This is a genomic window from Sinorhizobium sp. GQ132 (assembly GCF_059758575.1).
On sequence record NZ_JCAXDX010000008.1, the window covers coordinates 1 to 55,418 of the forward strand.

Annotated in this window: 55 protein-coding genes, 2 tRNA genes, 2 pseudogenes and 1 riboswitch (1 of these 60 running past the window's edge); of the genes and pseudogenes, 36 read left to right on the forward strand and 23 right to left on the reverse strand. The window is 62.5% G+C overall.

All coding sequences use genetic code 11. From position 1 onward, the window contains the following. Positions 1–105 precede the first annotated feature (105 nt). On the forward strand, positions 106–345 hold the full coding sequence (locus AC6CIG_RS19995; RefSeq protein WP_498323710.1) for an HNH endonuclease: 240 nt from the start codon (positions 106–108) through the stop codon (positions 343–345). A 102-nt stretch (positions 346–447) separates the two neighbouring features. Here AC6CIG_RS19995 and AC6CIG_RS20000 read toward each other — a convergent pair whose 3' ends face one another. The 4 genes from AC6CIG_RS20000 to AC6CIG_RS20015 all read right to left on the reverse strand — a co-directional run bounded on the left by AC6CIG_RS20000 (position 448) and on the right by AC6CIG_RS20015 (position 4,111). Beyond that, on the reverse strand, positions 448–1,554 hold the full coding sequence (locus AC6CIG_RS20000; protein WP_498323658.1) for a hypothetical protein: 1,107 nt from the start codon (positions 1,552–1,554) through the stop codon (positions 448–450). A gap of 47 nt (positions 1,555–1,601) precedes the next feature. After that, positions 1,602–2,096 carry an ImmA/IrrE family metallo-endopeptidase gene (locus AC6CIG_RS20005; RefSeq protein ID WP_437412420.1) on the reverse strand — a complete coding sequence of 165 codons (495 nt, stop codon included), beginning with the start codon at positions 2,094–2,096 and terminating at the stop codon, positions 1,602–1,604. A 188-nt stretch (positions 2,097–2,284) separates the two neighbouring features. After that, positions 2,285–3,829, reverse strand: coding sequence for an RNA-directed DNA polymerase (locus AC6CIG_RS20010; protein WP_437412419.1), 1,545 nt, complete (start codon positions 3,827–3,829; stop codon positions 2,285–2,287). Positions 3,830–4,021: 192 nt separating this feature from the next. Continuing rightward, positions 4,022–4,111: transfer RNA gene (locus tag AC6CIG_RS20015), tRNA-Ser, on the reverse strand. A gap of 300 nt (positions 4,112–4,411) precedes the next feature. Between AC6CIG_RS20015 and rplU the strand changes: the two genes are divergently transcribed. The 14 genes from rplU (at position 4,412) to AC6CIG_RS20085 (ending at position 16,721) form a co-directional block, all read left to right on the forward strand. Further along, the gene (rplU, locus tag AC6CIG_RS20020; protein ID WP_003531204.1) at positions 4,412–4,783 is read left to right on the forward strand and encodes a 50S ribosomal protein L21; all 372 of its coding nucleotides are present in this window, start codon (positions 4,412–4,414) and stop codon (positions 4,781–4,783) included. Between the two features lie 33 nt (positions 4,784–4,816). After that, positions 4,817–5,086: a 50S ribosomal protein L27 gene (gene rpmA / locus AC6CIG_RS20025; protein WP_018097331.1), complete on the forward strand. Its 270-nt coding sequence runs from the start codon at positions 4,817–4,819 to the stop codon at positions 5,084–5,086. A gap of 130 nt (positions 5,087–5,216) precedes the next feature. After that, a complete protein-coding gene (locus AC6CIG_RS20030; RefSeq protein WP_018097332.1) occupies positions 5,217–5,849 on the forward strand; it encodes a GNAT family N-acetyltransferase in 633 nt (210 codons plus the stop codon). Then, positions 5,846–6,433, forward strand: coding sequence for a GNAT family N-acetyltransferase (locus AC6CIG_RS20035; RefSeq protein ID WP_127710588.1), 588 nt, complete (start codon positions 5,846–5,848; stop codon positions 6,431–6,433). The genes AC6CIG_RS20030 and AC6CIG_RS20035 overlap by 4 nt, the downstream gene beginning before the upstream one ends. Before the next feature lie 177 nt (positions 6,434–6,610). Continuing rightward, on the forward strand, positions 6,611–7,621 hold the full coding sequence (obgE, locus tag AC6CIG_RS20040) for a GTPase ObgE (protein ID WP_026168838.1): 1,011 nt from the start codon (positions 6,611–6,613) through the stop codon (positions 7,619–7,621). A 2-nt stretch (positions 7,622–7,623) separates the two neighbouring features. Then, the gene (gene proB / locus AC6CIG_RS20045) at positions 7,624–8,805 is read left to right on the forward strand and encodes a glutamate 5-kinase (protein ID WP_127710584.1); all 1,182 of its coding nucleotides are present in this window, start codon (positions 7,624–7,626) and stop codon (positions 8,803–8,805) included. Next, entirely contained in the window at positions 8,798–10,081 is a 1,284-nt protein-coding gene (locus tag AC6CIG_RS20050; RefSeq protein ID WP_127710582.1) for a glutamate-5-semialdehyde dehydrogenase, read from the forward strand. Before proB ends, AC6CIG_RS20050 begins: the two co-directional genes overlap by 8 nt. 56 nt (positions 10,082–10,137) lie before the next feature. Further along, positions 10,138–10,704 (forward strand): nicotinate-nucleotide adenylyltransferase, encoded by a 567-nt coding sequence (locus AC6CIG_RS20055; protein ID WP_234841233.1) that lies wholly within the window; start codon positions 10,138–10,140, stop codon positions 10,702–10,704. A 44-nt stretch (positions 10,705–10,748) separates the two neighbouring features. After that, positions 10,749–11,240 (forward strand): ribosome silencing factor, encoded by a 492-nt coding sequence (gene rsfS / locus AC6CIG_RS20060; protein ID WP_026168839.1) that lies wholly within the window; start codon positions 10,749–10,751, stop codon positions 11,238–11,240. 152 nt (positions 11,241–11,392) lie between these two features. Beyond that, positions 11,393–11,875, forward strand: coding sequence for a 23S rRNA (pseudouridine(1915)-N(3))-methyltransferase RlmH (gene rlmH / locus AC6CIG_RS20065; protein ID WP_127710580.1), 483 nt, complete (start codon positions 11,393–11,395; stop codon positions 11,873–11,875). Between the two features lie 141 nt (positions 11,876–12,016). Next, entirely contained in the window at positions 12,017–13,441 is a 1,425-nt protein-coding gene (locus tag AC6CIG_RS20070; RefSeq protein ID WP_018097340.1) for a murein hydrolase activator EnvC family protein, read from the forward strand. Beyond that, the gene (locus tag AC6CIG_RS20075) at positions 13,431–14,753 is read left to right on the forward strand and encodes a S41 family peptidase (RefSeq protein ID WP_100672756.1); all 1,323 of its coding nucleotides are present in this window, start codon (positions 13,431–13,433) and stop codon (positions 14,751–14,753) included. Before AC6CIG_RS20070 ends, AC6CIG_RS20075 begins: the two co-directional genes overlap by 11 nt. Before the next feature lie 180 nt (positions 14,754–14,933). After that, positions 14,934–16,133 (forward strand): divergent polysaccharide deacetylase family protein, encoded by a 1,200-nt coding sequence (locus AC6CIG_RS20080; RefSeq protein WP_127710578.1) that lies wholly within the window; start codon positions 14,934–14,936, stop codon positions 16,131–16,133. Positions 16,134–16,193: 60 nt separating this feature from the next. After that, positions 16,194–16,721: an RNA pyrophosphohydrolase gene (locus AC6CIG_RS20085; RefSeq protein WP_127710576.1), complete on the forward strand. Its 528-nt coding sequence runs from the start codon at positions 16,194–16,196 to the stop codon at positions 16,719–16,721. A gap of 173 nt (positions 16,722–16,894) precedes the next feature. Here AC6CIG_RS20085 and bfr read toward each other — a convergent pair whose 3' ends face one another. From bfr to AC6CIG_RS20110, 5 genes are all read right to left on the reverse strand, one after another. Beyond that, entirely contained in the window at positions 16,895–17,380 is a 486-nt protein-coding gene (bfr, locus tag AC6CIG_RS20090; RefSeq protein ID WP_003531268.1) for a bacterioferritin, read from the reverse strand. Next, positions 17,346–17,657 carry a (2Fe-2S)-binding protein gene (locus tag AC6CIG_RS20095; RefSeq protein WP_018097345.1) on the reverse strand — a complete coding sequence of 104 codons (312 nt, stop codon included), beginning with the start codon at positions 17,655–17,657 and terminating at the stop codon, positions 17,346–17,348. Before AC6CIG_RS20095 ends, bfr begins: the two co-directional genes overlap by 35 nt. 281 nt (positions 17,658–17,938) lie before the next feature. Next, positions 17,939–21,289 (reverse strand): error-prone DNA polymerase, encoded by a 3,351-nt coding sequence (locus AC6CIG_RS20100; protein WP_127710574.1) that lies wholly within the window; start codon positions 21,287–21,289, stop codon positions 17,939–17,941. Next, entirely contained in the window at positions 21,286–22,842 is a 1,557-nt protein-coding gene (locus tag AC6CIG_RS20105) for a DUF6504 family protein (RefSeq protein ID WP_164866958.1), read from the reverse strand. The genes AC6CIG_RS20100 and AC6CIG_RS20105 overlap by 4 nt, the downstream gene beginning before the upstream one ends. Further along, a complete protein-coding gene (locus tag AC6CIG_RS20110; RefSeq protein WP_018097348.1) occupies positions 22,742–23,722 on the reverse strand; it encodes an ImuA family protein in 981 nt (326 codons plus the stop codon). Before AC6CIG_RS20110 ends, AC6CIG_RS20105 begins: the two co-directional genes overlap by 101 nt. A 142-nt stretch (positions 23,723–23,864) precedes the next feature. On the opposite strand from AC6CIG_RS20110, the gene AC6CIG_RS20115 reads away from it, so the two are divergent. Further along, on the forward strand, positions 23,865–24,299 hold the full coding sequence (locus AC6CIG_RS20115; protein WP_003531284.1) for a metallopeptidase family protein: 435 nt from the start codon (positions 23,865–23,867) through the stop codon (positions 24,297–24,299). A 180-nt stretch (positions 24,300–24,479) separates the two neighbouring features. Here AC6CIG_RS20115 and AC6CIG_RS20120 read toward each other — a convergent pair whose 3' ends face one another. Both AC6CIG_RS20120 and AC6CIG_RS20125 read right to left on the reverse strand, forming a co-directional pair. Then, complete coding sequence (locus AC6CIG_RS20120; protein WP_003531285.1) at positions 24,480–24,686, reverse strand: DUF1737 domain-containing protein; 207 nt, start codon at positions 24,684–24,686, stop codon at positions 24,480–24,482. Next, a complete protein-coding gene (locus AC6CIG_RS20125; protein WP_127711497.1) occupies positions 24,683–25,585 on the reverse strand; it encodes an HpcH/HpaI aldolase/citrate lyase family protein in 903 nt (300 codons plus the stop codon). The genes AC6CIG_RS20120 and AC6CIG_RS20125 overlap by 4 nt, the downstream gene beginning before the upstream one ends. A gap of 122 nt (positions 25,586–25,707) precedes the next feature. Between AC6CIG_RS20125 and AC6CIG_RS20130 the strand changes: the two genes are divergently transcribed. From AC6CIG_RS20130 to AC6CIG_RS20155, 6 genes and pseudogenes are all read left to right on the forward strand, one after another. Further along, positions 25,708–25,959 (forward strand): hypothetical protein, encoded by a 252-nt coding sequence (locus tag AC6CIG_RS20130; protein ID WP_127711495.1) that lies wholly within the window; start codon positions 25,708–25,710, stop codon positions 25,957–25,959. Positions 25,960–26,106: 147 nt separating this feature from the next. Further along, complete coding sequence (leuD, locus tag AC6CIG_RS20135) at positions 26,107–26,712, forward strand: 3-isopropylmalate dehydratase small subunit (RefSeq protein WP_018097351.1); 606 nt, start codon at positions 26,107–26,109, stop codon at positions 26,710–26,712. An 8-nt stretch (positions 26,713–26,720) separates the two neighbouring features. Next, entirely contained in the window at positions 26,721–27,101 is a 381-nt protein-coding gene (locus AC6CIG_RS20140; protein ID WP_003531294.1) for a RidA family protein, read from the forward strand. A gap of 57 nt (positions 27,102–27,158) precedes the next feature. Continuing rightward, a riboswitch (SAM riboswitch) is annotated at positions 27,159–27,236 on the forward strand. Positions 27,237–27,299: 63 nt separating this feature from the next. Next, the gene (gene metA, locus AC6CIG_RS20145) at positions 27,300–28,226 is read left to right on the forward strand and encodes a homoserine O-acetyltransferase MetA (protein ID WP_127711493.1); all 927 of its coding nucleotides are present in this window, start codon (positions 27,300–27,302) and stop codon (positions 28,224–28,226) included. Between the two features lie 80 nt (positions 28,227–28,306). Next, positions 28,307–29,323: an aldose epimerase family protein gene (locus tag AC6CIG_RS20150; RefSeq protein ID WP_127711491.1), complete on the forward strand. Its 1,017-nt coding sequence runs from the start codon at positions 28,307–28,309 to the stop codon at positions 29,321–29,323. A gap of 294 nt (positions 29,324–29,617) precedes the next feature. Further along, positions 29,618–30,606 (forward strand): annotated as a pseudogene (locus AC6CIG_RS20155) (CobW family GTP-binding protein). 3 nt (positions 30,607–30,609) lie between these two features. Here AC6CIG_RS20155 and AC6CIG_RS20160 read toward each other — a convergent pair. Beyond that, positions 30,610–30,857 (reverse strand): annotated as a pseudogene (locus AC6CIG_RS20160) (SDR family oxidoreductase); the annotation flags it as partial. A gap of 94 nt (positions 30,858–30,951) precedes the next feature. Then, a tRNA-Gly gene (locus tag AC6CIG_RS20165) sits at positions 30,952–31,026 on the reverse strand. A gap of 256 nt (positions 31,027–31,282) precedes the next feature. Between AC6CIG_RS20165 and AC6CIG_RS20170 the strand changes: the two genes are divergently transcribed. From AC6CIG_RS20170 to AC6CIG_RS20185, 4 genes are all read left to right on the forward strand, one after another. Further along, a complete protein-coding gene (locus tag AC6CIG_RS20170; protein ID WP_018097357.1) occupies positions 31,283–31,792 on the forward strand; it encodes a prolyl-tRNA synthetase associated domain-containing protein in 510 nt (169 codons plus the stop codon). A gap of 59 nt (positions 31,793–31,851) precedes the next feature. Further along, entirely contained in the window at positions 31,852–32,844 is a 993-nt protein-coding gene (gene trxA, locus AC6CIG_RS20175) for a thioredoxin (protein WP_127711487.1), read from the forward strand. A 144-nt stretch (positions 32,845–32,988) separates the two neighbouring features. Then, positions 32,989–33,669, forward strand: a complete 681-nt coding sequence (locus tag AC6CIG_RS20180; RefSeq protein WP_018097359.1) for an LON peptidase substrate-binding domain-containing protein — start codon at positions 32,989–32,991, stop codon at positions 33,667–33,669. A gap of 8 nt (positions 33,670–33,677) precedes the next feature. After that, positions 33,678–33,866, forward strand: coding sequence for a Trm112 family protein (locus AC6CIG_RS20185; RefSeq protein WP_003537577.1), 189 nt, complete (start codon positions 33,678–33,680; stop codon positions 33,864–33,866). A 115-nt stretch (positions 33,867–33,981) separates the two neighbouring features. Here the strand turns inward: AC6CIG_RS20185 and AC6CIG_RS20190 are convergent, their stop codons facing one another. After that, positions 33,982–35,211, reverse strand: coding sequence for a ubiquinone biosynthesis hydroxylase (locus AC6CIG_RS20190; protein ID WP_234841252.1), 1,230 nt, complete (start codon positions 35,209–35,211; stop codon positions 33,982–33,984). Positions 35,212–35,300: 89 nt separating this feature from the next. On the opposite strand from AC6CIG_RS20190, the gene tesB reads away from it, so the two are divergent. The 6 genes from tesB to AC6CIG_RS20220 all read left to right on the forward strand — a co-directional run bounded on the left by tesB (position 35,301) and on the right by AC6CIG_RS20220 (position 43,109). Continuing rightward, positions 35,301–36,185 (forward strand): acyl-CoA thioesterase II, encoded by an 885-nt coding sequence (tesB, locus tag AC6CIG_RS20195; protein ID WP_018097361.1) that lies wholly within the window; start codon positions 35,301–35,303, stop codon positions 36,183–36,185. Between the two features lie 236 nt (positions 36,186–36,421). Next, positions 36,422–36,760: a P-II family nitrogen regulator gene (locus AC6CIG_RS20200; protein ID WP_018097362.1), complete on the forward strand. Its 339-nt coding sequence runs from the start codon at positions 36,422–36,424 to the stop codon at positions 36,758–36,760. A 27-nt stretch (positions 36,761–36,787) separates the two neighbouring features. Beyond that, a complete protein-coding gene (locus tag AC6CIG_RS20205) occupies positions 36,788–38,143 on the forward strand; it encodes an ammonium transporter (protein ID WP_018097363.1) in 1,356 nt (451 codons plus the stop codon). 327 nt (positions 38,144–38,470) lie between these two features. Then, complete coding sequence (locus tag AC6CIG_RS20210; RefSeq protein WP_127711483.1) at positions 38,471–41,119, forward strand: FtsK/SpoIIIE family DNA translocase; 2,649 nt, start codon at positions 38,471–38,473, stop codon at positions 41,117–41,119. A gap of 135 nt (positions 41,120–41,254) precedes the next feature. After that, positions 41,255–41,917: an outer membrane lipoprotein carrier protein LolA gene (locus AC6CIG_RS20215; RefSeq protein ID WP_026168843.1), complete on the forward strand. Its 663-nt coding sequence runs from the start codon at positions 41,255–41,257 to the stop codon at positions 41,915–41,917. A 385-nt stretch (positions 41,918–42,302) separates the two neighbouring features. Further along, a complete protein-coding gene (locus AC6CIG_RS20220) occupies positions 42,303–43,109 on the forward strand; it encodes an exodeoxyribonuclease III (RefSeq protein ID WP_018097367.1) in 807 nt (268 codons plus the stop codon). 13 nt (positions 43,110–43,122) lie between these two features. On the opposite strand, the gene AC6CIG_RS20225 is transcribed toward AC6CIG_RS20220, so the two are convergent. Both AC6CIG_RS20225 and AC6CIG_RS20230 read right to left on the reverse strand, forming a co-directional pair. Continuing rightward, the gene (locus AC6CIG_RS20225; RefSeq protein WP_127711481.1) at positions 43,123–43,578 is read right to left on the reverse strand and encodes a cyclic nucleotide-binding domain-containing protein; all 456 of its coding nucleotides are present in this window, start codon (positions 43,576–43,578) and stop codon (positions 43,123–43,125) included. Positions 43,579–43,610: 32 nt separating this feature from the next. Next, positions 43,611–44,294, reverse strand: a complete 684-nt coding sequence (locus AC6CIG_RS20230) for a response regulator transcription factor (RefSeq protein ID WP_003529672.1) — start codon at positions 44,292–44,294, stop codon at positions 43,611–43,613. Positions 44,295–44,539: 245 nt separating this feature from the next. Between AC6CIG_RS20230 and AC6CIG_RS20235 the strand changes: the two genes are divergently transcribed. Then, entirely contained in the window at positions 44,540–45,088 is a 549-nt protein-coding gene (locus tag AC6CIG_RS20235; RefSeq protein ID WP_018097369.1) for a L,D-transpeptidase family protein, read from the forward strand. A 37-nt stretch (positions 45,089–45,125) separates the two neighbouring features. Here the strand turns inward: AC6CIG_RS20235 and AC6CIG_RS20240 are convergent, their stop codons facing one another. Next, positions 45,126–45,677, reverse strand: coding sequence for a SixA phosphatase family protein (locus AC6CIG_RS20240; protein WP_127711479.1), 552 nt, complete (start codon positions 45,675–45,677; stop codon positions 45,126–45,128). Between the two features lie 112 nt (positions 45,678–45,789). Further along, a complete protein-coding gene (leuC, locus tag AC6CIG_RS20245; RefSeq protein WP_018097371.1) occupies positions 45,790–47,199 on the reverse strand; it encodes a 3-isopropylmalate dehydratase large subunit in 1,410 nt (469 codons plus the stop codon). Positions 47,200–47,530: 331 nt separating this feature from the next. On the opposite strand from leuC, the gene AC6CIG_RS20250 reads away from it, so the two are divergent. After that, positions 47,531–48,010, forward strand: a complete 480-nt coding sequence (locus AC6CIG_RS20250) for a MarR family winged helix-turn-helix transcriptional regulator (RefSeq protein WP_026168844.1) — start codon at positions 47,531–47,533, stop codon at positions 48,008–48,010. Then, entirely contained in the window at positions 48,007–49,245 is a 1,239-nt protein-coding gene (locus AC6CIG_RS20255) for a multidrug effflux MFS transporter (RefSeq protein WP_127711477.1), read from the forward strand. The genes AC6CIG_RS20250 and AC6CIG_RS20255 overlap by 4 nt, the downstream gene beginning before the upstream one ends. Positions 49,246–49,306: 61 nt before the next feature. Here AC6CIG_RS20255 and AC6CIG_RS20260 read toward each other — a convergent pair whose 3' ends face one another. Next, positions 49,307–50,524, reverse strand: coding sequence for an argininosuccinate synthase (locus tag AC6CIG_RS20260; protein WP_100672720.1), 1,218 nt, complete (start codon positions 50,522–50,524; stop codon positions 49,307–49,309). Positions 50,525–50,773: 249 nt separating this feature from the next. On the opposite strand from AC6CIG_RS20260, the gene AC6CIG_RS20265 reads away from it, so the two are divergent. Then, on the forward strand, positions 50,774–51,415 hold the full coding sequence (locus AC6CIG_RS20265; protein ID WP_018097376.1) for a LysE family translocator: 642 nt from the start codon (positions 50,774–50,776) through the stop codon (positions 51,413–51,415). Between the two features lie 118 nt (positions 51,416–51,533). Here the strand turns inward: AC6CIG_RS20265 and AC6CIG_RS20270 are convergent, their stop codons facing one another. The 4 genes from AC6CIG_RS20270 to rlmN all read right to left on the reverse strand — a co-directional run. After that, positions 51,534–52,328 carry an ABC transporter ATP-binding protein gene (locus tag AC6CIG_RS20270; RefSeq protein ID WP_018097377.1) on the reverse strand — a complete coding sequence of 265 codons (795 nt, stop codon included), beginning with the start codon at positions 52,326–52,328 and terminating at the stop codon, positions 51,534–51,536. Further along, positions 52,325–53,203: an ABC transporter permease gene (locus AC6CIG_RS20275; protein ID WP_018097378.1), complete on the reverse strand. Its 879-nt coding sequence runs from the start codon at positions 53,201–53,203 to the stop codon at positions 52,325–52,327. Before AC6CIG_RS20275 ends, AC6CIG_RS20270 begins: the two co-directional genes overlap by 4 nt. 203 nt (positions 53,204–53,406) lie before the next feature. After that, positions 53,407–54,360: an ABC transporter substrate-binding protein gene (locus AC6CIG_RS20280; protein ID WP_018097379.1), complete on the reverse strand. Its 954-nt coding sequence runs from the start codon at positions 54,358–54,360 to the stop codon at positions 53,407–53,409. A 203-nt stretch (positions 54,361–54,563) separates the two neighbouring features. After that, positions 54,564–55,418, reverse strand: partial view of a dual-specificity RNA methyltransferase RlmN gene (rlmN, locus tag AC6CIG_RS20285; RefSeq protein ID WP_127711475.1) — the 3' portion only. It continues 381 nt past the right edge of the window; only the last 855 of its 1,236 coding nucleotides appear in the window; the start codon falls outside the window, past its right edge; it ends in the stop codon at positions 54,564–54,566.

Sequence of the window (55,418 nt, forward strand, 5' to 3'; positions counted from 1 at the left end):
CAGAAGATAGCCAAAGCCGCAGCCAGCGACGCGACGCAACGGCGTAAGCGTCTCGAAAAAGCTCCAGTCAAACCCGTTAAGAGGCCGGTCGTTTACGAGACGTTCATACGGAACGCTGACGTCGTAGCCGAAGTTCTTTTTCAGGCCGGCGGCCGATGCCAAGGCTGTGGGGAACGGGCCCCTTTTCAGCGCAAAAGGGACGGAACGGACTACCTTGAAGTTCATCACAAAGTGCCGCTAGCGGAAGGTGGTGATGACACCGTGGCAAATTCAGTTGCCTTGTGTCCCAACTGCCATAGGCGGGAACATCATGGCTTAGAGCCTCGCTGGGGTCGCGCCTTATAGCACCGAGTTGCGAGATAGAGGGCTATCATTTGACCTGCGCCCGCCCCGGGACGGGGTAGGGTCTATCTCGGCGCGATTCGAGGACTGCCACCTGTCGCACCACTACTTTGTGATATCAGAAATCGTTTTAATAAGTTTTGTCATTAGTCGCTCAATATCGCCACTTGCGATCTCCTTACCTTCTCCTTTCGAAATCGCTGAATCCTTCTCATCTCGACGCCTGACAGACTCGCCTTCCCAATACTCTCTTAATCTGTTCAATTTAGCGTCATGATGCGTCGGGACATTTGCGAAGTATGGATCCTGATTCCCAACGATATATGGGATAATAATACTATTGGAATGTGTTTGAAAAAACTCCTCGCAAAAGTCCTTGATATCATCAGTATTCTTGTGACTTACACTTAGTAAGCGATCTTCAAGCTTCTCTAAACTTGATTCTGATGCCATATCAATCCAAAACACAGGATATTCTTTTCCTCGAAGAACGCCTTTGAGTGGGGCTCTACCGTCATAATGTATCTTCAAGTTAAACGAATCAGATCCAACAGGCTTTGCTCGAAGCGCATGCACGAGCATTAGCGCCAGATCAACAGAAATTATAAATTTTCGCGCGGAGGACAAGCTGCACAACCGGAAACCGGTGTCTATTGAGGGGCCAATAAAGTCTTTAGTTAAATTAGGATCGTTAGGATTTAGGTGATGCTCATGAAGAAGACTCATATTGACGTATATTGGATCATCATCGTCAATTATACTACCAGTCTCCACACTCCTTCTAAATACAACTTCGGTGTTGGTTACCGGAAAGCCTGCAAGCCACGCCGTGCACTTGAGATCCAAGCTTGGGTATTGAGCGTGAAGAATATGACGATATTCATCAATCGCCTTCTTCCAGCAAATAATAGTAGCAAGAGCTTCGCGGTGATCTTTCAAAACCTTAATGTATAGAAGCTCGTCCCCCGCGCTTTTCCACAACTGCGGCGCCTCACCAGCGGGCCACCCGTTATTTGCCGAGAAATCATCTACATAGGCTTGCCACTCTCTCGCGAAGAGGCGTTCAACTTCTTTATAAAACTGTGCGATTGGAGAGAACCAGGGCTCACCGATATTTTCCGGAGAACTTTTTTCTTCGACTTTGAAAGCATTTTGATTAGTCTGTTTGAAGGCCGTTGATCCGACAAGATCTACGCTGAGGAACAACCTCAAGGTGGGAACTAAAGGTCCTCTATATTTGCTAGAACTCGCCAGGGCCATCACTTCAGATTGAGCGTCTCGCAACGAACACGGGCGGCCTCTGTAGACACGCCGAACACCTCAGCCAAAGCGCTTATCGAGCCGCCATAGTCGTGCCACGCCTTCTTGAATTCCTCGGCCGGCATGAGAAAACCCGCAGCAAACCAGTTGGCCTCCCACTCAACTCTACCAGATCCGTAGCGCTTTGCCTCTATGGGACCAGTATGCTTCCCATTCTGATTTGGCAAAAGGTAATGCAAGACATAGTGTCCCAGTTCGTGCGCGATCGTAAAGCGATCTCGATCAGAGCCAGTATGGGCCGCTAGCGCGATCTCAAACGACCCGTCCTGCTCGATGCGAATGGAGCCAGACGTCGCGTCGGAGACCTCCCACAAATTCGTAACAACAAGGCTCCCGCCAAGCTTCGTAATAATAGGATACAGATCACTGCCAGCGTCGTATCCCACATTCTTGGCAACACTAGCAGCCAAGGCATCGACAGAAGCTTTGCTCAAGCCCGACTCAGTCGGTGCGCTATACGTCAAAGCGAGTTCTCCCAATCCGATATGTCAGCGAATCTATAGTGATTTGCGGAGCCAGCCAATAGCGTTCGCCACATGTTCTTTAAGAGCTGTAGAGTGCGGGGAACTTGACGAGCGAATTCGAACGTAAAATTAAGGACGTTACGCGTGTGCAGAATGGATTACCGGCGAGCCCTAGCCCAGTCTACAAATAATGACGACAACGGAAAGCTGAGGTTTTGACGGATGTTCCCCAGCCAAGTTCGATATTCCTCAGCTGGTAAGCAAGCTGCTGAATACAGGAACGCTGGCTGCAGCCATGGCGTCAGCTCATGTATGCGCGCTTTCCGCTGACGAAAATAGTGGACCTCACCTAAGCCTGCCCTGATGCGAAAGAGCGCGCGCTGGTCTAGCGTATGGTTGAGCACATCAAGCCTGCGCGCTTGGAATGCACTAATGTTGATCACGCCGCGAACAAACAACTCCAGTAGCCAAGCCCGAGTTACGTGGAGGTGTCGCACAGCAGGACTTAAGATGAGCTCCACAATTCCAGTTTCAATATCCTGAAAAGATATTTCTCCTTCGGCTGTTAGCTCCTCCATTAGGAGCACTACCTCTTTGGCGAAAGGGATCAAGAGACCGTAGTTTTCGCGAACAAATTGCACCGCGTTCGGATCTTTAGTTAATTTCATGCAACGTAGCAGGATTCTAATCTTACCTAGATCCCAAAATTCGCGGTCAATTTCCTCTGAGATTTCGGCAACCAGGTCGATATTGGCAAGTTGCGCCAACGGTTCCGTGCTATCTTCAGATTCATAAATTGCATAGAGAAGACGCTCGGCCGCCGATGCTTCGGCTTGAGCAGTATCCTCGCCGCTGAAGAGCTCCAAATTCTGTCTGTAGTGCTCGAAAGGAATCACACGCGTTTTCGATGATGCCAGCGACAGGCCCTCCCCAGCCCAGAGGCCGTCCGCAAGAAACGCTAGGGCATTATAAGGGTCCTGTCCGGCACGGATGAAGATTCTGAAGTCATCAACGTAGCGAGTAAATTCGTATCCCTCTGCGGCCAATGCTCTGTCGATGTCGAGCAGGGCAAGCTCCGCAAGTAGCCGGGCGGCATTGCCACCGACAGGGATCCCAAAAGACTGTCGCGCACGAATGTCCCGCATGAATGACATTATCATGCGCGTTTCAGTTACCTCACCTACCGCTTCTTGGAGGCAGTTCTCAAGGCGGTGGTGATATATGCGTTGATAAAAATCAGAAATGTCGGCTTCTACGACATGGGTATATTCATCGTCATCCGCAAATTGAACCTGCCCGAACTGGTGCACCAGCCATTGGCTGTAGCGGCACCCCTCGGCGAACATGACAAAGTCTTCGCCGGGACGGAACCTATAGGAAAAGCCGGCGCGTGAAATCGCCGGCCCTCTGGCAACCTCGATTTGATGGCCTATCGATGAAGTAGCTGCCAGCAGCATTACTGCGTCAGAGGGATACAGCTGGTGCGCCACTCTGAAGCCGTGTCGGCTTTTGGGAACCAGAGAATCCAACGAGCTCAACGGCCTGAACGTTGCAGTATTTTCTGCAGCAAGCGCGTCAGCAATTTGCTGCTTGCGATCTTGAAAAAACTCAAACTCAAGTGGGTAGGGAAAAATGTCGGTATCGCCGTGACGCGTAATATGCTCGAGACTCCAAAGGATTGCCTGGCGATTTAGATGAGGCATGCATGCACCCAATTTATGCGGAACGCTTCACATTTGTCACGGCACAGCTTTAGGTGCAACGGTTCATCGATAAAGGCGCAGCTATTGTGGCGCGATCGTGCCCGGTTCGACGGAACATTTATCGCTCAACGTCTCTCAGATGGCTCGACCAGCCAGCTAGATTGATCAAGTAATTGATTAAGCATGCTTTTATGGCGGAGAGGGGGGGATTCGAACCCCCGATGGGCTTGCACCCATGCCGCATTTCGAGTGCGGTGCATTCAACCACTCTGCCACCTCTCCGCGGGGCCGGTTGGCGCTTGTTCAGCGCGGCCGGTTCATAGCGGCAGTTTCTGCCGCTGGCAAGGGCTTGCGATAAGAATATCTGCGATATGGTGGCTTTCGCCTTGACAAGCAAGGGCCGTTCCCGTAATCCGCGCCATGAGTTGGTGTGGGCTTAGCCCGTGCCGCGCCGGGTAAGTGTTGTGCCCGTTCACTGGCGAAGGTCGAGGATTTCCGAGGCGCTTCGCTCCATGTAGCGACTGACAAAAAGACGGCCTTGTCTTCGGGCAAAGAGCCGGACCGAACATGAAAGGACAAAATATGTTCGCAGTCATCAAGACCGGCGGTAAGCAGTACCGCGTGGCGGCCAATGACGTCATTACCATCGAAAAGCTGGAAGGCGTTGCTGGCGACAAGATCGAATTCACCGAGATCCTGATGGTCGGCGTCGGCGCCGATGCCACCATCGGTGCTCCGTTTGTCGAAGGTGCCGTCGTCAGCGCCGAAGTCGTGGATCAGGGCCGCGCCAAGAAGGTCATCGCCTTCAAGAAGCGCCGCCGCCAGAACTCCAAGCGCTCGCGCGGCCATCGCCAGCATCAGACGATCGTCCGCATCCTGGACATCGCTGCCGCCGGCGGCAAGGCGAAGAAGGCTTCGAAGAAGACCGAAGCCGCCGCTGAAGCTGCAAACTGAGTTCCGGGATCGAAGGTTTAAAGGAGAACACCAATGGCACACAAGAAAGCTGGCGGTTCGTCGCGTAACGGTCGCGATTCCGAGTCCAAGCGCCTTGGCGTGAAGAAGTTCGGCGGCGAAGCCGTCATTCCAGGCAACATCATCGTGCGCCAGCGCGGCACGAAGTGGCATGCCGGCGTCAATGTAGGCCTCGGCAAGGACCATACGATTTTTGCGCTTACGACGGGCAACGTGGACTTCCGCAAGAAGGCCAACGGCCGAGTCTACGTGTCTGTAATGCCGAAAGCCGAAGCAGCGGAATAAGCCGGTAGCGCTCTAAAACAGCCGGCGTCTCATCGACCCGGCTGACGCACCGCAAGGTTCCAAAGCCAGACTTCAAAGGGGAGATGGGGCGATACCCAACTCCCCTTTTCGCATGTCTGGAGGAAGAACCATGCAAACCGAGCTCGTCAGGGAAGACCAATCCCGGTCTCCCGAACAAAGGCTGAGGCCTCAGCGGTCAAGGACCGATTGCCCGATATTGTTATCGCCCAGGCTCGTTTTGCGCGCGCCCCATGAAGACGATATCGACGCCCTTGCCCATCTTGCCAACAATGCCAACATCGCCAACATGGTCTCGCGCATGCCGCACCCCTATACGACGGCGGATGCGGCCGATTTCGTGCGACGCGCAAAAGCCGGCACGATTGGCAAGTGCGTCTATGCGATCACGAAAGCGGACAATGGCGCATTTCTCGGCTGCTGCGGTGTCGAGCCGCACGCCGACGAAAAAACCGTCGAGCTCGGCTATTGGCTGGGCGAGCCCTACTGGAACCAGGGCTATGCGACCGAGGCGGCACAGACCCTGACCGACATGGCCTTCCGCACCCGCGACATCGACCAGATCGACGCGCGTTGCCGGGTCATGAACATCGCGTCGCGCCGGGTCATCCAGAAGTGCGGCTTCCAGTTCCAGGGTTCCGGCATGGTCGGCAGCCTGGCGCTCGGCGGCATGGTCCCGGTCGAATGGTACAGGCTCGACCGCAAGACCTGGGTCTCGTTGAGAAGCTGGGGAGGTGTCCGATGAACGCCCTGGTCACAGAGCGCGCCCGGGCGGTCGCCCGCCCCGGCCCCGGCCCGGCGCCGGTCATCGAAACGGAACGGCTGCGGCTGCGGCCGCACCGGCTTTCCGATGCTGCGGCGATCGCCGACTCGCTCGGGGATTTCCAGGTCGCGCGGATGCTTTCGCGCGTTCCGGCGCCTTACCACCACCAGGATGCGCTCGACTGGCTCAACCGCCAGACGGCCGATGTGCTGCCGGACTGGACGCTCGCCATCACCACCCCGGGCGACGACGTTCATATCGGCTGCATCGGCATCGAGCTCCGGCACGGCCAATGGCATGTCGGCTACTGGCTGAACCGGTTCTACTGGGGCAAGGGGCTGGCGAGCGAGGCGGCCCATGCGGCGGTCGAGCGCTTCTTCCGCCGAATGCCGGAAACGGTGCTGCATTCGGGGGTCTTCGCCGACAACCCGGCCTCGCTCAAGGTGCAGGAAAAGCTGGGCTTCCGGATCACCGGCTGCAGCCAGATCTATGCGCTCGCCCGCAATGCGATGGTCGCGCATATCGAAACCCGGCTTGCGGCCGAGGACCTGCGCCGGCCGGACTGAACGGATAGGAAACCCCGCCGGTACAGCTCCTGGCGGGGTTCTTCATGTCGATAATCTTTGACCTCTGCCGGAAGCGCCTATATCGATGGCGCAAAAGCAGAGCGGGATCGGGAACGTGCGCGGGCTGCCCCGCATGCCGTCCTCGACTCGAAGCGATCACTCAGAAATGGCGAACCGATGAAATTCCTCGACGAAACGAAAGTCTATATCCGGTCAGGGGATGGCGGCGCGGGCGCCGTTTCCTTCCGCCGCGAGAAGTTCATCGAGTTCGGCGGCCCTGACGGCGGCGACGGCGGCCGCGGCGGCGATGTCTGGGTCGAAGCCGTCAATGGCCTCAACACGCTCATCGACTTCCGCTATCAGCAGCATTTCAAGGCCAAGACCGGCACGCACGGCATGGGACGCAACCGTACCGGGGCCAAGGGCGGCGACGTGACGCTGAAGGTGCCGGTCGGCACGCAGATCTTCGAGGAAGACAACGAGACGCTGATCGTCGACATGGTGGCGGAAGGGCAGCGCTACCGGCTCGCCGCCGGCGGCAATGGCGGCTTCGGCAACGCACATTTCAAATCCTCCACCAATCAGGCGCCGAGCTGGGCCAATCCGGGCCTGGAGGGCGAGGAAAAGACGATCTGGCTGCGGCTGAAGCTGATAGCCGATGCCGGCCTCGTCGGCCTGCCGAATGCGGGCAAGTCGACCTTTCTCGCCGCCTGCACCCGGGCTCGCCCGAAGATCGCCAACTATCCCTTCACGACGCTGCATCCCAATCTCGGCGTTGCCACCATCGACGAGAAGGAGTTCATAATCGCCGACATTCCGGGGCTGATCGAAGGGGCGCATGAGGGCGTCGGCATCGGCGACCGCTTCCTCGGCCATGTCGAGCGCACCCGGGTGCTGCTGCATCTCGTCTCCGCGCAGGAAGAGGATGTCGCCAAGGCCTACAGGACCGTGAAGCACGAGCTCGAAGCCTATGGCGGTGGGCTCGAGGAGAAGCCCCAGATCGTGGCCCTGTCGCAGATCGACGTGCTGGACGAGGAGGAATTGAAGGCGAAGGCCAAGGCGCTCGGCAAAGCCTGCGGCACGCCGCCGCTTCTCATCTCCGCCGTGACCAACAAGGGTATGACGGAGGCGCTGAGAGCATTGCGCAGCGTCATCGCCGCGGCCAAGGCGGGCGAAGAGGAAGCTTAGGCATGAACAAGGCCCGCAAAGCGCTCGAGAAATACCGCCGGGTCGTCATCAAGATCGGCTCGGCACTCCTCGTCGACCGCAAGACGGGGCTCAAGAAGAGCTGGCTCGACGCGCTCTGCGCCGATATTGCGGCCCTCAGGGCCAAGGGCGTGGAGATCCTCGTCGTCTCCTCGGGAGCGATCGCGCTTGGACGAACGGTGCTCGATCTGCCAGCGGGTGCGCTGAAGCTCGAAGAAAGCCAGGCGGCCGCCGCCGTCGGCCAGATCGTGCTGGCGCGTGCCTGGTCGGAGAGCCTCTCGACCCATGCGATCGTCGCCGGCCAAATCCTCCTGACCCTCGGCGACACCGAGGAACGACGGCGCTACCTCAATGCCCGCGCGACGATCGGCCAGCTTATGAAGCTCGGCTCGGTGCCGATCATCAACGAGAACGACACGGTCGCGACCACCGAAATCCGCTATGGCGACAACGACCGGCTCGCAGCCAGGGTCGCGACCATGGTCGGCGCCGACCTTCTGGTCCTGCTCTCGGATATCGACGGGCTCTATACCGCGCCGCCGCATCTCGATCCGAACGCCCGTTTCCTCGAAACGGTCGCCGAAATCACGCCCGAGATCGAGGCAATGGCGGGCGGCGCTGCCTCCGAGCTTTCGCGCGGCGGCATGCGTACCAAGATCGACGCCGGCAAGATCGCCACCACCGCCGGCTGCGCGATGATCATCGCCTCCGGCAAGCCGGATCATCCGCTGGCCGCGATCGAGGCGGGCGCGCGCTCGTCCTGGTTCGCGCCGTCAGGCTCTCCGGTGACCGCCCGCAAGACCTGGATCGCCGGACAGCTCCTGCCGGCCGGTTCGCTCTCGATCGATGCCGGAGCGGAAGCGGCGCTGCGTTCCGGCAAGAGCCTGCTGCCGGCCGGTGTCCGGCAGGTGACGGGAAGCTTCAGCCGTGGTGATACGATTGCGATCATCGGCGATTCCGGCCGCGAGATCGCCCGCGGTCTTGCCGGCTACGATGCCGACGAGGCGCGCCAGATCGCCGGCAAGAAGTCGGCCGAAATCGCTGTTATCCTCGGCTATGCCGGCCGCACCGCCATGGTTCACCGCGACGATCTGGTCATGACGGCTCCATCGGGCGCGCGCCCTGCAGAGGAAAGCGACGAGGGAAAGGGCAAGCTCCATGCTTGAGACGGTCGAACAGGACAAGGACGTCAACGCGATGATGCTGGAGATCGGACGCCGCGCCAAAGCGGCCGCCCGACCGCTCGCGACGGCAAGCGCCGAGCGCAAGCATGCGGCACTCGTCGCCATGGCAGGCGTCATCGTCGCACGGACCGCCGAGATCCTCGGCGCCAATGCGCTCGACCTCGAAAACGCGCGCGAAAGCGGCGTCGCCGCCGCCTTCATCGACCGGCTGACGCTGACGGAAAGCCGCATCCGCGACATGGCGGACGGCATCCGCGCGATCGCCGAACTCAGGGACCCCGTCGGCGAGGTGATCTCCGAATGGGACCGTCCGAACGGGCTCCACATCGAACGGGTGCGGACGCCGCTGGGCGTGATCGGCGTGATCTATGAAAGCCGCCCGAACGTGACGGCGGATGCCGGCGCGCTCTGCCTCAAGGCCGGCAATGCGGTGATCCTGCGCGGCGGATCAGACAGCTTTCACTCGTCGCGGGCGATCCATGCCTGCCTGACCGAGGGATTGAAGGCCGCCGGCCTGCCGGAAGATGCGATCCAGATGGTGCCGGTCGCCGATCGCGCTGCCGTCGGCGCCATGCTCACCGGCCTGAACGGCGCGATCGACGTGATCGTGCCGCGCGGCGGAAAGAGCCTGGTCGCCCGTGTTCAGAAAGAGGCGCGGGTGCCGGTCTTCGCCCATCTCGAGGGTCTCTGCCACATCTATGTCGATGCTTCGGCCGATCACGATATGGCGAAGAAGATCGTCGTCAATGCGAAGATGCGCCGTACCGGCATCTGCGGCGCCGCCGAGACGCTGCTGATAGACCGCAACGCAGCCGAGAAATTCGCAGAGCCGCTCCTTGAGGCGCTCGTCGATGCCGGCTGCGAGGTGCGCGTCTGCGACGACCTCGCAAGGCTCATGCCCGGCCTGAAAGCTGCGACCGACGAGGATTGGGCCACAGAATATCTCGATGCGATCATTTCGGTAAGGCTGGTCGACGGCATTTCCGGTGCGATCGAGCACATCAACACCTGGTCGTCGGCCCATACGGAAGCCGTGATCGCCGAGGATCCCGCCGTGGTCGAGCGGTTCTTCTCCGAGATCGATTCGGCGATCCTCCTGCACAATGCCTCGACGCAATTCGCCGACGGCGGCGAGTTCGGCATGGGCGGCGAGATCGGCATCGCCACCGGCAAGATGCACGCCCGCGGGCCTGTCGGCGTCGAGCAGCTCACCTCGTTCAAGTATCGCGTGCGCGGCACCGGACAGGTGCGGCCCTGACGACACCGAGCGAAGTGAATGCGCGCTATCTGAGCATGCCGCATGTCGAGTCCGGCATGGCCGTCGGCCTGTTCGGCGGATCCTTCAATCCGCCGCATGACGGGCATGCGCTCGTCGCCGAGACCGCTTTGCGCCGGCTCGGGCTCGATCAGCTCTGGTGGATGGTGACGCCCGGCAATCCGCTCAAGGACCGCAACCATCTCGCACCTCTTGGCGAGCGCATCGCGATGAGCGAGAAGATCGCCCGTAATCCGCGCATCAAGGTGACCGCTTTCGAGCAGGCACTCGGCCAGAGCTACACGGCCCGCACACTGGAGGCGATCCGCGCGCGCAACCGCGACGTCCGTTTCGTCTGGGTCATGGGCGCGGACAATCTCAAGAACTTTCACCGCTGGCAGGACTGGCGCAAGATCGTCGCCACTTTCCCTATCGCCGTTATCGACCGGCCGGGATCGACTCTTGCCTATCTCTCCTCGCCGATGGCGAGGGCTTTCAGCAAGGCCCGGGTCGACGAGGAGGATGCGGGAACCCTCGCTTTCCGCCGCGCGCCCGCCTGGACCTTCATTCACGGCCCGCGTTCGGGCTTGAGTTCGACGGCGCTTCGTTCGGCCAAATTCGGGTGATTTCCCGTAATTCGGATCTCGTGTCTTGAAACCGTATGGGTTTGATGCCTACATTTAAGTACGGTTCGAACAATTATTTCGAATCGAACGTGCCTGTTCTGTTCATTTGGAAAGGAAAAACCCTGACAACAGCACACGCCAAGGGATATGCGGCATCCGCATTCCCGCGCAGCACGGAATCGAGCGACGAAGCCGCTGTCCGTGCGCTTCAACTGGTCCTCGAAAGCCTAGAGGACTCGAAGGCAGAAAATATCGTTACCATCGACATTGCCGGAAAATCGGCGCTGGGAGACTTCATGGTCGTCGTCTCCGGGCGATCGAACAGGCATGTGATGGCCATTGCCGACCACTTGATCACGGACCTGAAGGACGACGGCCTCGGCAGGGCTCGCGTCGAAGGTCTCGAGGGTGGCGACTGGGTACTGATCGACACCGGCGATGTGATCGTTCACATCTTCCGGCCGGAAATCCGGGCGTTCTACAACATCGAAAAGATGTGGGCGGCTCCCGAGATCGAAGACGGTACCCTGCACTGAGACACGTCGCCCGATCCTGACCATCGACTCAGGACGGAGCGGCGGCCGGTGCCGAACGTGACATGCGATTGCCATCGCCGACAAGGCGGATGGCGGCAAGAATTTTGCCGGTCGATAACAACCGATCGGCGCCGGCGGGGACGGATCGGGTCATGCGTATCGGACTTTTCGCAGTCGGCCGCCTCAAGGCGGGGCCGGAAAAGGACCTTGCGGGCCGCTATCTCGACCGGTTCGCCAAGGCGGGTCCAGCCGTCGGCCTCGAATTGGCCCGTGTCGTGGAGACAGTCGAAAGCCGCGCCGGCAACGCGGAGACGCGCAAGCGCGAGGAAGCCGGACAGCTTGAAAAAGCGCTCGCCGACGGCAGCCTGCTCGTGCTGCTCGACGAGCGCGGCAAGGCGCTCGACTCGGAAGCTTTCGCACACCTGCTCGCTACCTTCAGGGATAGCGGCAAGCGCGATCTGATGATAGCGATCGGCGGTGCCGACGGACTTGATCCCTCGCTCCACGCCCGCGCCGACGCCGTGCTCAACCTCGGCAGGATGACCTGGCCGCACCAGCTCGTGCGCATCCTCATCGCCGAGCAGCTTTATCGCTCCGTAACGATCCTTTCGGGGCATCCTTATCATCGGGCCTGATCCGGCTGCCGCACCCCGCTGCCGCGCTTTCTTTCCGTAGATCCGGCCAGGTCCGCCTCCCGATACGATAACGCGAATATGTATTGGTTTGCCCAGCCAAATCAGATTAGGGTCTCCTAACTTTTGGACTTATGAGACGGGATGAGACCTCCAACGAATAGAGCCTGTTTGAAGCGGGGCGCCCGGCGGTTCGGCTGCGGCACTGCGGTCATGGCGCTTTTCCTGTCGGTGATCGGCCCGACTGCGGCTCAGGACGCGCCCGCCGCCGCGCCGGCCGATGCGGGTGCCGCCAAGCCGGCGCCGCCGGATCCGGCTGCCGACCTGGCGGTCAGGCGCGACAGTACCGCGAGCGAGCTCGAGGCACTGTCGAAGACGATCACGCTTTCGCGGGATCGCTCCGAGGCACTCGAAAAGACGATCGCCGAGATCGACAAGAGCAACGAGACCCTCCGCGAAGCCCTCGTGGATTCGGCAGCCAAGCGGCAGGAGCTCGAACGCCGGATCGCCGACGGCGAAAGGAAGCTCGGCGATCTGCGCGTCAAGGAGGATGTGGTGCGGCGTTCGCTGCGGGCCCGTCGCGGCCTTTTGGCCGAGGTGCTCGCCGCTCTCCAGCGCATGGGCCGCAATCCGCCGCCGGCAATCCTCGTGACTCCGGAGGATGCGCTCGGCTCCGTACGCAGCGCCATTCTGCTCGGCGCCGTCGTTCCTGAGATACGCGAGCAGACCGACAGCCTCGTCGCCGACCTGCAGGCGCTCGCCGATATCCGCAGCGGCATCGCCAGCGAACGCGAGGAGCTGACCGCGGCAATGACCGCCCGGCTCGAGGAAGAGCGGCGCATGTCGATGCTCGTTGCCGAAAAGGAGAAGCTGAGGCAACGCAATGCGGCCGATCTGGCGGTCGAACAGCGCAAGGCCGAGGAACTCGCCCTGCAGGCGGAGAACCTCGAGGGCCTGATCTCATCGCTCGAAAACGAGATCTCCTCCGTGCGCGAAGCCGCCGCCGCCGCCCGCGCCGAGGAGGAGGAACGCCGCCGCATGAGCGAGGCCGAGCGCGAGGCTGCGCGGGAGCTCGCCAGGAGTGCCGTGCCTGACAAAAACCGCATTGCGCCGGCATATGTCTTTTCCGAGCTGCGGGAGCGGCTGACTTATCCCGTTGCGGGTTCGCTTGTGCGCCGTTTTGGCGACGCGGACGGAACGGGGCATTCGCTGCAGGGGATCATGCTCGAGACCAATGCAGGCGCGCTGGTGACTACGCCGGCGGACGGGTGGATCGTCTATGCCGGGAGTTTCCGCAGCTACGGGCAGATGATCATTCTCAATGCCGGTGACGGGTATCATATCGTGCTCGCCGGCATGGAAAACGTCAGTGTCCGGCCGGGGCAATTCGTCGTGGCCGGGGAGCCGGTGGCGGCGATGGGTGCAAAAAGAGTGGCGAGTGCGGCGGCCTTGGCGCTGGAAACCGACAGGCCAACGCTTTACATTGAATTCAGAAAAGACGGGAAGCCGGTTGATTCCCGACCGTGGTGGACCGCAGCAGAGGTTGGAAGGGCGCGAAATGATACGTAGAGCTTCACTTGTCCTGGTCGGGGCGCTGATGGGCGCGACGGCGATGGGCGTCGTCTACTCGGCAACCATGCCGGCCGTGGCCGCAAATTCGTCGACATACCGCGAACTGGCGATCTTCGGCGACGTGTTCGAGCGCGTGCGCGCGCAATACGTGACGCCGCCGCAGGATGACAAGTTGATCGAGAACGCCATCAACGGCATGCTCTCGTCTCTAGACCCGCATTCGAGCTACATGAACTCGACCGACGCCGAAGATATGCGTACCCAGACGCGCGGCGAGTTCGGCGGCCTCGGCATCGAGGTCACCATGGAAGAAGATCTCGTCAAGGTGACGAGTCCGATCGACGACACGCCCGCCGCGCGCGCCGGTGTGCTCGCAGGCGATTTCATCTCGAAGATCGACGGTCAGGACGTCCGCGGCCTCAAGCTGGAGGAAGCGGTCGACAAGATGCGCGGCGCCGTCGGCACGCCGATCAAGCTGACGATCCTGCGCAAGGGAGCCGAAAAGCCGATCGAACTGACGATCGTACGCGACGTGATCGCGGTCCGCGCGGTGAAGGTCCGTGTCGAAGGGGATGTCGGCTATCTCAGGGTCATCTCGTTTACGGAGAAGACCTTCGAGGACCTGAAGAAGGGCATCGAGAAGATCCAGGCGGAAGTTCCCGCCGACAAGCTCAAGGGCTATGTCCTCGACTTGCGCCTCAATCCCGGCGGCCTGCTCGACCAGGCGATCAATGTCTCGGACGCGTTCCTGGAGCGTGGCGAGGTCGTTTCGACCCGCGGCCGCAATCCGGATGAAACCCGCCGCTTCAATGCGACCCCGGGCGACCTGGCCGGCGGCAAGCCTGTCGTCGTGCTCGTCAACGGCGGCTCGGCATCCGCGTCTGAAATCGTGGCCGGTGCTCTCCAGGACCTGAAGCGCGCCACCGTTCTCGGCACGCGCTCCTTCGGCAAGGGCTCGGTACAGACGATCATCCCGCTCGGCGACGCCGGAGCGCTGCGTCTGACGACGGCGCTCTATTACACGCCGTCCGGCAAGTCGATCCAGGGCACCGGCATCACGCCCGACATCAAGGTGGAGCAGCCGCTGCCGCCCGAGCTTCTGGGCAAGGTGGAAGCGCAGGGCGAATCCGATCTGCGCGGTCACATTCCGGGCCAGGAAGAGACCGAAGAGGGCTCCGGCTCGGTCGCTTACGTGCCGCCGGAAACCAAGGACGACATTCAGCTGAACTATGCGTTCGACCTGTTGCGCGGCAAGAAGACGGATCCGGCCTTCCCGGCCAACCCGGAACAGGCGCAGCTGAAGGAATAAGCCCCTCACCTGCAGAGTTCCAGGTGAGAGGAATCAAGGAGGCGCCGGGCTGTTCAACCCGGCGCCTTTATATTATCCATCGGCATGCAGTCGCATGTGCGATGATTCTGGCCTCCTTCAAGTCCATCGTCATGGCCAGCGGCGATTCGCGCCAGGATCGAAGCTCGACCGAGGCCCCGTTTGGCAACTGACCTCAATGCCCCTCTGGGCCAGAACCGCAAGGAGAGACCGGCACGCAAGCGCGATCTCCGTCGCGTCCTGCGTTACTGCGGCCTCAGCCTCGGAGCCCTTGCGGTCATCGGACTTTCCGCATGGAGCGCCCTTTCTCCCGGCCACCAGACCCGTTCGCCTGCAATGCCCGCAGCGACCGCGACCCTCGCCACCGAACCTGCGCCACCCTCGGAGGGCCGAAAAGCCAGGCCGGAGGCGCTCCACCGGAGCGGCGCTCTCTCCGGCGCACATGTCGAGGCCGTTCTAACCGATGATGGCGCGACGGTCAGGAAATACACGCCCCGTTCGCGCGAAACCGGCGGCCCCGCGCTGATCGGTGTCGAGCCCACGCGAGGGCAGGACCCTCGCATGGCAGCCCTTCCAAATGAAAGCCTGCTGGAAGACCGCCCCGAAGGCCGCCTGCCGGTCATCGGCCCGGACGGGCTGAGGCCGATGGAGCAATATGCGCGCCCCTGGTCCGGCGCCCGCGGAACGCGGATCGCCATCGTCGTCGGCGGCCTCGGCCTCAGCCAGACGGGGACGCAGCGCGCCCTCCGCGCACTGCCGGCGGAAGTGACGCTTGCCTTCGCCGCGGCCGGAAACAGCCTGCAGCGCTGGATGCAGGAGGCGCGGCGTAACGGCCACGAGATCCTGCTGCAGGTGCCGATGGAACCGTTCGATTATCCGAACAACGATCCCGGCCCACACGCGCTGCGCGTTTCCTCCGATGCCGGGAAGAACCTTGCGGAACTGCATCGAAGCATGGGACAGATCACCAATTACACCGGCGTGATGAACTATCTCGGAGGCCGGTTTCTCTCCGATTCGGATGCGCTCGAGCCCGTCATGCGCGATCTCGGCAAGCGGGGCCTCCTGTTCCTGGACGACGGGACGTCGGCGCAATCGCTCTCGGGCACGCTCGCCGGCGCCTTCGACGTGCCGCACGGTTTCGCCGATCTCGTGCTCGATGGCGAGCTCAGCCGCAATGCCATCCTGCGCAGACTCGACGAGCTGGAGCGCATCGCGCGGAGGAACGGCACCGCGATCGGGGTCGCTTCCGCCTTCGACGAAAGCGTGGCGGCCATTGCCGAATGGATCGAGGAAGCCGGCGGGCGGGGCATCGAGGTGGTCGGCGTGGCCGCACTCGTCAAAGATCCGAAACAAAACTGATTTAAGCGCAGTGGACCATCGAGTCATACGGCTCGCGGCAACATGCAAAGGAAGGACGATATGGGGAAGGATAAGGGGCGCGTCATGACGGCTGAGGATCTGCCCTATCGGCCATGTGTCGGCGTCATGGTTCTCAACCGGCAGGGACTTGTCTGGGCCGGGCACCGGCTCGCCGTCGGCAATTCCGAATATGACGGTTCGCCGCAGCTCTGGCAGATGCCGCAAGGGGGCATCGACGAGGGCGAGGACCCGCTCGCGGCCGCCTATCGCGAACTCTACGAGGAGACCGGCATCCGCTCGGTCTCGCTCCTGGCGGAGGCGCCGGATTGGATCAATTACGACCTCCCGTCGCATCTGATCGGGATCGGTCTCAAGGGCAAGTACCGCGGCCAGCGGCAACGCTGGTACGCCTTCCGCTTCGAGGGCGACGAGAGCGAGATCGCCATCAACCCTCCGCCCGGCGGCCACGAGCCGGAATTCGACGCCTGGGAATGGAAGCCCATGCACGAACTTCCGAGTTTGATCGTGCCCTTCAAGCGCAAGGCCTATGAAGAGGTCGTCGCGGCATTTTCGCATCTGGTGCGATGAGCGAAAGGCTACCGGAATAAGCCCCTCATCCGGCTGCCGCCACCTTCTCCCCGCTTGCGGGGAGAAGGGATTCGACGGCGGAAGACGCCTGGCGTTTGCCGCCTGTCCCCTTCGCCCCGCTTGCGGGGAGAAGGTGGCCGGCAGGCCGGATGAGGGGCTTGAGGGGGCTGGATTTACTCGGCTTCGTCGGCGGAAGCGGCGTTGAGCTGGCCGTATTTTTCCTCACCGATCTTGCGGAGCAGATCGAGCTGCGTTTCGAGGAAGTCTATGTGACCCTCCTCGTCGGCGAGCAGTTCCTCGAAGAGCTTCATCGAGACGTAATCGCCGGCCGCGTGACAGATGTCGCGGGAGTTCTTGTAGGCCGTGCGCGCGTCGTACTCGCCGGCAAGGTCGGCTTCCAGCACTTCCTTGACGTTCTGGCCGATGCGCAGCGGCGCGACCGTCTGCAGATTCGGATGGCCTTCGAGAAAGATGATGCGGGAGACGAGCTTGTCGGCGTGGTGCATTTCCTCGATCGATTCGGCGCGCTCCTTCTTGGCGAGCAGCGTGTATCCCCAATCTTCGAGAAGGCGGTAATGCAGCCAGTACTGGTTTACGGCACCGAGTTCGAGATAGAGCGCTTCGTTAAGCTGCTCGATGACCTTTGCGTCGCCTTTCAAGATCCGCCCTCCGGTTTTCTTCATGGAATTGTCTGAGGCGGTTCATGAAATCAAATATATCGGCGTCCGTCGAGTCGCGGCGGGCGTGATATTGCTCGGTGGTGCGGATGATGATGTCGACGACGTTGGGAAAACAGCCGCAGCAACGGCCGCGTTTTTCCATCGCATGATAGACTTTCGCCGGCACGATCAACTGCCAACAGTCCTCGTCGAGGAGGCCGACGATCGTGTCCTCGATCTCTTTCTCGGTGATGAAGTTGCAACTGCAAACCAGCATTTCGTCGTGTCCATCATACGCAACGCTCTGATTTTGCGATAAAGCAAAAGAGGACATTTGCCGTCAACTAAAAACTCTTCTCCATATGGTTGAAGGATGCATTAGAGCGATTCTAAACTTGACGGAAATCGTCGCATTATCATTACATTAGGCGATTCTAAGGAGAGGATTTTTCCTCCATGACTTGTAATTCGGGCAACGGAGCCTGCGACATTTTTACACAGGTCGCCTTGTAGGCCTCAATCGCAAGGCGACGACTTCGATGCGAGTAATGACGGGGCTCAATGAAAATTGCGCCCCTTCGGCATGACCTCCGCTACCTGGGCGGCCGCCTCACCCTCCGGTGCTGCGCGAGCGGTCAGGCCCAGGCGCAATTGCCGGAGTTTTTTCTTTTCGCGGGCGTCCGCGCTCGGCCGCAAGACCTCGTCCGCGCGGTCGTTGACGCCGAAACGCCGCGCCTCCCGGCGCAGCAGGCCAAGCATGGGCGTTATATCCTCCAGATGATCGGCGACCACGTGAATGACGCCGCTCTGGTTCTGCAAGCGGCCGCGGACTTTCACAAGCCGCGATCCCATGACCTGCCGCCGGTATTTCTGGAACGTCTTTTCCCAGACGATGATATTGGCGGTGCCTGTTTCGTCCTCGATCGTCATGAAGATGACGCCATTGGCAGAGCCCGGCCGCTGCCTGACCAGTACAAGGCCCGCCACCGTCACCCATCTCCCCGTCGCGGTTGCGGCCAGATCCCGGTTGCGCAGGATACCCATTCGCGAAAAATCCTCCCGCATGAAGGACACGGGGTGCGCCTTCAGGGAGAGCGTCAGGGTGCGATAGTCATGAATGACCTGTTCGCCTGCCGGCATTTCGGGAAGAGCGACCTTGGGCTCGATCTGCAGATCGTCGGAACCCGCCCCTTCGAAAAGCGGCAACCGCTCCACCGCCGACTGCTCGTCGAGCGCCTTTACCGCCCAAAGGGCCGCTCGCCGGTCGAGACCTACCGACCGGAAGGCATCGGCATCCGCAAGGCGCTCCAGAACGGCGCGGGAAAGCCCGGACCGAAGCCACAGGTCATGAACGGAGCGGTATCCCTCCCCCCGGCGCGCGACCAGCGCTTCCATATCCGTCTGCTTCAGGCCCTTGACCAACCGGAAGCCCAACCGAACGGCCTTCCGGGTTTTGATCACCTCCCGCATGCTGGCGTGGCGCGGGTGGACAGCATTCTTGTCGAAGGAACCCTCGCCTTCGAGCAGGGCGTCCCAATCCGAATGGTTGATGTCGACCGGCAGCATTCTGACCCCGTGCTCGCGGGCGTCGCGCACCAGTTGCGCCGGTGCATAGAAACCCATCGGCTGCGCGTTCAGGAGCGCGGCGCAGAAGATGTCCGGATAATAGGTCTTGAGCCAGGCCGAGGCATAGACGAGAGAGGCGAAGGAGGCAGCATGGCTTTCGGGGAAGCCATATTCGCCGAATCCCTTGATCTGGTTGAAGCAGCGCTCGGCGAACTCCCTCTCGTAGCCATTCGCGACCATGCCCTCCACCATCTTCCGCTCGAAGGTGTGGATCGTTCCGGTCCGCTTGAAGGTGGCCATGGCGCGGCGCAGGCGGTCGGCCTCGCTGGGCGAAAAACCGGCGGCGGTGATGGCGATCTGCATCGCCTGCTCCTGGAACAGCGGCACGCCCAGCGTCCTTTCAAGGACCGCCTTCAATTCCGGGCTGGGATACACGACCGCCTCGCCGCTGCGCTGGGCTTCGCGCCGTTTCAGATAGGGATGCACCATATTGCCCTGGATGGGACCGGGGCGAACGATCGCTACCTCGATCACCAGATCGTACATTTCGCGCGGCTGCAGGCGCGGCAGCATGCTCATCTGCGCCCGGCTTTCGATCTGGAAGACGCCGACCGTATCGGCGCGGCAGATCATGTCGTAAACCGCTTCGCGATGATCCTGGTAGATTTCGGCCAGCGTTATCGGCTTGCCGTAATGCGCCTCGAGCAGCTTGAAGCCCTTGGCAAGGCAGGTCAGCATGCCGAGCGCCAGCACGTCGACCTTCAGTATCTTCAGCTCGTCGAGGTCATCCTTGTCCCATTCGATCATGTAGCGGTCGGGCATGGCCGTGTTCATGATCGGCACGACCTCGTCGAGCCTGTCGCGGGTAATCACGAAGCCGCCCACATGCTGCGAGAGGTGGCGCGGAAAATTCATGAGCAGACTCGCATAGGCAAGCACGCGTCTGGTGAGAGGGTCCGCCGCGTCGAGCCCCGCCCCTTTCGCCTGCTCCTCGGTGAAAGGCGAGGTGCCCCAGCCCCAGATCGAACTGACGAGAGCCGATTGAACGTCTTCCGAAAGGCCGAAGGCCTTGGCGACCTCGCGCCCGGCGGAGCGCGAGCGATAGCTGATCACCGCGGCGGTCAGGCCCGCATGCTCCTTGCCGTAAGTCCTGTAGATATACTGGATCACCTCTTCGCGCCGCTCGTGCTCGAAATCGACATCGATATCGGGCGGCTCGTCGCGATCCTTCGACAGGAAACGGTCGAACAGCAGAGTGAATTTCTGCGGATCGACATCGGTGATGCCGAGGCAGAAGCAGACCGAGGAATTGGCCGCCGATCCCCGCCCCTGGCAGAGAATATTCACGCTGCGGGCAAATTTCACGAGCTTGTGCACGGTCAGGAAATAAGGCTCGTATTTCTTGTCGTGGATGAGTTCGAGCTCATAGTCTATCTGACGCATCACCTTTTCCGGCACGCCTTCGCGATAGCGCTCGGCCGCACCTTCCGCGACGAGCCGCCGCAAGCTTTCGGCCGGCGTCTCGCCATCGGCGTTTTCATCCGGATATTGATGGCTGAGCTCGTCGAGGCTGAAGGTGAGCTCGCTGAAAAATTTCCGCGTATTGGCAAGCGCCTCGGGGTAGTCGCTGAAAAGCCTGGCCATTTCCCTTGGGCCCTTCAGGTGCCTTTCGGCATTCTTCTGCAGAAGGAAGCCGGCGCCGGCGATCGGCACATGCTCCCGGATGGCGGTGACGACATCCGCGAGCGGCCTGTAATGCGGATCGTGATAGAGCGCGTCATTGGTGGCGAGCAACCCGATGCCGGTCTTTCGGGCAATGGCTGCCAGGACGGCAAAATCATGCCGGTCGAAACCGTCATAATGCGGCGCCAGGCCGAGATAGAGCCGGTTGCCCGCATGCTCCTGCAATGTCCCGAGCAGCACCTCCAGGCTCTCCGCCTCCGGCCGTCCTTCGCTTTGCATGACGATCAGAAGAAGCTCCTCCTGCCATTCGAGCAAGTCGGCGAGATGGAGCGTGCAGTCGCCCTTCTTCGAGCGCAGGTTCCCGGCGCTGAGCAGGCGGCAGAGATGCCCCCAGCCCCGCCTGTTTTTCGGATAGGCGAGAATGTCCGGCGTGCCGTCGGCAAAAACCAGGCGGGCGCCCGGCTGGAAGGGGTAGCCCTCCACCTTCGCCTTGGCATGGGCCCTGACGACGCCGGCGACGCTGTTGCGGTCGGCAATGCCGAGACCGGCAAGCCCTGCCTTCTTGGCGAAGACGACCATCTCTTCGGCCGGCGCCGCCCCTTCGAGGAAGGAGAAATTCGTGCGCGCACCGAGCTCGCAGAAGACAGTATCCGCGCTCATGCGAAAACTCCGTGCATGAACCAGCGGGGTGAGGCGGTCTCCCTTCCGTAAAGGCCTTCGCGAAACAGCCAGAAGCGGCGGCCCTCCTGATCCTCTATCCGGAAATAATCGCGCGTCGGATGATTCTCCCCGTCGATCCACCATTCGGCGGCGATGCGCTCCGGCCCCTCGGCACGGGCGACGCGGTAGCGGGTCTTGCGCCAGTTGAAGCTTCGCGGAGCGCCCTCGGGCACTTCCGCCGTCGCCTCCACCGGTTCGGGATGCGCGAAAATCCGAAGCGGACGGTTCTCGGGGAAAGCCTTCTCTTCAGGGGCAGGCGGCCTCAGGACCGCCGCCACGTCCGTCACGGCGGCAAATCCGCCCGCCCGTTCCGGCAGATGGCTTTCGGCAAGGGTCGCCTGCATCAGACACCCGGGCCCGAAACGGGCGGAGACCTTGTCGACGAAGGCCGCGAGCGGCTGGCTTTCGTCGGGGGCGCCGGAAAAATCCTGCTGCGCCGGATCGAGCCTTTCGCTTCCGAGGACCGAAAGCCGGACGATTTCGAAACCATATCCGGCATCGAGATCGTCATGAACCGCCTGCAGCCGCTCGCGAAAGAGGGCGGCTATGCGGGCGGCATCGTTCAAGGGCACGGCCGCATGGGCTCGGACGCGGAATACCCGGCCGTCGACGCGGAACAGGAGGAGCTCGAAGAGCCGCCCGCCTTCGCCATGCCGCTCAAGCGAGGAGCGGACATCCCTGGCGAGGTGACGGGTCAGTTCGAGAATGTATTCCTCGTCCTGCACCGGCTCGGCGAGCCGGCGCTCGGCGGAGAAGCTCGGCACGGGCAGCCGGGGCGAAAGCGGCTCGTCCTCGAAGCCTCTCGCCTGATCGAGTCTGAGGAGAAGGGAGGAGCCGAAGCGGCGGGCGAGCGGCGCCCGCGGCGCTTCGAGAAGATCGCCGATCTGTTTCAGCCCGACCCGTTCGAGTGCGGCCGCGGTGTCCGCCGGCAGTCGCAGCGCGGCGACCGGCAAGGGTGCAAGCACCGGGTCCCCGTCCTCGGGCGCAATGACGTCGGCATCGCCGTAACGGGCGACAGCCCAGGAAAGCCCGGCTGCGGAGGAGACGGTCACCCGCGCCTCGACGCCGAGAGAGAAAAGACGCGACAGGACATCGCTGACGAGCGCCTTCTCGCCGCCTTGAAGATGGGCGCAGCCGGTGATGTCGAGAAACAGGCCATCCGTGCCGTCGAGTGCCACGAGCGGCGTATAGCGGTCGCACCAGTCGGCAAGCGCCTCCAGAAAGGCCTGGTCGGCGGCCGGATCGGCGGCAATCACGTCGAGCGAGGGACACATGGCGCGGGCTTCCGCCGCCCCCTGGCCGCGCTTCAGGCCGATACGCTCTGCAAAAGTATCGAGCGCAACGAGCCGCATGGCATTGTCGATCTTGGCGGCGAAGACGACGGGCGGATGGTCAGGACGCCCGCGCGAAAGCCAGGAGGCGCCCCATCGGCTGCGCGCGACGCGATCGGCCGGCAGATGCGGAAAGTGGATCGACAGGATCCGTTGGCTCATCGTTTGTCTGAAGAGCGGCGCTCCGGCGCTCATCGAGTGAGTAGAAGCGGCGGTCATGGGCGTTCCATTCGAGAAAGATGTCGTCAGAGGCTTGGCGCCTGCTTTTTTCGACAAGGAGGTGAAAGGCGGAATGGCCGATGCTGCCGCAAAGCACCGAACCATCGGGAAGAGGACGTTCGCCGGCCGGTGCCGGCTTGACCTGGATCCGGAAGAAGGCGCTGCTCGCCTCCTCCTCGCCCGCCTGACGCAAGACGAGAAGAGGCACGCCGCCCGCCCGGGCCCTCACATGCAGACGCCGGCTCTCGCTCAGGGCGAGACAGGCAGGGTTGCCGCGGATTTCCAGAACGACCACGGCGAAGACCGGTACCGAAAGCGCCGTCTCGGCGATCCACAGCGCATCCTTCACCGTGCGTGCCGAAACGAAGAGGAAGCGCTCGGCGTCGAGTCCATAGGCCTTGAGGCCCGGCGCATAAGGCTGACCCGCCTCACAGGCAGCAAGCGTCTGGCTGATCCAAAGGACCGGGGCCAGACGGCCATTCTCCTTCTTCTGCCGCTGATAGAGCACCGCAAGCGCCGCCACGAAGCCGGCGGCCGCGCCCGCATCCCGGGTCTCGGCATTGCGGATTTCCATCATGCCCTCGAGCGGCAACCCGCCCTGGAGGGCCTCATCGAATTGCGGGATGCCCAGCGGCAGGACCTTGCGGCGGGGCGCCTCCTCCTTGTCGCGGCGAAAGCCGGCGGGATCGGCCGACTTGGCCGGCCGGACGCATCCCGGCACCCCGCGATCTTCAATCCGCGCAATGGTCTCGCGAAGGGAAAGAACGGTTTGCCGTTGCACGGCGTTTCCGGCCATGACGGTCAGCTCCATCTGCATGTTCATGTTATGTTCTTATGGATTCCAGAGCTGCCCTCAAGAGTCAACAACCAATATTGAGAATATATTCCTCCTTCTTTCCGGGTTAGAATTCATCACTCGAAAAACAAAGGCAAAATCGCTATATGAGGGGCAACAAGGAGTGCCCATGGCCCGCATTGACCAAACCGATGATTGGCGGGAACGCCACGCACCGTCGCTTACCGTATTCGAACAGCTCGCGTTTGAAGCCTACAGCCATCTGCCTGAGGAATTCCGCAAGCTGACGACGGATCTCACGATCGAAATCGCCGACTTTCCAAGCGACGATGTCTTCGAAGACATGGCGCTCGAAACGCCGTTCGACCTGCTGGGCCTGTTCGAAGGCCGCGGCCTCGGCGAGCGCTTCACCATGGAAACCGGGGAGTTCCCGAACCGCATCACCCTTTACCGCCGCCCGATCATCGACTACTGGGCCGAAAACGAGGAAACGCTCGGCGATATCATCACCCATGTGCTGATCCACGAGATCGGCCACCATTTCGGCCTGTCGGACGACGATATGGAGCGGATCGAGGAAAGCGTGGAACACGTGGGCGGCTGAGGCCTGCCGAGAATCGCGCCACCCGCCGCCGCCTGTTTGATTTCCTCATTCCTGTGCTCGTCACAGGAATCCAGCCAGACCAAGTCCTTGGGCTGAAAGAACGTTTCCCGCGCCGCAGACGCGGCGCTGCTCTCATCCCTGTGACGAGCACAGGGGTGAGGCGAGGAGAGATTGCAGTCCCTACTGCTCCGACAGCTTCATGTCGGGATGATAATCCTTCCCCTCCACTTCCTTCACCACCGCCTGGCCGCATTGCATATGCTGGGTGTCGGCATTGAAGGCGTAGGTCGGCGGACCGTGCAGCGTCCACCCCTGGTTCAATGCCGCCGTCACCTTGTGGCAGAAGGAGGCATCGTCGGGGCCGGTGAGAAAGCGATAAAGTTTCAAGAGTTTGCCTTTCGTTTTTCGATGATGTCCGCCTTGGCGGCAATCCTCATCGCCTGTTCGAGATGGAGGCGCTCGACCATCCGCCCATGAAGGTTGATGACGCCCTTTCCGGCATTGTCCGGCAAGGCAAAGGCCTCGATGATCGCGCGCGCCTCCTCGACCGCAGCATCGTCCAGGCCGAAATGCCGATTGGCCGCATCGATCTGCGCCGGATGGATCAGCATCTTGCCGTCATAACCCATGTCGCGCCCCTGCCGGCACTCCGCCTCGAAGCCTTCCGGATCGCGGAAATCGTTGAAGACCGCGTCGATGGCGTCGAGCCCGCTGCCGCGCGCGGCAAGAAGGATCTGCATCAGCCACGGAACGAGATAGGTCCGGCCCGGAAAGGCGGGCACGCCCGTCTCCTTGCGAAGATCGTTCAGCCCGACGACGAAGCAGTCCAGCCGGCCGCCGGAGGTGCGGCCGGTCTCGGCGATCGCCGGCCCGTTCACGACCCCGCGCGGCGTCTCGATCATCGCCCAGAGCCTCAGCTCATCCGGCGCGTCCCTTTCCGAAAGCCAATCGAGCGCGCCCTGAATATCGGCGGGGCTTTCGACCTTGGGCAGGAGGATAGCATCGGGCCGCGCGGCAAGAGCCGCTGCGAGATCGGCCTCGCCGAAGCCGGAGCCCGCCGCATTGACGCGGATGACCGTTTCGCCCTGCGGCCGGTTGCCGGCAAGATGCCGGACGAGCGCATCGCGCGCCGCAGCCTTGCGGTCCGGCAAGACGGAATCCTCGAGGTCGAAGATCACGGCGTCCGCGGCCAATTCACAAGCCTTGGCGAGCGCGCGCTGATTGTCGGCCGGAACCGAAAGCACCGAGCGGCGCAGCCGCACGGGATGGTGGTCGATCGCTCTCATGCCGTTCCCTGTCATGCCGTTCGTTGTGCCTGCCTTTCAACCTTTGCGCAAGACGAGACGGGCGGACCCCTCTTGCAAGCGGCGTGGCCAGCACCCACATGCCGAGCAGAAAGGTGACAATCATGCAAAGCATCCGCTCTGTTCTCTTCACGGCCGCCGCCATCACCATAACGCTGGTGGCCTTCATGTTCACCGCCTCGCTCGCCCTGGCGCTCGCTGGGATCGCCGCCATTATTGCCGTCGGCAGCGCGATCGCCGCCAAGCTCAACGGGCGGCCCGTGCATGCTCGAGCGGGCGCACGCGCCAATCCGGGAAGCACTCAGCGCGAGATGCGGGTGTGGAACGACGGGCGCGGGACGATCATCGATCTTTAGAATCGGATTGCCGGAAGCGGGATGAAGCAAAGTGCGAAGCGGTTTTCCGCCCGCATCCCGCTTCATGAAAGCAGATTCTCCTTCATTTCGGCGCAAAACTGATCTAAACGCTTCTCGAACATTTCCGCTGAAATCGAAGGCCAAGTCATGGACAAGTTCGTCAAGCTCACCGGCGTTGCCGCTCCCCTGCCCGTCGTCAACATCGACACGGACATGATCATTCCGAAGGATTACCTGAAGACGATCAAGCGCACCGGTCTCGGCACCGGGCTTTTCGCCGAGGCGCGCTACAACGAGGACGGCACCCCCAACCCGGACTTCGTCCTCAACAAGCCTGCCTATCAGAACGCCAAGATTCTCGTCGCCGGCGACAATTTCGGCTGCGGCTCCTCGCGCGAGCATGCACCTTGGGCGCTCCTCGATTTCGGCATCCGCTGCGTCATCTCGACCTCCTTCGCCGACATCTTCTACAACAACTGTTTCAAGAACGGCATCCTGCCCATCGTCGTCAGCCAGGAAGACCTCGACAAGCTGATGGATGACGCCAGCCGCGGCTCCAATGCCATTCTCACGGTCGATCTCGAAGCGCAGGAGATCACCGGTCCGGACGGCGGCTCGATCAAGTTCGAGGTCGATGCCTTCAAGCGCCACTGCCTGCTGAACGGCCTCGACGATATCGGCCTCACGCTCGAAAAAGGCCGCTCCATCGACAATTACGAGAAGGCGACCGCCGCTTCCCGCCCCTGGGCATGATCTGCCGGATGACGCGCAAGCTCATTTCGTCCGGTTCGCCCTTCGAAAAGACGGCAGGTTATTCGCGTGCCGTCGCAAAGGGCGACTGGTGCTTCGTCTCCGGCACGACCGGCTACGACTACGCCACCATGACCATGCCGGAAACGGTGGAGGAACAGGCCCGCAACTGCCTGAAGACGATCGAAGGCGCCCTGAAGGAAGCCGGCTTCTCGCTGTCGGACGTCGTTCGCAACCACTACTACGTCACCGATGCCAGCTTTGCCGACCGCGTATTCCCGATCTTCGGCGAGACCTTCGGCGAGATCCGCCCGGCCGCGACGATGATCGTCTGCGACCTCATCCGCCCGGAAATGCTGATCGAGATCGAGGTTACGGCATTTCGGGGATAAGGCCGCCCCGACGCCGGCGAATCCTTTTTCATTGACCGCGCGGCCCTCCTCGCGCTATCTACGATCCGTGGTGATTTGGCCGGCCGGCTTGCAGCCACGTTAAAGAAGTCGCTAAAGGGCCGAGGGAACAATGGATTTCCGAGGACCGGTCGCGATCGTTTCGCCGCCGGTTTTTTTGTATTGATCGAGTGGACGCCCATGCCCATCAAGATACCCGATACGCTGCCCGCCTTCGAAACTCTCGTTCACGAGGGTGTGCGGCTGATGACCGAGACCGAGGCGGTCCGCCAGGACATCCGGCCGCTGCAGATCGGGCTCTTGAACCTGATGCCCAACAAGATCAAGACCGAGATCCAGATGGCGCGGCTGATCGGCGCCACGCCGCTTCAGGTCGAATTGACGCTCGTCCGCGTCAACGGCCACCGGCCGAAGAACACGCCCGAAGAACATCTGCTCGCCTTTTACGAGACCTTCGAGGAGGTGGAGGCCCGTAAGTTCGACGGCTTCATCATCACCGGCGCGCCGATCGAGACGCTCGAATACGAAGAGGTCACCTACTGGAAGGAGCTGCAGCGCATCTTCGATTGGACGACGACCAACGTCCATTCGACGCTGAACGTCTGCTGGGGCGGGATGGCTGCGATCTACCATTTCCACGGTGTTCCGAAATATCCGCTGAAGGAAAAAGCCTTCGGCGTCTACCGCCACCAGAACCTGCAGCCCTCTTCGGTCTATCTGAACGGCTTTTCCGACGATTTCGCCGTGCCCGTTTCGCGCTGGACCGAGGTGCGCCGCGCCGATATCGACCGGGTGCCGGATCTCGAAATCCTGATGGAATCAAAGGAAGTGGGCGTCTGCCTCGTGCACGAGAAGAAAGGCAACCGGCTCTACATGTTCAATCACGTCGAATATGATTCGACGTCCCTGTCGGAGGAATATTTCCGCGACGTCGATGCCGGCGTGCCGATCAAGCTGCCGCACGACTATTTCCCGCACAATGACTCCGCACTTCCGCCGCAGAACCGCTGGCGCAGCCATGCACATCTCTTCTTCGGCAACTGGATCAACGAGATTTACCAGACGACGCCCTACGAGCTGGCGAAGATCGGAACCGAAGAGCGTTGACGTAAAAAGTATGACTTTCCGGTTGCCGCCTCGGCGGAAATGCAGCAGGTTGACGCCGACTCGCGGAAATGGGGAGATGCATGGGAACAGATACGGAAATCTTCGGCCACCTGCCCTCCGGCGAGCCCGTACAGCGCGTGACGCTTCAGGGCGGTGGGCTGACGGCGTCGGTGATCACATGGGGCTCGGTCATCCAGGATCTTCGGCTCGAAGGACATGCAGCCCCGCTCGTGCTCGGCTTCGAGGATTTCGAAAGCTATCCAGCCCATTCCTCCTATTTCGGCGCCACGCCCGGGCGTAACGCCAACCGCATCGGCGGTGGCCGCTTCGTGCTCGAAGGCAAGGCCTATCAACTCGAGCTCAATGAGAAGGGCGCCACGCATCTCCACGGCGGCAGCGACAATATCGCCAAGCGCAACTGGTCGATCCTCAGGCGGGCCGAAGACAGCGTAACGCTCGAGATCACCGATCCGGACGGCCGCGCCGGCTACCCGGGCAATTGCACGATCACCTGCACCTATACGCTGAAACCGGGCGGCACGCTCAACGTCGTCTACGAAACTGAGACCGACGCACCGACCCTCGCCAATGTCTGCCAGCACAGCTATTTCAACCTCGACGGCGGCGCGGACGCATTCGGCCATGACATCATGATTGCGGCAGACCACTACCTGCCCACCGATGAACGGCAGATTCCGACGGGCGAGATCCGCCCCGTCGCCGGCACCGCCTTCGATCTTCGCGAAATGACCTCGCTGAGAAGGCAGCTGGACGGCGACGGGATCGCTTACGACCACAACTTCTGCCTCTCGCCGGAACGGATGCAGAAACGCTCCGTGGCGCTGGTACGCAGCATCAATTCCGGTGTGTCGCTGGAAGTGCTGACGACGGAGCCCGGCGTGCAGCTCTATACCGGAGAAAAGCTCGACGTACCGGTTCCCGGCCTCGACGGCCGTCGTTACGGCCCCTTCGCCGGCCTCTGCCTGGAAACCCAGATCTGGCCCGATGCGGTGAACCACGAAGGTTTCCCGAAGGCGGTGCTGAGACCCGGCGAAACGCTCCGGCAGGAAACGGATTACGTTTTTACGAAAAGCTGAGGCAGGGCAGGCCGTTAGAGCACTTTCAGTTTCACCGTTTCATCGAACAGTGAAACGCTTCCTGTCGGTCCTATCCGACCGATAACCGCCAACACCCACCGGCAGCGTGAGACCGGTGACGAATTCGGCTGCCGCAAAGGAAAGAAGAGAGCCCCAGCGTTTCAGTGTCAGAATCTGACTTGACAACTCCCGGCGATGTTACGTTATTACGTTCAATAAAACGAAATGTAATAACGTATCCACGAAGCCGGAGCATTGCCTCCGGCCGTCCATGCGACAGTGAGGTTCTCGTCAATGCCCGATCAGCTTGTCCCCACCCCCGTCACCGTCCTCACCGGCTATCTCGGCGCAGGAAAGACCACGCTTCTCAACCGCATCCTCTCCGAGCCGCATGGCAAGAAGTTCGCGGTCATCGTCAACGAGTTCGGCGAGGTCGGCATCGATAACGATCTCATCGTCGATGCCGACGAGGAGGTGTTCGAAATGAACAATGGCTGCATCTGCTGCACGGTGCGCGGGGACCTGATCCGCATCATCGAGGCGCTGATGCGCAGGCGCGAGCGGTTCGACGGCATCCTGATAGAGACGACGGGCCTCGCCGACCCCGCGCCGGTCGCCCAGACTTCTTCGTCGACGAGGATGTCCGCTCCAAGACACGACTCGACTCCATCATCACCGTTGTCGATGCCAGGCACCTTCTCGGCGAGATCGACCGCGCACATGAAGCGCAGGAGCAACTGGCCTTCGCCGACACGATCATCCTTAATAAGACCGATCTCGTATCGCCCCAAGGGCTGCAGGCCGTGGAGGATCGCATCCGCCGCATCAATCCGACGGCCGGCATCCTGAGGACGCAGCGCTGCAATCTCGAGATCGCCAGCCTTCTCGATCGCAATGCCTTCGATCTCGACCGCATTCTCGAGGTCGAGCCCGACTTTCTCGAAGCGGACCACGGTCACGAGCATGACGACCATGTCACGAGTTTCTCTCTGGTCGAACGCCGACCCGTCGATCCGGAAAAATTCTTCCGCTGGCTACAGACGACCGCCCGAGCCTTCGGCACGGACATGCTGCGGATGAAGGGCATCATCGCCTTTGCCGGCGACACCGACCGCTATGTCGTCCAAGGCGTCCACATGCTGGTGGAAGGCGACCACCAGCGTCCCTGGAAGCCGCGCGAAGAGCGCGTCTCGCGCCTCGTCTTCATCGGCCGCAACCTTCCGAAGGACGTCATCGCCGACGGCTTCGTGGCATGCTGCGCGAGCGCGGCCGACGTCGGATAGTCGTCAGCTTAGCACGATACCGCCGTCGACATTCAGCGTCTGGCCGGTCACGAAAGCCGCATCGTCCGAAGCAAAGAAGGCCACCGCACCGACAACATCCTCGGGATCGCCGATGCGACGCATGGCGGTTTTGTCCTGCCACGTCCTCCTGACCGCGGATTGACCCGCCCCATATCGGTGAGGATGATCCCGGGGCACACGCAGTTGGCGGTGATCCCGTCGGCACCCACTTCCTGTGCCAGCACGCGCGTCACGGAAAAATGCCGCATCGCTCCCGCTGTAGCACGGCGGGGCGAACGAGAATGCCCGAAGGGCTCATCAAACTGCTGAATTGTCCGAGGAATTTGGAGCGGGTGAGGCGATTCGAACGCCCGACCCCAACCTTGGCAAGGTTGTGCTCTACCCCTGAGCTACACCCGCTCATAAGACCCAGGCCCGGGGGTAGTCGGTGGACCAGGGGTGTCGCCCGTCTTGCGGCGACGGGCGCTATATGGCCTAAGCCCTTTTCAAATGCAACAGGGAAATGACGCGGATGCCAAGATTTTTTTCGCGAGCGCGTTCGAAGACCGGGAACGCCGCGTTTCCGGCCGCGCTGCGCCGCGCATGAGATTGCGGAACCTCTCGCTCCTCTTTAAAGCAGGCCGAGAGAAAATCGCGACGGCAGGAAGGATGGAGCATGAGCAAGGCTGAGCCGAAGACTGCGGAAGACCTCTTCCGCTTTCTCGACGAACTCGGGATCGAACACAGGACGAAGCGGCACGCGCCGGTCTTCACGGTGGCCGAATCGGTGGCGCTGCGCGATGAAATCCCCGGCGGACATACAAAAAACCTGTTCCTGAAGGACAAAAAGGACAATTATTTCCTTCTGACCGTCGAGGAACACGCGACGGTGGACCTGAAGACCGTTCATCAGATCATCGGCGCTGCAAGCAAGGTCTCCTTCGGCAAACCGGAGAAGCTGATGGAGTATCTGGGCGTGATACCGGGCGCCGTCACCGCCTTCGGCGCGATCAACGACACCGAGGGCAAGGTGAAGATCATTCTCGACGAGACCCTGATGGAGTTCGAGACGGTCAACTGCCATCCGCTCTCCAACGACCAGACGACCTCGATCGCGTCGAAGGACATGCTGCGCTTCATGGAGGCAACCGGGCACGAGCCGCTTGTCTTGAAAGTGACGGCCTGACATACGATCTTTGGCGCGAATGCATGAAGCCGGACGCCCAAGTCCGCGAGGAGAGAAGAATGAGCGGTAGCGACAATCCCTATCAAGGTTCCTTCGGCACCCAGATGACGGGCTCGGCCTCTTTCGGCGGACAGCCGGCAAGCACTTCGAGCGCCCCGAACGGCCCGATCCCGGACGACCTGATCAGTGAGACGACCACCGCCGCCTTTACCCGCGACGTGCTCGAGGCATCGCGCCAGCAGCCGGTGCTCGTCGACTTCTGGGCGCCCTGGTGCGGGCCCTGCAAACAACTGACCCCCATCATCGAGAAGGTGGTGAGGGAGGCCGCCGGCCGGGTGAAGCTCGTCAAGATGAACATCGACGACCATCCATCGATCGCCGGCCAGCTCGGCATTCAGTCCATTCCCGCGGTGATCGCCTTCATCGATGGACGCCCGGTCGATGGTTTCATGGGCGCCGTGCCCGAAAGCCAGATCAAAGAGTTCATCGATCGGATCGCCGGTCCCGCCGCAGACGACGGCAAGGCAGAGATCGAGAGCGTGCTTGCCGATGCCAAGGCGCTGATCGATGCAGGCGACGCGCAGAACGCCGCCGGACTTTACGGTGCCGTTCTCCAGGCCGACCCGGAAAACGCCGCGGCTGTCGCCGGCATGATCGAATGCATGATTGCCCTCGGGCAGGTCGCCGAGGCGCGCCAGGCGCTTTCGGGCCTGCCGGAAGCACTCGCCGCGGAAGCGGCCGTCGCCGCCGTCTCGAAAAAGCTCGACCAGATCGAGGAGGCCCGCAAGCTCGGCGACCCGGCCGCGCTGGAGCGCCAGCTCGCGCTCGACCCGGACGACCACGCGGCACGGCTCAAGCTCGCCAAGCTCCGCAATGTCGAGGGCGACCGCACCGCCGCCGCCGAACATCTCCTCACGATCATGAAGCGCGACCGCAGCTTCGAGGACGACGGCGCCCGGCGCGAACTGCTGTCGTTCTTCGAGGTATGGGGACCGAAGGACCCCGCAACGATCGCGGCGCGGCGCAAGCTGTCGTCGATTCTCTTTTCGTAAGCGGCCTCCGCGTCGAATTTTTCGGCTCCACGTGATCGATTCCGGTGTATTTCTCCCTTGAGATTTCGAAGGGCCGCACCATTTTTTGGTCCTACGGCACCGCGCTTCGATGAGGCGCGGCCGCTATCTGCAGGGTCTGTCGGAATGCATGTCGGAAATGCGCGCTATCTCGGTCCGAAGGACTTACCGGAGATTCTTCCGGTGTTTCCCTTGACGGGCGCGCTGCTGCTTCCCGGCGCACAGCTTCCGCTCAACATCTTCGAGCCGCGCTATCTCGCCATGTTCGACGATGCGCTCGCCGGCAACCGGCTGATCGGCATCGTTCAGCCCTCCTTCGCGGAAGGCCGCAACGAGATCGACGCCTCGTCGGTGCCGGCGCTTTGCCAAGTGGGCTGCATCGGCCGGATCACCTCTTTCGCCGAGACCGGCGACGGCCGCTACATCACCTCTCTCACCGGCGTGTGCCGCTTCCGGCTTTTCGCGGAGGTGGCCGGCTGTCGCGGCTACCGCCGGTTCCGCATCGGCCCCTTCGGGAGCGATCTCGAAAATCCGGACGACGAGAGCCTCGTCGACCGGGAGGCGCTTCTCGCTGCCTTTCGGGCCTATCTCGACGCCAACAAGCTCGAAGCCGACTGGGAAAGCGTGGAACGCGCAAGCAACCGAACCCTCGTCAACTCCATGGCAATGATGTCGCCCTATGGACCGGCGGAAAAACAGGCATTGCTGGAGGCCCCCGACCTGAAGACGCGGGCCGAAACGCTGATCGCCATCACCGAGATCGTGCTCGCCCGCAATTTCGGCGACCTCGACAATATTCTGCAATGAAACGAGCGATGGACATCAACGCCAGCAAGGTCGATCCGAAACTCCTGGAACTGCTCGTCTGCCCTCTGACTAAGGGCCGCCTCAGCTACGATCCGGAAGCCAACGAACTGGTGTCCGAAAAGGCCCGCCTCGCCTATCCGATCCGCGACGGCGTGCCGATCATGCTGGTCTCCGAGGCGCGCAAGATCGAGGATTGAAGATCGATGTTTCGGCGGTCAGGCTGCCTGATCTGCCGTGTGGTTTGCCCCTCTCCGCGGGTTTGACGGAAACTGGCCCTTCTCCCCATGCGGACCCCGGCGCAAACGGTGGCGTTCAAATCGGCTCGCCGGCGAGCAGCCGCGGATCGGCTCTGCCGGGAGTGCCCGCCGCTTGGCGGATGAAGAACTTCTTGAGCGACGGCAGGCGATCGACGAGGCCGAGGCCGAGATCGCGCACGACCCGCACGGGCATGATGTCGTTGGAGAAGAGCCGGTTGAGGACATCGGTCGTAACGCCCATCCGGAAGGTATCGAAGCGTCGCCACGTCTGGTAGCGCTCCAGAACCGCGAGCGAGCCGATATCGAGGCCCAGGCGGTCCGCCTCGACGATCGTTTCGGCGAGGGCCGCGACATCCTTGAAGCCGAGATTGAGCCCCTGGCCGGAAATCGGGTGGATGCCGTGCGCGGCATCCCCGGCGAGCGCGAAACGCGGCGCGACGAAGTCGCGGGCAAGCGTGAGGCCGAGCGGGAAGGCACGCCGGCCGCCGACCACCTTGAGACGGCCGAGCTTATGGCCGAAACGGCGCTCCAGTTCCTCCTCGAAGATGAAATCGTCCTCCTTCACCAGACGCTCGGCATCATAGGTGCTCTCGGTCCAGACGAGCGAGGAGCGGTTATTCTTGAGCGGCAGCGTCGCGAAGGGACCGGCAGGCAGGAAATGCTCCTCCGCCGTCCCGCCGTGCGGGCGCTCGTGCTCGACGGTGGTGACGATGCCCGACTGGCCGTAATCGAACTCCACGACCTTGATGCCCGCCGCCTCGCGCAGCCTCGAACGAACGCCGTCGCAGGCGACCAGCAGCCGCGCCTCGATCGTCTCGCCGCCCGCCAGAGTGACGGCGACGGAATGATCTCCGCTCCGGAAACTCTCCACCACGGTCGACTGCCGGATCGGGGCGCCAAGTTCGTCGCAGGCGCGGCGCAGCGCACCGACGAGCGCCGTATTCGGCACCATATGAGCGAAGGGGCGGCCGTCGCCATTGTCCTCGCCCTCGCCCCCGCCTTCGAATGTAAGGAATACCGGTCGGACCGGATCGGCCGTCTTCGAATCGGTGATCACCATCCTGCGGATCGGTTCGGCCTCGGGTGCGATCGCCTGCCAGACGCCCAGGACGTCGAGCATCCGCTCGGCAGCGGCGGCGACGGCCGATGCCCGTTCGTCCTTCTTCCACACGCCTTCCGGCGCGGCATCGACGACCATGACGTCGAGATGGGGGGCCGCCTTTTTCAGCGATACGGCAAGCGAGAGGCCGACATAGCCGCCCCCGGCAATCAGAACGTCGATCATCCGTCTCGTCTCCCGTCGCACTTGAAGCATCATCTCGTGCCTATATAGATCAATGCCAACGCCGTTCCTACCATCGGAGACCGCCGAAAATGTCGCGCCCTACCGAGACCGCCACGCCCATGGATGCGCTCCTTGCGATACTCGACCTCGAGAAGCTCGAGGAAAACCTGTTCCGGGGCTTGAGCCCGCAGGTCGGCTGGCAGCGGGTCTTCGGCGGCCAGGTGATCGGCCAGGCGCTGGTCGCCGCCCAGCGCACGGTCGACGGGGGACGCTACGTTCACTCGCTGCACGCCTATTTCATGCGTCCGGGCGACCCTTCCGTTCCGATCATCTACGAGGTCGACCGGATCCGCGACGGCTCGAGCTTCGCGACGCGCCGCGTGGTGGCGATCCAGCACGGCAAGGCCATCTTCGCCATGTCCGCCTCCTTCCAGTACGACGAGGATGGATTCGAGCACCAGTTCGACATGCCGGAGGTGCCGATGCCGGAGACGCTGCCGGGCGAGCAGGAACTCAAGGAGAAGTTTCTCGTTCACGCGCCGGAGGCGATCCGCCGCTATTGGGAGCGGCCGCGGCCGATCGAGATCCGGCCCGTCTCGCTCGAACACTATTTCTCGCGCGCGAAGGCGTCCCCGAAGCAGGACGTATGGGTGAAAGCGGTCGGGACGGTGCCTGACGAGCGTCATCTCCAGGCCGCGGTCCTCGCCTATCTTTCCGACATGACGCTCCTCGACACGTCGCTTTACGCACACGGCACATCGGTCTTCGACCGCAGCCTCCAGGTCGCCAGCCTCGACCACGCCATGTGGTTCCACCGGCCCTCGAAAATGGACGATTGGCTGCTCTATACCCAGGACAGTCCCAGCGCGCATGGTGCCCGCGGAATGACCCGCGGCAGTCTTTTCGACCGCTCCGGCGTTCTGATCGCCTCTGTCGCCCAGGAAGGATTGATCCGCAAAAAGGCAATTGCGTAAATTTTTGCCATTTTTCGGATTCTGCTCATATTTTAATCATTCCGACTGGCCTATTTTCAGCGCTCCGCGGCAGCCCTCTCGCCGAACGTGTTTTTTCCATTAGATTTCAGTGGTTTGTTCTGCCTCATCGAATCTGGCACGCCCCTTGAATGTAGCTATCCGGTTGCCAGCGCGTCAGGCGCTCAAGCAGCAAGGAGAGACGGCCTCCGCTGGAGGCAGACAAGGATGGGAACTCGATGAAAATTGTGATGGCCATTATCAAGCCGTTCAAGCTCGATGAGGTTCGCGAAGCCCTCACTGCCGTTGGCATCCAGGGTTTGACCGTGACCGAAGTGAAGGGCTACGGCCGCCAGAAGGGGCACACCGAGATTTACCGCGGCACCGAATATGCCGTGAGCTTTCTGCCTAAGCTGAAGGTCGAGATCGCGGTCGCGACGGAGATCGTCGACAAGGCCGTCGAAGCCATCGCTTCGGCCGCCAAGACCGGCCAGATCGGCGACGGCAAGATCTTCGTCTACTCGATTGACCATGCCGTGCGCATCCGCACCGGCGAGACCGACTCAGAAGCGTTGTAAACCACGCCGTTCAGGGAGCTATTTTCGATGTCGTCATTCACCCTTTCCACCTCTCTTCGACGCGTGGGAGCGACTGCTGCCGCGATGCTCGCGCCGGTCGTCGCGTTTGCCCAGGAAGCGGCGCCCGCCGCGGCCGCAACGCCGGTGCCGGACAAGGCCGATACCACCTTCATGTTCCTTTCGACGCTTCTCGTGCTGTTCATGCTGATTCCGGGCCTCGCCCTATTCTACGGCGGCCTCGTGCGCGCCAAGAACATGCTGTCGGTGCTGATGCAGTGCACGGTCATCGGCGCCGTCATGATGATCGTCTGGGTCGTCTACGGTTATTCCTTTGCCTTCGGCGGCTCGACGAGCGCCTATTTCGGCGGCTTCGCCAAGCTCTTCCTCGCGGGTGTGACCGTCGACAGCACCGCGGCGACCTTCTCCGACGGCGTCGTCATTCCGGAATATCTTTTCATGCTGTTCCAGATGACCTTCGCCGCGATCACCCCGGCGCTCATCGTCGGAGCCTTTGCCGAGCGCATCAAGTTCTCGGCCGCGATCCTCTTCGCCATCCTCTGGGCGACATTCGTCTATTTCCCGATTGCGCACATGGTCTGGGACGCCAACGGCCTGCTCTTCGGCATGGGCGCGCTCGATTTCGCCGGCGGCACCGTGGTCCACATCAATGCCGGCGTCGCCGGCCTCGTCGGTGCATTCATGGTCGGCAAGCGCACCGGCTACGGCCGGGACATGATGGCCCCGCATTCCATGACCCTGACGCTCGTCGGCGCTGCCATGCTGTGGTTCGGATGGTTCGGCTTCAACGCCGGCTCCAATCTCGAAGCCTCCGGCGGTGCGGTTCTCGCCACCGTCAACACCTTCCTCGCAACGGCTGCCGCAGTCCTTTCGTGGTCGCTCGTCGAGACGCTTACGCGCGGCAAGGCCTCGATGCTCGGTGCCGCTTCGGGCATGATCGCCGGGCTTGTCGCCGTCACGCCGGCGGCCGGTATCGCCGGTCCGATGGGCGCGATCATCATGGGCTTGATCGTCTCGCCGCTCTGCTACTTCTTCGTCTCGGTGATCAAGAACAAGTTCCACTATGACGACACGGCAGACGTCTTCGGGGTGCACGGCGTCGGCGGCTTCTTCGGCGCGATCGCGACCGGCGTCTTCGCCTCCTCCTCGCTCGGCGGCATCGGCTATGCCGACGGCGTGACCATGGGAAGCCAGTTGATGACCCAGATCACGGCCGTCGCCATCACGATCGTCTGGTGCGGTATCGTTTCCGCCATCCTCTACAAGGTGGTCGATGCGCTTGTCGGCCTTCGCGTATCGATGGAAGCGGAGCGGGAAGGGCTCGACCTCTCCTCGCATGGCGAAGCCGCCTATCACGCGAGCTGAGCAGCGTCGGCAAACGACGCCGCCAACAGTCCCGTCGCGGTCCGCAGTCTGCGGATCGCCCTTGGCCCGGATCTCGCGATCCGGGCCTTTTTTCGCTGCATACGCGTCCCCAGCGGCAATTTTTCCTGCACACGCGCATGGTTAATGTCACATTAACCCTACTTCGCTTAGGTTGATTCCATGGGCACGCAATGTGCCCGGAGCATCCCGCTTTTCGCCCTGGTTGAGGGTGAGAAGGCTGCTCCTCACCAAAAGGGCTGGAATATTCACGGGCGGCCTTTTCGCGCGCTCTCGTTCCGGCGGATCGAAACGGGCAAAGCAGGCAACATGAGCAGAAGCAATACCGCAACGCTTGACAGCCGTTCCAACCGGTTCGTGCTGACCCACTTCGTCTGGCGGCAGATCGCCTCGCTGGCGGGGTTCGTTCTCGTCGGTGCGCTGGCGCTCGCCATTGCTGCCCTTTCGACATGGAACGTCGCGGATCCTAGCTTTTCCTATGCAACGTCGAACGAGCCGACCAACCTTCTCGGCTATGGCGGCGCCGTCTTCGCGGACATCTTCATGCAGTTCTTCGGCCTGGCCAGCGTCGTGGCGCTGCTGCCGGCCGTCGCCTGGGCTCTCGTTCTCATCCGCGGCACGCATTTCGACAAGGTTCTCAAGCGGCTCGGCCTGTGGTTCGCCGGCTCGGTGCTGGCGAGCGCGGCCTTGAGCTGCGTTCCGGCGCCGATCACCTGGCCGCTGCCGAACGGCCTCGGAGGCGTCTTCGGCGACATGATCCTTCGTTTTCCCGCGCTCTTCACCGGAACCTTCCCGACGGGCACCTTCGCGACCGTACTCGCCTGCCTCTTCACCGCACCGGCAGCCTGGTGCCTCGTCTACAGCGCCGGCCTCATCGGCGTTAGCGAGGATGAAGAAGCAGAACCGGCACCGGAGCCTGCACCCAGCAAGGCGCGCACCATACGCGACGAACTCGAAGAGGAAGACGAAGAAGGCCCCCTTACGGTGCTGATGGGCTCGCTCGCCCATATGCGCTACACGGCGCAGGCCAGGCTTCGCCGTGCCTTCGGCATGGGAGCAAAGCCGGCGAAGCGTCAGTATGACGAGCCCTACGACTTCAACAACGACGAATTCGGCACATTGAACGAGCCGGTCCGGCCGAAGGCGCAGGCCGGTCGTATCGAGCCCTCGCTCGATCGCACCGAGCGCCGCATCGTCACTCCGCCGCCGATCACGGGCGACGAAGACGACCCGCCCTTCGATATCGACGAGCGACGGCCCGCCGGCATCCTGCCGGACGACGAAGACGACGTGGCCGCAGACTGGGCTCCGCGGCCTGCACCGCCGAAGCCGGCTCTGGCAATGGCGGGTTCGCGCGTGGCGCCGCCGCCGCCGCGGCCGAAAGCCGGGCAGCGCGTCGAGCGCGAGGCGCAGCGCTCGTTCGTCGATGAAGACGGCGATTTCACGCTTCCGCCGATCCATTTCCTCGCCGAGCCGAAGAATGTCGCGCGCGACGCCTCGCTTTCGGCCGATGCGCTCGAGCAGAACGCCCGCATGCTCGAAGGCGTCCTCGAGGATTTCGGCGTCAAGGGCGAGATCATCCATGTCCGCCCCGGCCCCGTCGTCACCCTCTATGAGCTGGAACCCGCGCCCGGGATCAAATCGTCGCGGGTCATCGGTCTCGCCGACGACATCGCCCGTTCCATGAGCGCGATCGCCGCACGCGTCGCCGTCGTACCCGGCCGCAACGCCATCGGCATCGAGCTGCCGAACCAGCGGCGCGAGATGGTCTATCTGCGCGAACTGATCGGCTCCCGCGACTTCGAGACGACCAAGACGAAGCTCGCCATGGCGCTCGGCAAGACGATCGGCGGCGAATCCGTCGTTGCCGATCTCGCCAAGATGCCGCATCTGCTTGTCGCCGGCACCACCGGCTCGGGCAAGTCGGTGGCGATCAACACCATGATCCTGTCGCTGCTCTACCGGCTGAGACCCGATCAGTGCCGCCTCATCATGATCGATCCGAAAATGCTCGAGCTCTCCGTCTATGACGGCATCCCGCACCTTCTCTCGCCGGTCGTGACGGACCCCAAGAAGGCGGTCGTGGCGCTGAAATGGACCGTGCGCGAGATGGAAGAGCGCTACAAGAAGATGTCGAAGATCGGCGTGCGCAACATCGACGGCTTCAACAGCCGCGTCGAGCAGGCGCTGGCCAAGGGCGAGGCGATCACGCGCACCGTCCAGACCGGCTTCGACCGACAGACCGGCGAGGCCGTCTACGAGACGGAGGAATTCGATCTTTCGCCGATGCCCTATATCGTCGTCATCATCGACGAGATGGCCGACCTGATGATGGTCGCCGGCAAGGATATCGAAGGCGCCGTCCAGCGGCTTGCGCAGATGGCGCGTGCTGCCGGCATCCACGTCATCATGGCGACACAGCGCCCCTCGGTCGACGTCATCACCGGCACGATCAAGGCGAACTTCCCGACCCGCATTTCCTTCCAGGTCACCTCCAAGATCGACAGCCGCACCATCCTCGGCGAACAGGGGGCCGAACAGCTCCTGGGCATGGGCGACATGCTCTACATGGCCGGCGGCGGCCGTATCCAGCGCGTGCACGGACCCTTCGTCTCGGACACCGAGGTCGAAGAGGTCGTTGCCTATCTGAAGACGCAAGGCGTGCCGCAATATCTCGACGCGATCACCGAGGACGACGAGGACGAGAGTGACGGCGGCGGTCCGGCCGGCACCTCCAACCTCGCCGATTCCGAGGACCCCTACGACCAGGCGGTGGCGATCGTGCTGCGCGACGGCAAGGCTTCGACCTCCTACGTGCAGCGCCGCCTCGGTATCGGCTATAATAGGGCCGCCTCGCTGATCGAGCGGATGGAGCAGGAAGGGATCATCAGCCCCGCGAACCACGCCGGAAAGCGCGAGATACTGGTGCCGACCGAAGCGGAGATCACCGGCCGGTAAGACAGCGCCACAGCGGCGTGATCAGCGCGCGGCGGGCGGTAACGGTCATTTGAAGGCGTCGTGTTTCCGGGGTTTTCCAACGCCTTGAAGGCGCCCCACTTGCCCTTCAAATGGTCACGAATGAAGGAGACTGCGATGATGGAGACCAAAACCGACGGCCGCAACGGGGCAATCTCGCGGCGCGTCTTCGTTGGCGGCCTGGCGGCTCTCGCCGGCTTCGGCGCCACGACGTTGGGCGCCGGCGACGCTTCGGCTCAGGCGTCCGCCGTTGCCCAGAGGATCGCGGATCATTTTTCGTCCGTGAAGACCATGGCCGGCGAATTCGTCCAGTTCGGCCCGCGCGGCGAACAGACGGGCGGCAAGTTCTATATCCGCCGGCCGGGACGCATCCGCTTCAATTACGAAGCACCCTCGCCGATGCGGGTCATCGCCGACGGCAAGTCCGTGGTCATCGGCAATATGAAGCTCAAGACCTGGGATATCTATCCGCTCTCGAAGACCCCGCTCAATCTGCTGCTCAGCGAAAGGATCGACTTGAGCAGCAGGATGGTACGCGACGTGAGGGTGGAAGCGGACCTCATCACCATCGTACTCGGCGACCGCTCGATCTTCGGAGATTCGACCATCACGATGATGTTCGACCCGAAGAGCTACAATCTGCGGCAGTGGACGATCACCGATGCGCAAAAGAAGGACACCTCGGTGATGATCTTCAACGTCCGGACCGGCATCGCGCTCGACGACAAGGTCTTCCGCATCCCCTATGACGAGGTGCGCAACAAGCGCCGCGGCGGCTGATCGCGAAATGCTCCGACTTTGAAACCAGGCACTTCCGAACGGAAGACATTCTTCCTGGAAGTGCTTTGCTTTAAGCCTGTTGAGGTGCGGGATCCCCGCCGCGGGCTCGCGTCGCAGAGACGACACAAATCCCCGCGCTGACCGATGCGCTCGACAAGCTTGCCCGCTTGCCGTTCGTCTTGGCGACATGGCGGCTTAATCCGCCGGCAGATCCGCGCGAGAACGCGTCTTGACTGCCGGCTGCGAAAGCGGCGCCGACAGGAAGCCTTGCGCGATCTCCGCACCGGGCCATTTTTCAAGCTTGTCGATCGGTGGCTAACCTGTTTAAACGCTCCCGTTGCCGGACGCGTGATCCTTTTCCGGCAATTTCCCGGGAGAACGAGGAATGCCTCTTTCCATCGCCACATGGAACATCAACTCCGTTCGCCTGCGCATGCCGCTGGTCGAACATTTCCTCAAGACATGGCAGCCGGACATCCTCTGCCTGCAGGAAATCAAGTGTCGGAACGACCAGTTCCCCTCGGCGCCGCTGAGGAAGCTCGGCTACGAACACATCGAGATGCACGGGCAGAAGGGCTATCACGGCGTCGCCACCATCTCTCGCCTGCCGCTTCATGAACTCTCCGACCGTCGCGACTATTGTGGGGTCGGCGATGCACGCCATCTCTCCGTCGTCTTCGCGGCCGGTGGAAAGACGATCCGCCTCCATAATTTCTATGTACCGGCCGGCGGCGACGAGCCGGACCGCACGGTCAATCCGAAGTTCGGACACAAGCTCGACTTCGTCGACGAGATGAAGCTCCTGCACGCGGAGGCCGAGGCCGGCGTCTCGTCGATTCTGGTCGGCGACCTCAACATCGCGCCGCTCGAGCACGACGTCTGGTCGCACAAGCAGCTTCTCAAGATCGTCAGCCATACGCCGATCGAAACCGAGGGCCTGGTCTCGGTGATGACCGGAGGTGCATGGGTCGACCTGATGCGCCTCCACACGCCGCCGCCGGAAAAACTCTACACCTGGTGGAGCTATCGGGCGAAGGACTGGACCGCCGCCGACCGCGGACGCCGGCTCGACCACATCTGGTCCTCCGCCGATCTCGCGAGCCAGCTCGTGCGCGTCGAGATCCTCAAGGAAGCGCGCGGCTGGGAGCGTCCGTCCGACCATGTGCCCGTCATAGCCCATTTCGAGCTTTGACGGCGCCGTCCGCTTACGTAAACCGCCCGGCAAGCGCCTCCACGCGGCGGATCATCGTCTGGATGTTTTCCCGGATGCGGGTTTCCACCATGGCGGTCACCTCGGGATATTCCTCCAGCATCCGGCGGAAGAGCGGACGGTTGATCCGGATCACTTCGCTGTCCTCCTGCGCCGTCGCGGTGAACTTGCGCTCAACCATCGAGATGAGCGCGAGCTCGGACAGGAGCGCGCCGCGGCCGACGGTCATCACCTGCTGCTGGCGGCCCTGCGCATTCGCATTCGAAAGCGCGAAGCTGCCGGCCGCCACGGCATAGGCGCAATCGGCCGGCGCGCCTTCCCGGAAGAGTTCGTGCCCCTTGGCCACCCGGCGGCGTTCTGCGCCGAAGGCGATAAGCCTCAGCTTGTCCTCGCCGATGTCGGCGAAGAGCGACACGTTGGACAAGAGTGCGATGTCGTCATTGAGCGCCAAGCGGCAAATCTCCCCCGGTCATGTCGTCCGGCTTAGGGAACGATCTTGTAGCCGCCGTTCTCTGTCACCAATATCTCGGCATTGGAAGGGTCGCGCTCGATTTTCTGGCGCAGCCGGTAGACATGCGTCTCGAGCGTATGGGTCGTGACGCCGGAATTATAGCCCCAGACCTCCTCGAGCAGCACGTCGCGGGTAACCACTTTCTGGTCGGCGCGGTAGAGATAGCGGATGATTGCGGCTTCCTTCTCCGTCAGGCGGATCTTCTGGCCGTTCTCCATGGTAAGCAGCTTCTGACTGGGCTTGAATGTGTAAGGGCCGACATTGAAGGTCGCGTCCTCGCTCTGCTCATGCTGGCGGAGCTGGGCGCGAATGCGGGCAAGCAGCACGGCGAAGCGGAACGGCTTCGTCACATAATCGTTGGCGCCGGCCTCGAGGCCGAGGATCGTGTCGGAATCGGTGTCGTGACCGGTCAGCATGATGATCGGGGCCTTGAAGCCGCCCTTGCGCAAGAGCTTCACCGCCTCGCGCCCGTCCATGTCGGGAAGACCGACATCCATGATCAGGAGGTCGACCTGTCGGCCACGCGCCATCTGAATGCCCTTCCCGGCGGTCGATTCCTGCAGAAGGTCGAACTCTTCGTAAAGGGAGAGCTGTTCTATCAGCGTCTCACGCAGATCATCGTCGTCGTCGACAAGGAGGATGGTGCGAGTCGCCATGGGACAGTTCCTGTTGCTTCCTGGTTCAAAACTAACTCAAATGCCGCTCTTGGCAAGCGCGGCAGTCGCTGCCGCATGTTTCCGTAAATCCTAACCTATTTAGGATAGAAACAGGCCGCAACTGAAAGTGGCCGCAGCGCCGTCTGCGCGTCTGATGAGACGCACGGCGCTATAGGCATCGTCATATAGGAAAACCCGCTTAAGGTCGCGGCGCGATCACGGCAAAGCAAGAATTTGTGAGACCGATGCGCAAGAAGGCGTCGACAACAGGATCGAGAAAAGGGACCATCGTCGTCAGAACCGCTCCGCGCGACCGCAAGCGCGCCCTCGTGCTTTTCGACGGACGGGTCGAGCAGGCTGCGATCGGGCGGAGCGGCGTCACTGCCATCAAGCGCGAAGGCGACGGGGCGACGCCCCGCGCGGTCATGCGGCTCATCGGCGGCTATGTCAGGCGCGATCGCGTCCCGTTTCCCTCGACGCGCCTGCCGATGCGGGCCGTGCGGCGCGACATGCTCTGGTGCGATGCCCCGCAACACCCGTGCTACAATCGCCCCGTCAGGGCGCCGTTTCGTGCCGGACATGAACGCATGATGCGCGACGACGGGCTCTACGACATCTGCCTCGTCATGGATTGGAACATTTCCTCCCGAAGGCGCAATGCCGGCTCGGCGATCTTCTTCCACCTCATCCGTCCGGGCTACGAGCCGACCGAGGGCTGCGTGGCCGTCAGCCTTTCGGCCATGCGGCGACTGATCCGGCAAATGCACCGCGGGATGATCGTGAAGGTGGTGTAGCTTCGGTCGCGCAGCAAAGCCGAACGGGCACTCCGCATCAGCCCGACCGTTCCTCCTCAAGCATGCGCGGCGTCACGAAGCGAACCAGGCGGCCGGTGCCGGGCGCTATGTCCGACCAGCGCTCGACGTCGAAATCCATGACCGCAAGCCCGGCTGTCGGAAACTTCTCCCTCAGCCGCTCCAGCGCCGCTTCATCGCCGCGTCCGGCAAGCAGAAGCGAAAGATCGGCCATTCCCGGATTGTGGCCGACGAGGAGCAGTTTCTCCACCGTCGGCTCGACCCTGCGAATGGCGTCGAGAATAGCCGATGCGGCGACCTCGTAGATGCCGGCCGCATCGCGCTCGGGGATCTTGTGCGGCAATGCCCCGGCGACGAGCTCCCAGGTCTCCTGGGCGCGCCGCGCGGTCGAAACGAGCGCCAGGTCCGGAGCAAGCCCTTGCCGGGCGATGAAGGCGCCGACGACGGGCGCCGCTTTGCGTCCACGCTCCGAAAGCGGCCGGCGATGGTCGGCAACGCCGTCCGGCCAGGCGGACTTCGCATGGCGCAGCAGCATGAGTCGGCGTGTCGAGGGCCGGGCGTCATCGGGCATGAAAGCTCCTCAGGGCAGCGAACCGGGGGCGGCAGCGCATTGTCGCATCATCATGCGCATAAAAAAAGCCGCCCCGAAGGGCGGCTCAAACGCCGGAAAAGCTCAGAACCGGCTATTTCCACTCGCGAATGTCGACAAAATGACCAGCAACCGCCGCCGCGGCTGCCATTGCCGGAGAAAGCAGATGCGTGCGCCCCTTGAAGCCCTGGCGGCCTTCGAAGTTGCGGTTCGATGTGGAGGCACAACGTTCGCCGGGCTTCAGGCGGTCGTCGTTCATCGCCAGGCACATGGAGCAGCCGGGCTCGCGCCAGTCGAAGCCCGCTTCCTTGAAGATCTTGTCCAGGCCTTCCGCTTCCGCCTGTTCCTTGACGAGGCCGGAGCCCGGAACGATCATCGCCGAAACGGTCGGGGCGACCTTGCGGCCTTCGACCACCTGGGCGACGGCGCGCAGGTCCTCGATGCGGCCATTGGTGCAGGAGCCGATGAACACCCGGTCGATGGCGATGTCGGTGATCTTCGTGCCGGGCTTCAGGCCCATATAGTCGAGCGCACGCCACTTGGAGGTCCGCTTCGTCTCGTCCTGGATGTCGTCCGGGTCGGGAACGACGCCCTGGACGGAGACGACGTCTTCCGGCGAGGAGCCCCAGGAAACGATCGGCGGCAGATTGCCGGCATCGAGCACGACGACGCGGTCGTAATGGGCGCCTTCGTCCGTGTGCAGCGTCTTCCAGTATTCGACCGCCCTGTCCCAGGCCTCGCCCTTGGGGGCGCGCGGCTTGTCCTTGATGTACTCGAAGGTGGTTTCGTCCGGTGCGATCAGCCCGGCGCGCGCGCCGCCTTCGATCGTCATGTTGCAGACGGTCATGCGGCCTTCCATCGACAGCGACCGGATCGCCTCACCGGCAAACTCGATGACGTGGCCGGTGCCGCCTGCCGTGCCGATCTCGCCGATGATCGCAAGGATGATGTCCTTTGCGGTGACGCCCGGCGGCAATTGGCCGTCGACGCGCACCAGCATGTTCTTCGCCTTTTTCTGGATCAGCGTCTGCGTCGCAAGGACATGCTCGACCTCGGACGTGCCGATGCCGTGCGCCAGCGCGCCGAAAGCGCCGTGCGTCGAAGTGTGGCTGTCGCCGCAGACGATCGTCATGCCCGGCAGCGTGAAGCCCTGCTCCGGACCGACGATGTGAACGATCCCCTGGCGCTTGTCGTTCTCCGAATAATATTCGACGCCGAAATCCGCGGCGTTCCTGGCAAGCGCCTCGACCTGGATGCGGCTTTCCTCGTTCTTGATGCCGAGATGGCGGTCCGGTGACGTCGGAACGTTATGGTCGACGACGGCCAGCGTCTTTTCCGGGGCGCGAACCTTGCGTCCGGCCATGCGCAGTCCTTCGAAGGCCTGCGGGCTCGTCACCTCGTGAACGAGGTGACGATCGATGTAGAGGAGACAGGTTCCGTCGGCCTGGCTGTCCACCAGGTGATCGTCCCAGATCTTGTCGTAGAGAGTACGCGGTGCGCTCATGGGTTATGTATCCATCGTATTTTCAAGAATGTGGAATGGGGGCCGGCGCCAATGCGGCCGGTAACGCTGATCGTGCGATCAGGATAGGCGGCTGGTGAGCGCCCCTGAAACGCGCGCAAAAAAGCGTGCCGGCAGGCGCTTGTGATCCTGCAGCACGACGATCTTCTGCTCGCGACATCCGAATTTGGATTCCATGACCGTGCTCATATCAATTTTTTGACAGTTCGGCAATCGGCGAGGCGGGGAGCGAAACCCGATGACGGGCGTGCTCGCGTTGAATGGGCGGAACGGATATGATAAGCAAAACTTATTATTCAACGCGATCGATCAAATGCCCAGGAAACTCGAGTCCGATACGATCGGGATGCTCCTCACCGATGTCTCCCGCCTGTTGCGCGGCGCCTTCGATCGGAAGGTCAATGCGATGGACCTCGGGATCACGCCCGGCGAGGCGCGCACATTGGTCCAGGTGGCCGTCACCGAAGGCATCAAGCAGGCGGAGATTGCGACCCGCATGGGGATCGAGCCCATGACCCTCTCCGCCTATCTCGACCGCCTGGAAGCGATGGGCCTCGTCGCGCGTATCCCGGATCCGGCGGACCGGCGCGCCAAGAACGTCGTCGTGACCGACAAGGCCGACCCGCTCATCACCGAGCTGATGTCGGGCCTGCGTGAAATGATGAATGCTTATACCGAGGACCTGGGCGACGACGGACGGGAGGTCCTGCGCGCAAACCTGAGGATCCTGCGGGACAGTCTCCGCCGCCTCGACCCGTGTCTCGCCGGCAAGGAGAAGGGGGCGGCCGAATGACGCTCAGGATGAGCGAGCGGCGCACGAGCATCATCGGCGCCTTCCTGGTGGCGCTCGGCCCCATCTCGATGGCGCTCTACACGCCGGCAATGCCGGAGCTCGTGCGCGCCTTCGCCTCCACCGAAGCGGCGATCAAGATGACGCTGTCTCTCTATTTCGGTGGCTTCGCCCTTGCCCAGCTCGCCTCGGGCACGCTTTCCGACGTCATCGGCCGGCGACGAACAACGCTGATCTTCATGGTTATCTATCTCGCCGGCAGCCTCATGGCGGCCTTCGCGCCCTCCGTCCCGGTGCTGCTCGCGGGGCGCCTCGTGCAGGGAATCGGCGCCTCCGTCGGAATGACCGTGGCGCGCGCCATCGTTCGCGACCAGTTCACCGGCACAACGGCGGCGCGCATCATGAACATGATCGGCATGATGCTGGCGCTCGGGCCGGCGGTCTCACCGACCCTCGGCGGTATCGCGCTTGGCCTCTTCGGCTGGCAGTCGATCTTTCTGCTGATGGTCGGCTTCGCGCTGATGGCGTGCTTCATCGTACAGCTCTTCATGGCGGAGACGACGACGCCGGATCGCAACAAGGGGCATTTCCGGCCCATTCTCGCAGCCTATGGCGAGCTTATGAGGGACAGCCGCTTCGTGTCTTCGACATTGGTGATCGCCGGCGCGGTCGGCGCGCTCTATGCATGGGCGACCATGCTGCCCTTCGTGCTGATCAGCCAGGTCGGGCTTAGCCCGACCGAGTTCGGCATCGGCATGCTCATGCAATCGGGCCTGTTCTTTTCGGGCACGGTCACGATGCGTCTCATGATGCGTCGCTTCACGCCGCAGGCGCTCGTGCCGGCCGGTCTCTTCTTCATCGGCGCGGCGAGCCTCGCCCTCGCCTTCACCATGCATGCGCTGGAACCGACTTTCCTCTCGGTGATGACGCCGATCGGGATCTATGCCTTCGGCATCGCCTTCGTCATGCCCTATATGATGACGGCGGCGATGGCCCCCTTCCCGCATATCGCCGGCACGGCTTCGGCGATGATGGGCTTCATCCAGATGAGCGCCGGACTCCTCGGCGGCGCGCTTGCCGCTCTCGTCGGGGTGCCGGCCATGGCGCTCGGAACGATCATTCCGAGCTTCGGCCTTCTCTCGCTTGCAAGCTATTTCTGGTACCGCAGGTCCGTTCGCCTGAGGCCGCTGGTCGCACCGGCGGCTGCGGAGACGCCGCTGAACGAAGCGGCGGAGTGAGCAAATAAAAAACCGCGGCGGAGCGATCCACCGCGGCTCCCAACCTGCAATCCTTCAGAGCTTAGCGGTTGCGCGCTGCCAGCGTGCGCAGGCGCAGTGCGTTGAGCTTGATGAAGCCGGCGGCATCCTTCTGGTCGTATGCGCCCTGATCGTCCTCGAAGGTGACGAGCTTGTCGGAATAGAGCGACTTGCCGCTCTCGCGGCCGATGACCATGACATTGCCCTTGTAGAGCTTCAGCGTCACTTCGCCTTCCACATGCTCCTGGCTCTTGTCGATCGCCGCCTGCAGCATTTCGCGCTCCGGAGAGAACCAGAAGCCGTAATAGATGAGCTCGGCATAGCGCGGCATCAGTTCGTCCTTCAGATGCGCCGCACCGCGGTCGAGCGTGATGCTCTCGATCGCACGATGGGCCGCAAGCAGGATCGTGCCGCCGGGAGTCTCGTAGACGCCGCGCGACTTCATGCCGACGAAACGGTTCTCCACGAGGTCGAGGCGGCCGATGCCGTTGTCGCGGCCGTATTCGTTGAGCTTGGCAAGGAGCGTTGCCGGCGACATGCGCACGCCGTCGATCGACACGGCATCGCCACGTTCGAAGCCGACCTTGATGATGGTCGCCTTGTCGGGTGCCGCTTCCGGCGAAATGGTGCGCATATGCACATATTCGGGAGCTTCCTGGGCCGGGTCCTCCAGCACTTTTCCTTCCGAGGAGGAGTGCAGGAGGTTGGCGTCGACGGAGAAAGGCGCCTCGCCCTTCTTGTCCTTGGCGACCGGGATCTGGTGCTTTTCGGCGAATTCGAGCAGATCGGTGCGGCTCTTGAACGACCAGTCGCGCCAGGGGGCGATGATCTTGATGTCCGGATTGAGCGCGTAAGCAGAAAGTTCGAACCGCACCTGGTCGTTGCCCTTGCCGGTCGCGCCATGGGCGATCGCATCGGCGCCGGTCTTCCTGGCGATATCGATGAGGTGTTTGGAGATCAGCGGACGGGCGATCGAGGTGCCGAGCAGGTAGACGCCTTCATAGACGGCATTGGCGCGGAACATCGGGAACACGAAGTCCCTCACGAATTCCTCGCGGACGTCCTCGATATAGATCTCCTTGATGCCGAGCATCTCGGCCTTCTTGCGAGCCGGCTCCAGTTCTTCGCCCTGGCCGAGGTCGGCGGTGAAGGTCACCACTTCGGCGCCCAGTTCCGTCTGCAGCCATTTGAGGATGATCGAGGTGTCGAGACCGCCGGAATAGGCGAGAACGACCTTCTTGACGTCTTTATGCGATGCCATGGTTTTTGTCCGTCTGCTCGTTTTGTCAGGCTCTCGGGCGCGGCGCTGCCGCATCGAAAATCTGCGGCACTTTAGCCAGAACTTGAGGGGATACAAGCGGAACTACTGCATGTCGCCCAAAACTGTGCCGCGTTTGAGCGCGGAGGACAGGCGCAAGAAAATGCAAGGCGGTCGCCAGATCGCGTGAATCCACTGGCAAAAGCCTCAGGCCGGAGGTATCAGCAAGGATCGTCGTTCGAGGAATGCGTCATGGATTTCGTTCCCAACCTGCCGACACTCATCGCTTTCGCCGCAGCAAGTCTCCTCCTCGCCGCGACACCGGGTCCGGACATGACGCTTTCGATCAGCCGGGCGCTGGCGCAGGGGAAGAAGGCCGCGCTTTTCGTCGTGCTCGGCACCGGACTTGGCATCGTCGTCCATACGCTGCTCGTCGCCTTCGGCATTTCGGCACTGATCACGGCATCTCCGACCGCCTTTCTGGTTCTGAAGACCGGCGGTGCCGCCTATCTCCTCTGGCTTGCGATCCAGGCGATCCGCTACGGATCCAGCCTGTCGGTGACGAAGGTGACGGAGGCGAAGGGAACTGCGCTTTCGAACGTCGCGACCGGCTTTTCGGTGAACATTCTGAACCCGAAAGTCGTGATATTCTTCATGACCTTCCTGCCGCAGTTCGTCAGCGCCGGAGATCCCGCCGTCACGGGCAAGCTCCTGTTCCTCGGCTTTTTCTTCATCGTCATCGGCATGCCGGTCAATGCGATGGTCGTGCTCGCCGCCGATTGGCTTGCCGCCTGGCTGCAGCGCAACAGGCGCGTCATGCGGGCGATCGACTACAGCTTCGCCGGAGTCTTCTCGATTTTTGCCGTGAAGATTTTCCTGACGCAGGCGCGCTGAGATTATCTCCGGGCGCTTGGGGTTATTTGCCGCTCATCTGCCTGCCTGCATCTTCTCCCCGTCCTACGGGGAGAAGATGCAGGCAGGCAGATGAGGGGCCACACCCGCCTAAACCTTGTCACCCGATCAGCAGCGCATCGTCGTCCAACGTCTGCCCGCGAATGCGGCGGAACATGGCGATGAGGTCCTCGACCTGAAGCGTCTTGCGGCTGTCGCCCGCAACATCGAGCACGATCTCGCCGCCGTGGAGCATGACGGTGCGGTGGCCGAAATCGAGCGCCTGGCGCATCGAATGCGTGACCATCAGCGTCGTCAGCTTGCGGTCCGAGACGATCTTCTGGGTGAGGTTCATGATGAACTCGGCCATTCCCGGGTCGAGTGCCGCCGTGTGCTCGTCGAGCAGCAGCACCTCGGAGCCCGCAAGCGTCGCCATCACCAGCGAGACCGCCTGGCGCTGGCCGCCCGAAAGCAGGTCCATGCGGTCACGCATGCGGTTTTCGAGACCCAGATTGAGTTCGGCGATACGCTCGCGGAAATGCTCGCGCCGCCGCGAGCCGAGCGCCGGCGTCAGGCCGCGTCTTTCGCCGCGCCTGGCGGCCAGCGCCAGGTTTTCCTCGATCGAGAGAGCGCCGCAACTGCCGGCGAGCGGATCCTGGAAGACACGCGCGACGAGCCCGGCGCGGGCCGCCGTGCCCTTGCGCGTCACGTCGGTCGTGCCGATCGTGACGCGGCCGCCGCTCGGCAGCACGTCGCCTGCGAGAACCCCGAGCAGCGTCGACTTGCCGGCACCGTTTGAGCCGATGACCGTGACGAAGGAGCCTTCCTCGATAGTGAGGCTGACGCCGTTCAGCGCCTGCTTCTGGAGCGGCGTGCCCTTGCCGAAGACGACCTGGATGTTTTCGACGTTGATCATGCGGCACCTCCGCGGCGCAGGCGGGGCAGAATGAGCGCTATCGTCACCAGCAGCGCGGTCACGAAATTGAGGTCGGAAGCCTGCAGGCCGAGCGTATCGGTCGAAAGCGCCACCTGGATGGCGATGCGGTAGAGGATCGACCCGAGCACGCAGCCGATGAGCGCGATCAGAATGCCGCGGGCGCCGAGCAACGTCTCGCCGATGATCACGGCGGCAAGCCCCACGACGATCGTCCCGACACCCGAGGTCACGTCGGCAAAGCCGTTGGTCTGGGCAAACAGTGCACCGCCCAGGGCGACGAGTGCGTTGGAGATCGCCATGCCGAGATAGATCTGCCGGCTGGTGTCGACCCCTTGCGCCCGCGCCATGCGGGAATTGGCGCCGGTCGCCCGCATCGCAAGGCCCGCATCGCTTTCAAGAAAGCGCCAGACGAGAACGACGGCAAGGGCGACGAGAATGCCGACGAAAAGCGGGCGCACATAGAAGTCCCGCAGACCGAGGCCGTAGAAGGGCGAAAGCATCGTGTCGGCATTGATCAATGCGACGTTGGGCTTGCCCATGATGCGAAGATTGACCGAGAAGAGCGCAATCATCGTCAGAATCGAGGCGAGCAGGTTCAGAATCTTGAACCGCACGTTCAGGAGCGCCGTTACCATCCCTGCGGCAGCACCGGCGACCATCGCCACCGCTGCGGCAAGCCACGGATTGACGCCGGCGATGATCAGGACCGCGGTGACTGCGGCGCCAAGCGGAAAGGAGCCGTCAACGGTCAGATCCGGAAAGTCGAGCACCCGGAAGGCGAGAAAGACGCCGACGGCGACGAAGGCATAGACAAGCCCCAGCTCCACGGCTCCCCAGAAAGCGATTTGACTCAACGCCGGTAGTCCTCTTCTCGGATGCTCCGCAGGCGTAAGGCGCTGCGGAGCACGTATTCTGAAGTTGAAGCGGGATGCGTACCATTTCCGTATCCCGCTCGATAAGCGAACCGCCCCCGTATGGAACGGGGGCGGCAAAAAGACAATGATCGCCCGGAAAGGGGATCGCCCAGAGAGGGGGATCGTCCGGAGAGAGGGGATCGTTACTCGATCGTGCGGGTCGCCCGCCCCACGACGCTCTCCGGCAGTGTGACGCCCATCCGGGTGGCGGCGCCCTTGTTGATCACGAGATCGGTTCCGGCGGCGACCTTGACGGCGATATCGCCGGGGTTTTCGCCCTTGAGGACGCGAACGACGACCTCGCCCGTCTGCTTTCCGACGTCATAGTAATTGAAACCGAGGGCCGCCAGTGCGCCGCGGGAGACGGAATCGGTGTCGGCGGTGAAGAGCGGCAGCTTGCTTTCCTCTGCGACGGCGACGGCACCTTCGAGGGCGGAGATGATGGTGTTGTCCGTCGGGACATAGATCGCGTCGGCGCGGCCGACGAGCGCACGAGCCGCACCCTGGACTTCGGCCGATTTCGTCGCGGCGGATTCGATCACCGTCAGGCCGGCCTTTTCAGCCTCTTCCTTGAGGACCGCCAGCAGCGAGACGGAGTTCGCTTCGCCCGAATTGTAGAGATAGCCGATGGTCTTGACGTTCGGCAGGATCTCCTTGATCAGCGCCACGTGCTCGGCGACCGGGGACAGGTCGGAAAGACCGGTGACGTTGCCGCCGGGCTTCTCCATGTCCTTGACGAGCTGCGCGCCCAGCGGATCGGAAACGGCGGTGAAGACAACGGGAATATCGCGGGTGGAGGAAACCACGGCCTGGGCCGACGGGGTGGAGATCGGCACGATCACGCTCGGGGCCTCGCCCGCGAACTGGCGGGCGATCTGTGCTGCGGTCGCCGGGTTACCCTGCGCCGACTCGTAAATGAACTTGAGGTTCTCGCCTTCCTTGTAGCCGGCGGCGGCCAGCGCATCCTTGACGCCGTCGCGTGCGGCATCGAGCGCGGGATGTTCGACGATTGCCGTAACGGCAACCGTGACTTCGTCGGCGCGTGCCGGTAGAGAAAGCGCGACCGTGGCGGCAAGCGCGATAAGAAGCGAACGCATGGGTGTCCTCCGGTTTATGGTTGGCGATTTCCGGGAAGGCCGGCTAACGTCCCTCCCGCATCGCTTCAGAATAATTCCGCCGCTTTCTTAGGAAAGCAAGGGCCCGAAATCAATCGGCGCAAACAGCTTCATCCATCAAACTTCTTCATCGATCGCGGCGATCGTGCGGCACGCCCGAAACTGGTGGAGGGCGATGAGCCGCCTCAGTCCTCGCCGTGATTGGCGATCATCATCGCCTCGAAGGCGAGGCGGTCGACCTTGCGCATGCGTTCCGATTCCGACTTGAGCTGTCCGCAGGCGGCAAGAATGTCGCGGCCGCGCGGGGTGCGGATCGGCGAGGCGTAGCCGGCCTGATTGATGAAATCGGCGAACTTCTCGATCTGCTCCCAGTCCGAGCACTGATAATTGGTGCCCGGCCAGGGATTGAAGGGGATCAGGTTGATCTTGGCCGGAATGCCCTTCAGCAGCTTCACCAGTTCCTTGGCGTCTTCCAGGCTGTCGTTGACGTCCTTCAGCATCACATATTCGAAGGTGATGCGGCGGGCATTCGACAGGCCCGGATAGGCGCGGCAGGCCTCCATCAGCTCCTTCAGCGGATATTTCTTGTTGATCGGCACCAGCATGTCGCGCAGATCGTCGCGCACGGCATGAAGCGAAATCGCGAGCATTACCCCGATTTCCTCACCGGTGCGGTAGATCTCCGGCACGATGCCTGAGGTCGAAAGAGTGATGCGCCGCTTCGACAGCGACAGCCCGTCGCCGTCGGACGCGATCAGCAGCGCCGTCTTGACGTTTTCGAAATTGTAGAGCGGCTCGCCCATCCCCATCATCACGATATTGGTGATCTTGCGGCCTTCCGCCGGCACGATCGCACCCTGCGGCGTGTCGCGCTCGGGGAAATCGCCGAGCCGGTCGCGGGCGAGCAGAAGCTGCGCGAGAATCTCTTCCGCCGTCAGATTGCGCACCAGCTTCTGCGTGCCGGTGTGGCAGAAGGAACAGGTGAGCGTGCAGCCGACCTGGCTCGAAATGCAAAGCGTGCCGCGGCCCTCCTCCGGAAT

Excerpts from the sequence above, each read along its gene's own strand:
- AC6CIG_RS20095 (WP_018097345.1), bottom strand. The coding sequence starts at position 17,657 with ATGCTGGTTTGCAGTTGCAACTTCATCACCGAGAAAGAGATCGAGGAC.
- AC6CIG_RS20110 (WP_018097348.1), bottom strand. The coding sequence starts at position 23,722 with ATGAACATGCAGATGGAGCTGACCGTCATGGCCGGAAACGCCGTGCAA.
- AC6CIG_RS20105 (WP_164866958.1), bottom strand. The coding sequence starts at position 22,842 with ATGAGCCAACGGATCCTGTCGATCCACTTTCCGCATCTGCCGGCCGAT.
- AC6CIG_RS20030 (WP_018097332.1), top strand. The coding sequence starts at position 5,217 with ATGCAAACCGAGCTCGTCAGGGAAGACCAATCCCGGTCTCCCGAACAA.
- proB (WP_127710584.1), top strand. The coding sequence starts at position 7,624 with ATGAACAAGGCCCGCAAAGCGCTCGAGAAATACCGCCGGGTCGTCATC.
- AC6CIG_RS20150 (WP_127711491.1), top strand. The coding sequence starts at position 28,307 with ATGGGAACAGATACGGAAATCTTCGGCCACCTGCCCTCCGGCGAGCCC.
- tesB (WP_018097361.1), top strand. The coding sequence starts at position 35,301 with ATGTCGCGCCCTACCGAGACCGCCACGCCCATGGATGCGCTCCTTGCG.
- AC6CIG_RS20255 (WP_127711477.1), top strand. The coding sequence starts at position 48,007 with ATGACGCTCAGGATGAGCGAGCGGCGCACGAGCATCATCGGCGCCTTC.
- rlmH (WP_127710580.1), top strand. The coding sequence starts at position 11,393 with ATGCGTATCGGACTTTTCGCAGTCGGCCGCCTCAAGGCGGGGCCGGAA.
- AC6CIG_RS20085 (WP_127710576.1), top strand. The coding sequence starts at position 16,194 with ATGGGGAAGGATAAGGGGCGCGTCATGACGGCTGAGGATCTGCCCTAT.
- AC6CIG_RS20050 (WP_127710582.1), top strand. The coding sequence starts at position 8,798 with ATGCTTGAGACGGTCGAACAGGACAAGGACGTCAACGCGATGATGCTG.
- AC6CIG_RS20125 (WP_127711497.1), bottom strand. The coding sequence starts at position 25,585 with ATGAGAGCGATCGACCACCATCCCGTGCGGCTGCGCCGCTCGGTGCTT.
- AC6CIG_RS20140 (WP_003531294.1), top strand. The coding sequence starts at position 26,721 with ATGACGCGCAAGCTCATTTCGTCCGGTTCGCCCTTCGAAAAGACGGCA.
- AC6CIG_RS20280 (WP_018097379.1), bottom strand. The coding sequence starts at position 54,360 with ATGCGTTCGCTTCTTATCGCGCTTGCCGCCACGGTCGCGCTTTCTCTA.
- AC6CIG_RS20260 (WP_100672720.1), bottom strand. The coding sequence starts at position 50,524 with ATGGCATCGCATAAAGACGTCAAGAAGGTCGTTCTCGCCTATTCCGGC.
- AC6CIG_RS20130 (WP_127711495.1), top strand. The coding sequence starts at position 25,708 with ATGCAAAGCATCCGCTCTGTTCTCTTCACGGCCGCCGCCATCACCATA.
- AC6CIG_RS20230 (WP_003529672.1), bottom strand. The coding sequence starts at position 44,294 with ATGGCGACTCGCACCATCCTCCTTGTCGACGACGACGATGATCTGCGT.
- AC6CIG_RS20215 (WP_026168843.1), top strand. The coding sequence starts at position 41,255 with ATGATGGAGACCAAAACCGACGGCCGCAACGGGGCAATCTCGCGGCGC.
- AC6CIG_RS20055 (WP_234841233.1), top strand. The coding sequence starts at position 10,138 with ATGGCCGTCGGCCTGTTCGGCGGATCCTTCAATCCGCCGCATGACGGG.
- leuC (WP_018097371.1), bottom strand. The coding sequence starts at position 47,199 with ATGAGCGCACCGCGTACTCTCTACGACAAGATCTGGGACGATCACCTG.
- AC6CIG_RS20010 (WP_437412419.1), bottom strand. The coding sequence starts at position 3,829 with ATGCCTCATCTAAATCGCCAGGCAATCCTTTGGAGTCTCGAGCATATT.
- AC6CIG_RS20270 (WP_018097377.1), bottom strand. The coding sequence starts at position 52,328 with ATGATCAACGTCGAAAACATCCAGGTCGTCTTCGGCAAGGGCACGCCG.
- AC6CIG_RS20035 (WP_127710588.1), top strand. The coding sequence starts at position 5,846 with ATGAACGCCCTGGTCACAGAGCGCGCCCGGGCGGTCGCCCGCCCCGGC.
- AC6CIG_RS20115 (WP_003531284.1), top strand. The coding sequence starts at position 23,865 with ATGGCCCGCATTGACCAAACCGATGATTGGCGGGAACGCCACGCACCG.
- rsfS (WP_026168839.1), top strand. The coding sequence starts at position 10,749 with ATGCCTACATTTAAGTACGGTTCGAACAATTATTTCGAATCGAACGTG.
- AC6CIG_RS20235 (WP_018097369.1), top strand. The coding sequence starts at position 44,540 with ATGCGCAAGAAGGCGTCGACAACAGGATCGAGAAAAGGGACCATCGTC.
- AC6CIG_RS20190 (WP_234841252.1), bottom strand. The coding sequence starts at position 35,211 with ATGATCGACGTTCTGATTGCCGGGGGCGGCTATGTCGGCCTCTCGCTT.
- AC6CIG_RS20220 (WP_018097367.1), top strand. The coding sequence starts at position 42,303 with ATGCCTCTTTCCATCGCCACATGGAACATCAACTCCGTTCGCCTGCGC.
- AC6CIG_RS20170 (WP_018097357.1), top strand. The coding sequence starts at position 31,283 with ATGAGCAAGGCTGAGCCGAAGACTGCGGAAGACCTCTTCCGCTTTCTC.
- AC6CIG_RS20205 (WP_018097363.1), top strand. The coding sequence starts at position 36,788 with ATGTCGTCATTCACCCTTTCCACCTCTCTTCGACGCGTGGGAGCGACT.
- AC6CIG_RS20075 (WP_100672756.1), top strand. The coding sequence starts at position 13,431 with ATGATACGTAGAGCTTCACTTGTCCTGGTCGGGGCGCTGATGGGCGCG.
- AC6CIG_RS20100 (WP_127710574.1), bottom strand. The coding sequence starts at position 21,289 with ATGAGCGCGGATACTGTCTTCTGCGAGCTCGGTGCGCGCACGAATTTC.
- rpmA (WP_018097331.1), top strand. The coding sequence starts at position 4,817 with ATGGCACACAAGAAAGCTGGCGGTTCGTCGCGTAACGGTCGCGATTCC.
- AC6CIG_RS20250 (WP_026168844.1), top strand. The coding sequence starts at position 47,531 with ATGCCCAGGAAACTCGAGTCCGATACGATCGGGATGCTCCTCACCGAT.
- obgE (WP_026168838.1), top strand. The coding sequence starts at position 6,611 with ATGAAATTCCTCGACGAAACGAAAGTCTATATCCGGTCAGGGGATGGC.
- AC6CIG_RS20240 (WP_127711479.1), bottom strand. The coding sequence starts at position 45,677 with ATGCCCGATGACGCCCGGCCCTCGACACGCCGACTCATGCTGCTGCGC.
- AC6CIG_RS20070 (WP_018097340.1), top strand. The coding sequence starts at position 12,017 with ATGAGACCTCCAACGAATAGAGCCTGTTTGAAGCGGGGCGCCCGGCGG.
- AC6CIG_RS20200 (WP_018097362.1), top strand. The coding sequence starts at position 36,422 with ATGAAAATTGTGATGGCCATTATCAAGCCGTTCAAGCTCGATGAGGTT.
- AC6CIG_RS20185 (WP_003537577.1), top strand. The coding sequence starts at position 33,678 with ATGGACATCAACGCCAGCAAGGTCGATCCGAAACTCCTGGAACTGCTC.
- trxA (WP_127711487.1), top strand. The coding sequence starts at position 31,852 with ATGAGCGGTAGCGACAATCCCTATCAAGGTTCCTTCGGCACCCAGATG.
- AC6CIG_RS20180 (WP_018097359.1), top strand. The coding sequence starts at position 32,989 with ATGCATGTCGGAAATGCGCGCTATCTCGGTCCGAAGGACTTACCGGAG.
- AC6CIG_RS20210 (WP_127711483.1), top strand. The coding sequence starts at position 38,471 with ATGAGCAGAAGCAATACCGCAACGCTTGACAGCCGTTCCAACCGGTTC.
- rplU (WP_003531204.1), top strand. The coding sequence starts at position 4,412 with ATGTTCGCAGTCATCAAGACCGGCGGTAAGCAGTACCGCGTGGCGGCC.
- leuD (WP_018097351.1), top strand. The coding sequence starts at position 26,107 with ATGGACAAGTTCGTCAAGCTCACCGGCGTTGCCGCTCCCCTGCCCGTC.
- metA (WP_127711493.1), top strand. The coding sequence starts at position 27,300 with ATGCCCATCAAGATACCCGATACGCTGCCCGCCTTCGAAACTCTCGTT.
- AC6CIG_RS20265 (WP_018097376.1), top strand. The coding sequence starts at position 50,774 with ATGGATTTCGTTCCCAACCTGCCGACACTCATCGCTTTCGCCGCAGCA.